Here is a 49113-nt window from a genome sequence, read left to right on the forward strand (position 1 = left end):
TGATAAAAAAATCAATCTGTGCTTTTGTATCGGCATTAACCATTGTAATTAGCAAAATGATTTATCAATCATTTTGGAATACAATTGGTATAATATAAAGGGAATCACGTCTTTTTTATTTCTAATAATAAATACAATGAAGATTATATCGTGGAATGTAAATGGTATTAGAGCCGTTGCCAAAAAGAATTTTTTTGATGATTTTGCTCAGATGGGAGCGGATATAGTATGTCTTCAGGAAACAAAGGCTCAGGATGATCAGGTGAGCGAAACCTTGGAGCCAATAGAAGGATACCATATTTATAGTAATTCGGCAGAAAAGAAAGGTTACTCTGGTACGGCAATCATCTCAAAGGAAAAGCCAATTAGTGTTAGAAAAGATATTGGTATAGAAAAACATGATACCGAAGGCCGCGTATTATGCCTTGAGTATAAAGACTTCTTTTTGGTAGATGTATATGTGCCAAATTCAGGTAGCGCATTGAAACGTTTGGATTATCGACAAGAGTGGGATCAGGATTTCTTTAATTACTTAAAAAATCTAGAGAAAGAGAAACCAGTGTTGGTATGTGGCGACTTTAATGTGGCGCACCGTGCCATTGATCTGGCTCGTCCTAAGCCGAATTACAACAAATCGGCTGGTTTTATGCAGGAAGAGATAGATGGTATGGATCGCTTCACTCAAGGCGGTTTAATCGATACTTTTCGCCATTTTTATCCTGAAACAACGGATAAGTATTCGTGGTGGAGTTACAGAGCTGGAGCCAGGGGTAAGAATGTAGGCTGGAGAATTGATTATTTTTTGGCAAGTGAATCGTTTCTACCATCAATAAAGGATAGTTTTATTTTGAATAAGGTAATGGGTTCTGATCATTGCCCGGTGGGGATTGAATTGAAATAGAATATATGCAAGGCCTTGCGTTCGTGTTTTATGAGCGCAATGCTTCCAATACGGATTCGCGTCGCATACGCGAAAGACTAATTTGCGTACCATCTTTCATTACCAAGTAACCACCTTCGGTTTTTTCGTAGGATTGAATTTCGCTAATATTCACAAGGTGTGATTGATGCACTCTAATAAAACCTTCGTCTGCCAGTAAGTCTTCAAATTCTTTGAGGGTGCGCGACACCAATTGTTTTTGCCCCGAACGAAGATAAACCTGTGTGTAATTACTCTCACTTTTACATCGAATAATATCAGAGGTATCTACAAATAATAGGCGTTCGGCAGAGGGGAGGGCAATGCGTTTGTGTTGGTTTTGCTTATTGATTTTAAATGTTTCAATTTGTTCTTCGGTATCTAGTCTGTTTTTACGGATTTTGTCAATTACTCTGTTGCAGGCATGTTGAAGTTCTAGCGTATTGATTGGTTTTAGAAGATAGTCGAACGCACAAAAGCGAATGGCTTTAATGGCAAACTGATCGTAGGCTGTTACAAATATGACTTCGAAGTTACGCTCTTTAATGGAGCTGAGTAAATCAAATCCACTTCCTGCTGGCATTTGAATGTCAAGAAAAACAAGTTGGGGCTTAGTTTGATCTATCAGATTAAGTCCATCCGTTGCATTACATGCCATGCCAAGCACATTAATGTTGCCACAGTACTTGCTTAGTAAATTATTCAGATGATCACGATTGTTTTTTTCATCATCAATTACAATTGCACTTATTTGCTCACTTTTACTCATGTTCAAGTTCGTATAATAGTTCAACTAATGTACCATTTTCTGCTGGCTCTAAAGTTTGTTTATTGCTAATGTTTAAGTCAATTTCCATTTTGTAAGTATCCCGTAGTACTTCCAAGCGTTTCTTCGATAAAGAAATGCCTTTGCCCAATTTTAAACTGTTCTCATCCAGAGAAAATCCTTTACCATTATCCTCAATGCTACACTTTAAGCAATGCTTATCTTTTTTAAATTTCACCGTGATGTTGCCTTGTTTTCCTAGTGCAGGAATGCCATGAATAACGGCGTTCTCCACAAATGGTTGTATTAATAACCCTGGTATTTCAATGTTATTGATATCAAGTAGAGGGTCGCATTCAATGGTATACTGAAAATTGAAACGCAAGGCTTCTAATCGCAAATAGGTATCAATACTTTTAATTTCATCGTTGAGAGGAATAAGTAGGTGCTCCGAGTTGTTTAGTACTTGTCGCATCAATCCTGAAAATTCGGCAATGTATTGACTGGCTTCTTCGTTACGCTCATCGCTCACTAAATGCTGTATCGAGTTAAGTGTATTAAACATGAAATGGGGATTGAGTTGAGAGCGTATTGCTCTCAACTCCAATTGTACTTTTTCACGCTTTTGCGCTTCTTCTTTTTTTAGTTTTTTATTGCGATAGTTGAAATACAACCAAAGAATGAATCCTGCCAAAGCAAAGCCACCAAGCCACCAGAAAAAATTAGATAAATCACTTTTAGCTTCAAATGATTTGGCTTTGTTTTTAATGTAGATATCCAATTTTGTGGCGTATTGCCCCATTGATTCCAAGGAGTATTTAGTATTTCCTCTCATTGTTTTACCATCCCATATAACATCAAAGTTGCCATTTGGATTGATTAGAAACGCCGATTTAGCAATGGTGGCTTTGTAATTTTGCGTTGCAGTGTTTTGCCAATTTTCATTAATGAGTAAGGGGCCTGAGTAAATTTCTCTAATAGACCGAAGTTTTGTTTTGTCCCACTCTTTGTTGGTTGCAACCACAACAGTTTCAAAATTTTCTGCTTGAACAGAGTCGCGCATTGCTTGCATTAATTTCAACTGGTGTAAATCATACTCATCTTCGGTTTCAGCAAATAATAGATATACCCACTTACCTTTGAAATCACTCAATGACACAAGGCGACTATTATCGTTCCTTAAACTAAAGTCTGGGGCTTCCTTACCTTGTTGAATACTGGCATTATTGCCTAATTTATTAGCAAATATTTTGGACATCTCTGAGTAAGGAAATTCTTTGGATAAGTCGCTAAGCATGTCCTTTGCATCTTCAATTTGACCTTTTTGAATAGCTGTGTGCAGGTTTTGTGACATGCTATAATAACGCATTTCATCCTTGAGTGATAGTTTAGATAAATCAAAGAAGACTTTTTCATCTGAATGGTTCGATCTGTGTATCCCTAATACTTCTTTTTGGTGGAGTAAGTATGAGCGGATCTCTCCACGCATTTGATTACTTACATAATTGCAGTGTTGCAACAATTTGTTATCTGTAAAACGTTCTTTGTAAATTTTCTTATTAGCATTAGTCGTTCCGGTACGGACTCTTACTCTTTCGGTTGTCCAACTAATTGGCGCTGTCATAGCTGTTCCGAAAAAGATTTCTGCCTTAAAATAATTCTTGGCAGATATAGAAAATGTTTGGTTTTTAAGTTTACCTAGTAAATGATCCGTTGTGATATTTATGTTACTTATATAATCTTCATCGCTAGTGATATTTAGTTTTCCAATTTTTCGAGACTCACCCTTTAGCATTTCGGCGAATGCGAATTTGGCTGCTGAAGAACCCTTAAAAGTCCATTTTTTGTCAGCTGAATTAATTGATACATTAATAGAATCACCTGGTTCAATGAATAAATTTTCGGCAAATGAGTTTTCGTTTCCAATTTCACCTAGACGAATTGTCAGCTCCATTGGCCGGTGAAGTGCAAATGCTAGGTCAAAGCTGCCATCTTCTTTTATTTGTGCACTTACTTTTTTAAAGCACTCGCTATCGGCATATCGTTTTTGAACATAAACACTGATTTGTCGCAAATTATTAGGTGCAATTTTACCCTTTATTGAAACTTTGGGAACCTTTTTAATACTATTAAGATCTACAAAATGTGTTTCGCTTACTCCTGCTTTTAATACTGAAAGACTTAATCCTTTTGTTTTCGAAATAGTATAAATAGGTTTTGTTTCCCCAAGTAAGTACTTGTCCTCGTTAAAAAGCGCACCTTGTATGAAACGACCTTTATCTTTTGAGAAAAATATAGTGTCAATCACATTACTATCTCTTCGAAATAATTGACCATCTCGATACACACGTAATGTTTCATTTGTTCTAAATGGTATTATCTTAGGTTGATAGCTTAGCTTGATTTTTTTATTATCAATTTTTTTTATGTCTATATGATCCTTTAGAGGAGGGAAGGCTTGCTGAATAATTACCTTGAATGGCTGAGATGCAAAAGCAATTGGATTGTAGTTGACGTAGAATTCATTAAAATTTTTGGAGTGTAATTCATTGATAATGCCTTGGTATATTTCTTCTATGCCTTCAAGGTTTGATACAGTTCCATCCTTATCTACCCATATTTTAAAAGGTTTATCCAGCATTTGTGTCAGGGTGTATTCACTTTTAAAAAGTGGTGAGTTGTTATACTTACTATCGTAACAGCGGTTGAAACGCCACCTTGTAAACCGTTTGATTTCAACATTCAGTTCAAATAAATCACCTCTTTTTCCGTGTGGTTTAAAAAGAAAGTAAAAATCCAGTGAGAATGGATTAAGGTCGTTCCAGTAATAGTGATTATAACCTTCTTCTTGAAAATGTCGGCCGTAGTTACGAACCATTACAACAAACTCGTCGCCTTGTTTAAAATCATACTTTAAATTGTCGGGAGGAGCTGCGTAGGAGCTACTTGAAATAATAAGAATGCTTAGTGCAAAAAATAATTTTCTCATGCTTCGGTAATTGAATGGTAAATATTAAATTTTATTTCAAATTAAATATCACACATTCTCTTATAATTATGCGTGAGGAATGAGTAATTGGTAGATATGAATGATTAATGGTAAATTGTTAATTATAAATTTGACTCATCTTAAATTTATCGACTTGGAATTTGGACTCTAAGTTTTATTAATCATCGTTGTCAAGCGTGAAGATATCGTTTACTGTTTTACTAAAAACTTCAGATATTTTCAGCGATAAGACTGTAGAAGGTATGTATTTGCCATTCTCGATGGAGTTGATTGTTTGCCTGGATACATTAACTTTTTTTGCTAACTCTGATTGTGTTAGGTTAAGTATGGCTCGTTCTACTTTTAATGTGTTTTTCATTTTAAAAGTCTTCGCTTAGCAATTTGAAAGTTTAGGATATACAAAAAGAGAATATAGCCCGTGCTATAGAGTGAATTATTCTCATCTATATTTCCTCCTGATAATAGATTCAGCAGAACAAAGAAAATGTGAGCAATAATACCTGCAAAAAAAGCTATAAATACCGAATTTAATCGCAGTGACATGGTCATCTCATCTTCGTGTTTTTCTTTTGATAGGCTAATTACTAAACCTCCAATGATGAAACCAAACTGCCAAAAATAGCCTAGGCTTGATGAATCAGTTGTTGAATCGTTCCAGCGAAGAATAAGTGATGAAATAGCTAAAAGTACACCTATATATTTCGACCAATAGGGTAATAGTTTGACTTTTCGTTTAATATCAAAACGTTTGTCAGATTTGAAAGTTGAAATTAATAGGATAATGGTCGTAAGTATTGCTAATAGGCTTAGGGTGATGATAGTTGATTTTTCCATAGTTAATGTGTCGGCTTTAGTTTACAATATGACAAACATACTTGACATTCGATTCAAAAGCAAATAAATTTAATTATTTCTGAATTAATGTAAGTTTATGATAAAGTAATAATAGGTTTGAAGACACTCAATCTTACTTTGCCAACTCCTGTCTAAGAAATTCTGCCGTATAACTGGTTTTGTGCTTCGCTACTTTCTCAGGCGTTCCTACACATAGAATCTCACCGCCATGGCGCCCACCACCTTGGCCAATATCGATAATGTGGTCAGCCACTTTTATTACATCCAGGTTGTGTTCGATAACCAAAACAGTATTGCCATGATCGACCAAACGGTGCAGCACATCTAATAATACACGGATGTCTTCAAAGTGTAAACCTGTGGTTGGTTCGTCCAATATGTAAATGGTTTTTCCGGTATCGCGTTTTGCCAGTTCAGTTGCCAGTTTTACACGTTGGCTTTCACCACCCGAGAGTGTTGTTGAAGGTTGGCCAAGGGTTATGTAACCCAAACCTACCTCTTGCAGTGTTTTGAGTGTTTTTATCAGTTTTGGTATGTGTTCGAAAAATTCAACCGCTTGATTAATGGTCATGTTAAGCACGTCGCTTATTGACTTGCCTTTGTAACGTACCTCAAGTGTTTCACGATTATAGCGTTTGCCTGCACAATCAGGGCACTCGACCATAACATCGGGTAAGAAATTCATTTCGATAACTTGCACACCACCACCCTTGCAGGTTTCACAGCGACCACCTTTTACATTGAAGGAAAAACGACCAGGCTTATAGGCTCTTATTTTGGATTCGGGCAACTCGGCAAATAGTTTGCGAATTTCATCGAAAAGCTTTGTATAGGTTGCCGGATTGGATCGTGGCGTTCGGCCAAGCGGAGCTTGATCAACATCCACAACCTTATCAAGATGCTCAAGACCTTCAATCGATTTGAATGGTAGCGGATCTTTGACAGCATTATAAATGTGCTGATTTAATATTGGGTACAGGGTTGAATTGATTAACGATGATTTTCCACTACCTGAAACCCCCGTTACACAGATGAATTGTCCCAGTGGAATATCAACACTGACGTTTTGTAAGTTATGACCACTAGCGCCTTTTAGGCGAAGTTTAAGGCCATTGCCTTCACGCCTTGTTTCAGGGATAGCTATTTTCTTTCGCCCGGTTAAGTAATCAGCCGTTAAGGTATCTTTCTGCATAATCTCCATCGGCGTTCCGTGAGCTACTACTTCACCGCCATGGCGACCAGCTTCGGGCCCCATATCCAATACGTAGTCGGCAGCCATCATCATATCCTGATCGTGTTCAACTACCAAAACAGAGTTGCCAGTATCTCTCAACTGACTTAAGGATTTTATTAAACGATGGTTATCACGTTGATGTAAGCCAATGCTAGGTTCATCAAGAATGTATAAGACATTAACCAATTGAGAGCCAATTTGAGTAGCTAAACGAATGCGTTGACTTTCACCTCCTGACAGGGTCATGGCACCACGATTAAGCGATAAATAATCCAAACCAACATCAATAAGAAAGCCTAAGCGACTTCGTATTTCTTTTAGTACTTCATGACCAATGGTACGTTGTTTCTTGGTCATTCGATCTTCCAAGCCATCGAACCAGCCATTAAGTAAACCAAGATCCATATCGGCTAACTCAGCTATGTTCTTTTCATCGATCTTAAAATGAAGAGCCTCTCTATTTAAACGAAGGCCATCGCATTTGTCGCAATGCGAATTTTTAATAAATTGTCTGGCCCACTTTCGGGCTTTCATTGATGTGTCGTTCTCCTGCTGAATGAGAATGTATTTTATCACACCCTCGAAACTTAGATAGTAGTTTGAAGTTGTGCCAAGCGGAGTGTTCTTTAATGTAATTGGCTCGCTAGAACCATGTAATATAATATCAATAGCTTCTTCCGGAATGTTTTTAATTGGCGTATCAATGGTAAAACCATGTTTCTCACCAATGGCTTCAATCTGCCAGAAGATTAAACTGTTTTTGTATTTGCCTAAAGGTACTATGCCACCTTTTTTGATGGTAGAGTTAGCATCGGGTACAATCTTTTCAAAATCAACTTCATCGATGGTGCCTAGTCCTTTACATTTAGGGCATGCACCTTGCGGCGAGTTAAATGAAAAGGAGTGGGGTGCAGGTTCGTTATAGGATATGCCGGAAGTCGGACACATCAACTGGCGACTGTAATACTTTTGTTCGTCGCTATCGGCATCAACTAACATCATTACCCCTTTGCCATGATGCATGGCGAGCTGTATGCTTTCCTTTAAACGCTTAATGTCATCGCTACTTACTTTTACGCGATCAATCACCAACTCGATAAAGTGATTTTTGTAACGATCAACACGCATGCCATGAACCAGCTCCTTTATCTCTCCATCAATGCGAACATTTAAGAAACCTTTTTTTCGTATTTGATCAAACAACTCTTTGTAATGCCCTTTACGACCTTTTACTAATGGAGCTGTGATATAAGCTTTTTTACCTTCAAACTGTTCTAAAATCAGATTCAGAATCTGTTCGTCGGTATATTTAACCATTAGCTCACCTGTTTTGTAAGAATAGGCTTGACCAGCACGTGCATATAAGAGACGAAGGAAATCGTATATCTCAGTAGTTGTTCCAACTGTGGAACGAGGGTTTTTTCCAGTGGTTTTTTGCTCGATGGAAATAACAGGGCTCAATCCGGTGATTTTATCCACATCGGGACGTTCCATGTTACCTAAAAATTGGCGGGCATAGGCTGAAAAAGTTTCGATATAGCGACGCTGGCCTTCGGCATAAATAGTATCAAATGCTAACGATGATTTGCCACTGCCACTTAAGCCAGTTACCACTACCAGCTTATCACGCGGAATAGTGACATCGATGTTTTGAAGATTATGAACACGTGCCCCGTACACTTCAATCTGTCCCGAGTTCTCGTTGATTGAAGCCTTTTTTTCTACTGTATCCTTCACCAATTTTAATTTTTTAGAACCGCAAAGATAACAAATCTTTTCAGGCGAAAAGCTAAACGGTTTGAATACAAAACTTGTTTTATGGAGCAAAAATAAGGAGCGGCTCTTTGTTTTTGATTTGAAATACAGAGCCGCTCCTTAATATTATTTTATGTATTTATCAGGATCAACATATTCCCCATCTTTCTTTAACTCAAAATGCAAATGTGGTCCCGTTGATTGCCCTGTTGAACCAACAAAGGCCACATGGTCGCCTTGCTTTACCTTTTGCCCTTCTTTCACATTGTACGCGTTAAGCTGGGCATACAAGGATGAAAAACCGTTTTCATGATCGATAATGATGTATTTACCATAACCTTTACCTGGTTTGTGATCCAGTTGAATCTTGCGCACAGTACCATCAGCAATGGCAACTACTTTTGTATTTAGTTCGGCTTTGTAATCAATGCCTCGATGCATCATCTTTTCTTTCTTGATAGGATGCATGCGCATACCATAGCCAGAACTAATTTCATACTTTTCATTTTTGTTAATTGGCTTGATAAATGAGCCAACTGATTTTTTATGAAAGTTAATATCCTTTGGTTCGTTGAAACTTATTCTACGAGGATGTAATTGCACGATAGCTTCTTTTTGAGCTCCATTGCAGGCCGAAAAATCCTTGCCAAAGTACCTTTTGGCCGAGTTGTCTCTAACATCGCTGTATGCACCCACAACTTCTTTAAGTAGATCATTGGCCGCTTCATTTGGCGTTGCGACATCGCGCTGTAAGCTAATAACTCCAACGTTGACTTTTATATCACCTAGTAAATCAATGTTCTTTTTGATTTTTTCTGGATAAGTGTTGTTATTACTTAAGAAATCAATAACGGCAGGTTTTACCATATCTATTGTTGCAATTTCACCTTCCATGAGCATAATGCCAGTGGAATTTATTAGAACGGTAAAGACATTGCCGGCTTCTATTGCTCCATTGTTTAATAAAGCCTCATTTGATCCTTCAAATAACTGGCTTGCCTCTGCCTTATTAATTGGCCAATCCGTTGTTATTGATAAATTGTTTGAAATTGATTGCTTTATATAGTCCGTACTTGAAAGTCCAATAATTAAAATACCAAGAGCTATTGGGATAATTAATAATGCTCTCTTTAATGGATTTGATTTATGTGTTGACATTTGTATTCGTTTTTTAATGAGTTTGTATGAGAAAGGACTCATTAGAGGCGAATAGTTTTGTTGACCCGCTTGCTGTAGAACAATATCAAAGTAATCGTGCTTCGAAGTATTGGCGTCTACGGCATCGCTATCGGCCTGAAATTCATGAACCTCTTCAATGGCCTTTCGGTATAAATATAAAAATGGATTCATCCAGAAGACGATAAGCATTAATTCAATAAAAACTCTGTCAAAAGAGTGTCGGTGTTTGATGTGACTTAATTCATGATTAATGATTTTTTCGTTTTGCGACGAATGCCAAACATCTTGGGAAATGAAGATATAACGAAAGAAAGAAAAGGTGTTTTGGTGATTAAATAACACCAGGATGTAATTACTAAAATTTAGTTTTTCATGTGCTCGTATGGTTTTATTAAGTTGTATGAGGTGTTTTAAAAATCTGAAAAATAAGATTGATGAAATCAATGCAAGAGCCCACCATCTATAGTTGTTTGAAATAGGAGAGGTAGTGCTTGTAGTTTGCTCAACTGTTGGTAACTCCTCGAAGAAAGTAAATTGATTAACACTCTCTTGAATATTTGGAATAATAGTCCATGCTACCGGATCATCTACTATAAATGATACATTAATGAATGGGAATGTATAGGCAAAAATTAAGGTACCTAATAGGTAAAATCGATTAAGTGAAAAGAACGAAAGCTTCCGCAATGCCACGTAGTAGATCAGGAAAAATAAGCCTGATACCAAGGTGGTTTTAATCAAGTATGGTAGAATGCTCATCATGATTGTTTCTTTTCTATTTCTTGATTAATCAACTTCTTGAGTTCTTCTAATTCAGATAATGAGAGATCACTTTCTTTTGTGAAAAAAGAAGCAAATTGCTTTTGTGAATTATTGAAAAGGTTCTTAACCATGGTGCTCATATACTTTTTCGAATAATCCTCTTTTTTAATTAATGAGTAGTATTCGTTCACTTTTCCATAAGTATTAAAGGCAATGGCTCCTTTTTTAACCAATACACGAACCACCGTTGAAACCGTGGTGTATGCTGGTTTAGGTTCTGGATATTGTTCGACAATGTCCTTTAAGAATCCTTTTTTAATTTTCCACAAGTACTGCATTACTTGCTCTTCTGCTTTCGTTAATTCAATCATTTCCCAAATGTTTGAGACAAATATATAACTATAAAAATAGTCGTGCAATTATTTTAATAGTTTTATTACTATTTTTATAGTTATAGAAAAAATTGACAGATCGCATCTTTAAGAGGAAAGTAGTTGTTAAAGATGCGATTCGCATTATAAAAAAAGGGTAAGTGCATATTTGCAACTTACCCTCCCATATACTTTTATGATTGAAATGACTAACTAGCCACTTTTGTCGAATCTTCTTTAATACTTGACTTTGGCTTAAGTACCGCGTTGTGTGGTAATTTTACCGTATAAGTCTTTTTTGAGGCATTTGTTAAGTTGGCCTCTCTTAACCATGGATTTAGATCCTTTAGCTCCTTATAGGTGATGTTATGCTCTATTGCAAAATCAGGGAAACTACTCACGGCTCCTTTTATTTCGTGATTCTTTGTTTTGAGCTCATCATACAAATCAGCTTCTTTAACATGAAATCCGTATGCATCCGGATTGGAAAGGATTTCTTTGATAGCTATAATGCGATAAACATAGCGACCTGTTTCCTCATTGAGTAGAAGGTCGAAGTAGTTATCTGCTTTCTGACGACTTAGCTGGCGGTTAACACCAGTACGACCGGCATTATAGGCAGCAGCGGCTAATGTCCAACTGCCATAGTGAGCATGCATTTTCTTTAAATATTTACAGGCTGCTTCTGTTGATTTTTCGATATGGTAGCGTTCATCAATTTCCTTTGAAACCTCTAAGCCATATTCTTTGCCAGTAGCTTTCATGAATTGCCATAATCCAACAGCACCCGCTGGCGATTTGGCTCTTGGCATCAAGTTACTTTCAATTAACGATAAGTATTTGAAGTCGTCAGGTACACCGTTGGCTTTTAATATTGGTTCTATTATCGGAAAATAACGATTAGCTCGTTTTATAAATAATACAGTTTGCGATTGCCAATAAGTATTAACCAATAACTCACGGTCGAAACTTTCCTTCACATCATAACGGTCGATGGGTACTTGTTCGTTGGCGAAAGTTAAGTCTGAAGGTATATCTAATGAGAAAATGGCATACTTACCAACTTCTTTGTTTGTGCTTGCCGTTCTATCCGGAGTAGCCGAAAATGTAAATAATTGAAATGCCAATATAACTGCTATAAAGAGGCTTGAAATCGATAGTAGTTTAGTATAAAAATTCACCTTCATAATCTTCCCGTTTTCTTGTTTGTTTGAGCGCACCAAAAATACTTTTTCGACCAAAGAATCCAAAAAATGTGCCAATAAATAATGTATGAAAATAGTACGGCTAAAATGTAAAAATGTTCATGAATTGATGACTTCTTTTTCGACTATCTTGAGAATTGATGATTTTGAATTCACGATTAATATTAGTAAGTTACAGGTATAAAGGAGTTCGCACATGCTCAGTCCGATATTGCCATTGAATAAAAAAATATTTAAAATTGTCCTATTTGTTATTCTTCTGGGGTGTTATGGCTGTACTCAGTCTAAGCAACATCAAATTAAGTTTTCTCCTGAAGAGAAGCAGTGGCTGTTAAATCATGATAAAATTGTTTTGGCTGTTGATAATTCGTATCCACCTTTGAATTACATTGGTGATGATGGACAGCTTACGGGTTTAAACATAGACCTGGTTAAGTTAGTAGGTCAACAATTGAACATTAGTATTGAATTAGAAGGATCTGATTGGGATGAAGCGCTTGAAAAAGCACTAAATCATGAAGTAGATGGAGTTATTAACGCAACACCACTTGAAGAAAGAAAAAGTAAGTTAAATTTTAGTGAGGAGTTTTTTCGTGATCCACTGGCTTTAGTAACCTATAAGGATACGGAAATAGATGATTTTGATAATATTAAATTTCAACGTATTGCTGCTAAAAGAGGAAGTCGTCATCTATTGGTTTTGCAAGAGAAAATTCCACCTTATTTAATAGTGCCTATCGCTAATTTGGAAGAAGGTATTGGTTTATTATCACAACGAAAAGTTGATGGTATATACGATGATTTAGCGCCTCTTTACCACATTATTTCTTCGTCGGGTTATAGCCACCTTAAGGTTGCTTTTGTCGAAACCAATAGTCTGGGTGCTAGTATTGGCTTGCGCAACAACGATCCACTTTTGTTAAGCGTACTTAATAAGGCGATTAGTTCAATTACGAATGAGGATCGATTATCTATTCAGGATAAGTGGTTAGGGTTTTCGCCAGCGCGTGATTATACCGTTTATTACATTACGATTGGCATTTTAATGGCTGTGGTAATGTTAATTAGTTTGTGGACCTGGTCGTTAAAAACAATGGTTAAGAGCAAGACGCGTGAACTAAATTCAGAATTACAGCGGAGAAAACAGACCGAAGCGGAACTGATCAGGTCGAAAGAAAGGGCCGAAGAAAGTGATCGTTTGAAATCGGCATTTTTGGCAAATATAAGTCACGAGATAAGAACACCAATGAATGGCATCTTCGGCTTTTCAGAGTTGCTGCAACTGAATACCTTCTCAGAAGATGAGCAAAATAAATACCTTGGCTTGATTTTTAGTAGTGCCCAGCAATTATTATCCATCATCAACGATTTAGTTAATATATCGAAGTTAGAAGCCAACCTGGTTGAAGTAAATAAGGAAGAGGTCAACCTACATGAAATGGTAAGTGACTTGTTTGCTCTGCACAAATTAAAGGCTGAAAAGCTAGCATTAGATTTTAGTTATTCCTACGAGTTAGAAGAGTCGGAAAGGTTTAATGTCGACAAAGTGAAGGTGCGTCAGGTTTTGACCAATTTGATATCAAATGCCATTAAAAACACCAAGGATGGCAGTGTTCATTTTGGAGTTGAACCTTATGGAGATGGGGAGTTTTTACGTTTTTTTGTTTGCGATACTGGTATTGGTATTGATGTTGAAAATCATGAGCATATATTTAATCGCTTTTGGAAATTAAAAAGTGGATCGGATCAAGGTGGAACTGGATTAGGTTTGGCCATATCAAAAGCACATGTTGAATTGATGGGTGGTAAAATATGGGTTGAGTCTGAACTTAAGAAAGGAGCACATTTTAGTTTTACTGTGCCATTGTAAATTAAGATAAACAATAGGTGTCTTTTTTTCTAAAGCTTATTTAGATATCTTTCAATACATCGTGTTGATGAAACCAAGTATTTTTTCTAATTTACACAAATAATTTTTTGATTTGCAACATATCAATACATCGTTAAGATTTTATATCAGTCAGATAATCAAGGATTTGAATGTTTGTGGAAGCTTTAATCTTGCGACTGAATATCAACATGTTATAAATAAAACTACTGACTTTGGGCTAATAACTAACGAACTATTAAAATATGAATGATAGAATAAATATGGAGCACCTAATTAAGCACAACTTTGAGCCCTTGGTTATATTTAAGCGATCGGGGTATGCTGTTGAATTAATTAATGACAGTGCAACAAGTTTATTCAATTTGCAATCCCTGGATAAGAATGAAATTCGTTTACGTCATTTTTGTAACCGAGCCGACTTATTTAATGAGAAAGCTGCAATTAGATTGTTAAGTACGTTAGAATTAGGTGAAAAAAAGGACTTTGATTGGCCTGTTCGCTTAGGTAATACGCATTGGTTGTTGGCTTACCTTAATGTATACGAAGATAAGGGTGAGGAATATATACTTGTAACTTTTCGAGACAATACTATAGGAAAAGAAAGCTTATTACGGCTTAACAATATGGTTGCCTTTCGTGAGGTGCTGGATAATTTATTATCAGCTAATACCATTGTAGCACCTGATGAAATCCCAACTTTGATCGATAAATCATTATTGGTTGTTGGGCAATTTTTTAATTGTGATCGAAGTTATGTATTTCAGTTTTCAGAGGATTTACAACTTCATTCCAATATTAATGAATGGTGTGCCAATGGAATAACACCATATATTGATGAACTTCAGGATATCCCTATTCGCAAATTTCCATATTTAGCTGATCATTTCCTTAGGAATGAAACGGTTTGTTTAAACGATGTTTCAGAACTGCCATTGGAAGCTAAAAACGAACGAGAGGAGTTTGCAAAGGAAGGTATTCAATCAATACTATTAATTCCTTTTAGTGAAGGAGAGAAGAGGATTGGTTTTGTTGGGATTGATCATGTTAGATCAAGTAAGGCGTGGACAGCTAGTGAGGTTTCAAACCTTAAACTGTTAGCAAGAGCTTTTGCAAATATGTTACTTCGACTAAAGAAGGAGAAGGAGCTAAAGGAGCAGCATAACATGTACCAAACCTTATTTATGGCAGCAAACGATTCAATTGCCATATTTAGAAATGGTATCTGTTTGGATGCTAATCCAAAAACATTGAATGATTTTAAATGCTCGCGTGACTTTTTCGTTGGGAAAAGCCTTGTCGAATTATCATCGCATAATCAAGTCGAAGGAAAATCACCTTCCTATATCAATGTTTTTCAACAAGAAGCTCTAAATGGACATCCTCAAATGTTTGAGTGGGTACTTAAACGAGGTGATGGCTCTGAAATAGAGGCGGAAATAAGTTTAAATAAGTTTTCAAATAAAGGGGAGTCCCATACCATTGCTATTTTTAGAGATATAACCGAACAGAACCAAGCGGTTAAGCTTTTGTTTGAAACGAAAGATTATAAAAAGACAGAATCTCAGTTGTTAAATTTAAATGTCGATCTTGAGTTAACCATCCTTGATCTGTTTGATATTAAACAATTACAAAACCTTCAGGATGCTTTTGCTTATGCTACTGGCGTATCCTCATTAATTACTGACTTGGAAGGTTATCCAATTACTGATGTTTCATTCACAAATGAGATATGCAAACTCGTTAGGGCTACTGATGATGGTAAGCACATGTGTATTGAGAGCGGTAAGATGTTGGGTAAACTAGCAAAAGAGCAACGAAAGCCTATTTCTCGTCCGTGCTTGTCATGTGGTTTTATCGATGCAGCTGCTCCAATTATTGTTGATGGTAATCACATTGGGAATTGGATAATTGGGCAGGTTAGACCAAGCGATTTAAATGTTGATAAGCTGCTGGAATATACAAGAAGGTTAAATATAAATGATGATGGCGTTATCGCTGGCTTTGAAAAATTGGTTGATTTAGCTCCAGAACGCTTTACTAAAATATTAAACCTGCTTAATGTTCTTACCAACGAACTTTCGATACTTGGTTACAACAACTTAAAATTAGCCAAATCAGTACAGAATCATTTATCTCTGGAGCGTAAATTATTATTATCGAAACAACGTGCCGAGGAAAGTGACCGACTTAAGTCGGCATTCTTGGCAAACCTATCACATGAGATTCGTACCCCAATGAATGGGATAGTAGGATTTTCGGAGTTACTTCAGTTCGAAGGGTTAACGCCTGCTGATAGGAGAGAGTATGTTCGATTGATACACCAAAGTTCAAGTCAGTTATTAAATATTATCAATGATATTATTGATATATCTAAAATAGAATCGGGTCAGATAGATATTCATTCAAGTTATTTTGATGTGATTGAATTGATGGAGAATCAAGAGGCATTTTTCATTGACTCAGCTAAAGCCAAGGAGATTGATTTAATTTTTAATTCTGATGACCTTACTGAATTAGAAATGTTCTCCGATGAGGGTAAATTGCGTCAGGTATTAACAAACTTAATTTCAAATGCCATCAAATTTACTGCACAAGGAAGTGTTGAGTTTGGTTATGAGTTGATGGATGGTAATTTAATTGAGTTATTTGTGCAAGATTCAGGAACCGGAATAGATGCAGATAATGTTCATTTCATATTTGACCGTTTCTGGCAAGCCAAAGATTCGGATGTGAAGAAGGGAGGCACAGGTTTAGGATTAGCAATTACTAAAGCCTATGTTGAGTTATTGGGTGGTCATATCAATGTAAAATCAAAGCTTAACGAGGGTACACGATTTAGCTTTGTAATACCGCGAACATTGAATTAAAAAAAAAGGGAACCCAATGGATTCCCTTTATATATTTCTGTTTAGATGAGTTCTTAAACAATACCTGCAAAGCCCATAAACGCAAGCGCTAATAAACCAGCAACTACTAGAGCAATAGGCGTACCTTTCATTCCTTTTGGGATGTCCATCAAATCAAGTTGTTCGCGAATACCTGAAAAGGTAATCAAGGCCAAGCCAAAGCCAACCGCGTGAGAAATGGCGAATACAACAGATTTAACAATGTTTGTATCTTCTAATCCAAGAGCAAGAATGGCTACACCTAAAATAGCACAGTTAGTGGTAATTAAAGGTAAAAATACACCTAAGGCTTGATAGAGTGGAGGACTTACTTTTTTAAGCATAATCTCCACTAATTGCACAAGTGATGCAATTACCAGAATAAAGGTGATGGTTTGTAAATATTCTACACCAAAAGGTTCAAGAACTGCCTTTTGAATAAAGAAAGTCACAATAGTAGCTATTACCATTACAAAGGTTACAGCGCCTGTCATTCCAATTCCAGTTGAAATCTTTTTAGAAACACCTAGAAAAGGGCATATTCCTAAAAACTGGCTAAGAACAATATTGTTTACAAAGATGGCCGAGATAACAATTAATACATATTCCATATCTTAAGCTTCTTTTTTTACCTGATTAATAAATGCGATTAAATAACCTAAGGCAATAAATGCACCCGGCGCTAGTACAAATACTAACATTCCATAATCCTCAGGGAACACAACCGTACCAAAGATTTTTCCGCTACCTAAAATTTCGCGAATAGCACCTAGTATGGTTAATGCCATGGCAAAACCAAGTCCCATTCCTAGTCCATCAATGATTGAAGATCCAATGTTGTTTTTTGAAGCAAATGCTTCAGCACGTCCCAATACAAGGCAGTTCACAACAATTAGGGGGATAAATAAACCTAATGATTCGAATAGATCGGGTAGGTAGGCCTGCATTGTCATTTCAACAATGGTTACGAAGGTTGCAATTACCACAATGAATGCAGGAATCCTTACTTTATCCGGAATTAGATTTTTGATAATAGCAATTACCAGGTTGGCCATCACCAACACAAATGTTGTAGCCAGTCCCATACCTAATCCATCAAATGCCGATGAGGTTACACCCAGGGTTGGACACATACCCAACAAGAGGGTAAAAACAGCGTTTTCCTTGAAAAAGCCTTTTGAAAAATTATTCCACTGATTCATTCTGTACCTCCTTCCTCTGCCGAGGTATTAGCCGCAACTGGTTCGTTGCTTTTATTATCATTGTAGGTTTCGTAAGCGATGCGTACTGCATCTAAAAATGCACGCGAGCTGATTGTAGCTGCCGTTATGGCATCTACCTCACCACCATCTTTACTAACCGTTAGTTTATTTGTCTCAGGATGTTTACCAAGAATACTCTGCTTACCTTTATCTGTTTTAAACCAATCAGCCATTTTAGTACCAAGTCCTGGTGTTTCTTTATGTTCCAATACCTGGTAATTAATGATGGTGCCATCTGGTTTAAACCCAACCATAATTTTAATGTTTCCACTAAAACCTTTAGGAGAAACTGCTTCAATGGCAATTCCTACAAGTTCACCATTTGAACTGGCTCTAAAGAAATTAGTGTTTGCAATAGTTGTGTCTTTCTCAAGACTATCAAATTCAGGCATCACCATTTTAATGGCAGCCTCTTGTTTTGCTTTCTTAGCCGCTTCAATTGGCCCTTTCGTGAGTTCAAACATAAAACCCAACGAAGTGCCTGCTACGCCTGTAATAACGAGCAGGGTTAAAACCATATTTTTAAGCGTTGATTCTGTTTTTGCCATGATTTATTATTTTACCTGCTACTTATGCTTTAGTTGTTTTAGCTACTTCACCGAAACGTTTAGGTTTGATATACTTGTCGATTAAAGGAACAAACCCGTTCATGATGATAATGGCAAACGAAACGCCTTCGGGATATGCTCCAAATACGCGTATAACCACAGTGATAATACCGATTCCTATTCCAAAAATAACCATGCCTTTATTCGACATAGGCGAAGTAACATAATCCGTTGCCATAAATATGGCTCCTAACATGACACCTCCTGTTAATAGGTGGAATAAAGGACCAGCATATAATTCAGGATTCACTAAATGAAGAATACCAGTAAATACCGCAATTGTACCAATTACTGTTACTGGAATATGCCAGGTTATTATTTTTCGGATTAACATGTAGATTAAACCAATTATCAAGGCAACAGCAGCAACTTCACCAGCTGAACCTCCCATGTTTCCATAAAATAACTCTGTTATTGATGGTATTTTATCCATTAATGCACTCACGGTTTCGCCATTTGCTAAACCTTCTTTCATCACAGATAGTGGTGTTGCACCTGTTGTTGCATCAAGATACGCTGTCATGTTTTTTCCTGGTTCAGGCCACAAAGTCATTTGAACAGGAAATGAGATTAATAAGAATACACGACCAACTAATGCTGGGTTGAAAATGTTATTTCCTAAACCTCCAAAGGACATCTTGCCGATACCAATGGCAACCAAACTTCCTATAATTATAATCCAGATAGGTAAATTGGTAGGCATGTTAAAAGCCAATAAAAGCCCAGTTAAAGCAGCAGACCCATCTAAAATAGATGCTTCTGTTTTTAAGAGAAACTTTTGAATAGCCCATTCAAAAAATACACATGATAGCACAGCTGCCAGCGTTACGATTAATGCTCCAAGCCCAAAATAATAGAGCGATGCCGCTAAAGCCGGAAGCAAAGCAATAACCACCCCATACATGTTCTTTTTCACAGAGTCGCCACTGTGCACATGCGGTGAAGGTGATATGGTTAACGTGTTCATATTTCTAAAATTAATATTCTTAGTTTTTTATTTATCATCTTCTCTGTCAACATATAATAATTGACCTCCTAAAAGCTGATAGCTAATAGCTGCCAGCCATTAGCTATTTAGTTCTGCTACGCATGATTTGCCCAACCTTACCTTTGCCTAATCGGATATAATCCAATAGAGGTCGGCTCGATGGACATGTGTAACTACATGATCCACACTCGATGCAATCCATTATTTTTTCTTCCTCTGCTCTATCCCATACTGCTTTGTCAGAAACAGTCATTAGCAAATATGGTGATAAGCCCATTGGACAAACAGATACACACTTCGAACAGCGAATACAGTTTTGTACTGGTTTGCGTGTTGCAATTTTCTCAGGCATGATTAATATACCCGAGCTTCCTTTGGTGATAGGCACATCAATTGATGATAGTGCTTTTCCCATCATAGGACCGCCGCCTATCACTTTTCCAGTATCTTCAGGAAGGCCACCAGCTGCTTCAATCAAGTTTGATACAGGTGTACCAACTCTTGCCATGAAGTTAGAAGGTTTTTCAATAGATTTACCAGTCACTGTAACGACACGTTCAAAAAGAGGTTTGTTCTTTTGAATGGCTTCGTAAACCGCAAAAGTAGTTCCTACATTCTGCACTACTGCACCTACTTCAATCGGCAATTTCCCCGAAGGAATCTGACGTTTAATACACGCGTCAATTAATTGTTTCTCTCCACCCTGAGGGTATTGAACTTTTAAAGATTCAACAGTAATACCTTCGTGCTTCTGAGCTAACTCACTCATGTGAGCGATGGCATCTGGTTTATTGTTTTCAATTCCAATGATGGCTTTAGTTACTTTTAAAGCTTTCATCAGAATTTCAGTGCCAATCATTATCTCTTCCCCTTTTTCCATCATTAATTGATGATCGGCAGTTAAATATGGCTCGCACTCAACAGCATTAAGAATAAGTACGTCACAAGTTTTTCCGGGAGGAACTGATAATTTAACTTGCGCAGGGAATGTTGCACCACCTAGTCCAACAATACCAGATTCACCTACTTTCTTAACGATTTCTTCGCCCGAAAGTGTGATGTCGGTTTTTAAGTCATCAGAGCGATCAATGTCCTCGTTCCACTCATCACCTTCTACTTTAATGATGATTGCTTTTCGCTTGTATCCACTAGCATCCAGTACATCATCAATTTTAAAAACTTTACCTGAAACAGGCGAATGAATGTTGGCTGAAACAAAGCCAGTTGATTTGGCAATTAGTTGACCCACCTTTACTTCGTCGCCTTTTTTCACGACAGGTTCTGATGGCGCTCCAATATGTTGAGCAATAGGAACCGAAACTTGTTCGGGGATGGGCAAGACTTCAATCTTTTTACCAGCTGAAAATTTATTTTCTGCTGGATGAACCCCTCCAAGTGAGAATGTTTTTAACATTGATCCTCCTATTTTATTTTGTTTGAATAACTTTTAAATTAACTCTATTCCGCTGCTTCAGGTGCTGGCTTTTCTACCTTTGGTTTCTTAGGTGGAAAATTCAACTCGTGAATGGCGTTGGTTGGGCACTCCGTAACACATTTACGACATAACTTGCATTTTTCGTAATCAATGTATGCTAGATTATTATCGATGGTGATGGCCTCAAACGGACACGCCTTCTGACATTTCTTACACGATATGCAAGCTACTGAACATGCTTTTTTAGCTGGTGCTCCTTTGTCCTTGTTAACACACGATACGTAAATGCGACGGCTCTTAGGGCCTTTCTTACGTAATTCAATAATGTTTTTCGGACAAGCGTCAACACATGCTCCACATGATACGCAGTTGTCTTCGATGATAACTGGCAGGCCAGTTTTTTCATCCATGTACATGGCATCGAAAGCACAAGCATCAACACATTCGCCCAAGCCATAACAGCCATATGAGCATCCCGTATCACCTCCATACAGCGAAGACGCTATCGTACAAGACGTAGCACCATCGTAGTTGGTAATGCGTGGTCGGTTTTCGCAAGTGCCGTTACAACGCACTACTGCTACCATCGGAGCCGCTGCTTCAACTTCTTTTCCTAAAATAGCTGCTGCAGCACTCATGGTGTCGGCTCCACCAACCGGACAGTTAAGATCAGAAATGTCATCGGCCTTAACCATGGCCTCAGCAAATGCTCTACACCCTGGGAAACCACAGCCTCCACAATTAGCAGCAGGCAAAGCCTCTTCTACCTGATCGATGCGTGGATCTTCAAAAACCTTGAATTTTTGAGCCACAAAATAGAGTATAATGGCAGCTAATGTGCCTAATGCTCCTAATGAAATTATGGTTATCAGAACAACGTTCATATTTAGTTGATTTGATGTTTTATTGTAAAAGTAAAAGTTCGTTTCAGTTTATCCTTATTCAAATAGATAATTGTAAAATACGGAACCAAAATAAGAAGTGAAAGTCCGGCGGCTAACAATTCGTTACCAGTTGTGTAAAATACGCTTATCAATGTGCCAAGAATCAAGAGTATTGGATAAATATAAGCCAGTAATACAGCTTTAGGGGCCAATGATTTTTTGCCTAGTAGCATAACTTTCTGACCCACATTAATGTCACTTATAGATTGATAGACATCAATGAGCTTATCTTGTAAGTCGGCTGTAGTACACGAACCTTTAGCATGACAAGATGCGCACGCCGATTCATTGGAGATACGTACCTTTATTTGTTGCGGATTCACCTCTGCAACAATGCCTTCGTGTTCTATGTAATCTATTTCAGCCATTCCAATCCTTGGTTCATAGGGTCACAAATGTAATAATGTAAAGGTTTTCTCAGTAAAAGGTAGAGGTATTTGTATTTAGAATGAATAAAAATAAGGCGCTCAACTTACAGTTAATTACCTATCGTATAGTTTACTAATGCATTTTTAAGCTTAATGCCTTGGTCTTCTTTCTTTTATAAAGAAAAAAATCCCTAATTAATTATCAGAGAATCTGAGCCAATTTTTCGAAAGTCTAATTGGAAGTTGATGGAATTAGGATCGAAATCGTTGTTGTGTAACCTGAAATGTTTTCAATACTTATTTTTCCGTTAAGTAAGTGAATAATTCCCTGAGAGATAGCTAGACCGATTCCAGTTCCTGTTGATGGTTTCCCGGTTGAGTGTCCTTTTTTAAACATTTCAAAAATTTCATTTTTATCTTTCGCAGGAATACCTATACCTGTATCTGATACAGCAATTTTTAACATGCTTTGATTATTAATGCTAAAATGCAATTGAATTTTGCCATCACTCGTAAACTTAAAAGCATTATCGATTAACTGGTGAATAACTTGTTTTAGTCGTTCATAATCTGAAATTATTTCATGATTAATGGGACAATCGTTAAGCATTACAAACTCAATTTCTTTTCGAGATCTAGTATGAGTGAAGTTGATTTCACTTTCAATATCTGTAAAAAGGGTTTTGATTGAAAATTCATTTTTTTTAATGTCAAATTGGTTTGTAGCTAGTTTTGACATGTCGAAAATGCCATTTAAGAACCGTAATAAGTAATTTGAATTCGTTCTTATGATGGTTGAAAATTGCTTAATTGTTTCAATGTCGTTTTCACTTTCCAATAATTCACTAAAGCCATTTATTGCGTTCATTGGTGTTCTTATTTCATGACTCATATTTGCCAGGAAAACAGTTTTTAATTGGTCACTTTCTTCAGCGAATAGTTTTGCTCTTAATAGTTCCTTATTATTTTGCTCAAGCGATTTGTTTACTTCGTACAAGCGTTCTTTGTAGTCGAGGTGCTCTAATTCAGCACTGCACCTTGAGGCTACATGCAATAATAAGGATTCAACAAAGTTTGGATTCTTAATTGGTTTCTCAAATAAGGCAACAAGAATACCTATGGCATTTCCGTTTGAGTTGAATAATGGTACTCCTGTGTATCCTTCGATATTCATATCGATCAATAATTGATCTTCAGGAAAGTAAGATTGGATATCTTTAGAATAGGTGCAAGGCGTTTGTCCAACTACCTGTTCGCAAGGTGTATGCTTTAATTTATATGAGAAATTATCAATGTATTTATTGTTAGAATATAAACAAATAGCATCAATGGATGATTGCTTAATAAGTTTACCTACAAAAACATGATTGGCGTTAAGCGTTGTAGCAAGGCGCTTAACCATTACTTTAAAAAAATCTTTGCCCAGATTATATGTGGATCGATTAGATGTATTAACAAAGGCATTGATGAGTTCTTCATACTCCTTTATTTTTCGGATATACGAGGCATCTGCTTTTGTCATAGGATCAATGATTAATTAAATTAATCCTTTAATTTAAAAAAATCTCAAATCAAATTCAAGCCGTTTAACTAATTAAACTCCAATTCATTTTTTCCCTTGAAAGCTTGGTAAGTTGTTTTATAAAGAGGTGGTTTTCGTCCTTTTCGAGATGTGGATCTTCCGCGAGTATTGCTTCCACAACCTGACGAGCGAATTGTAAAATTTGACCATCCTTGCCTAAATTGGCAATTTTTAAATTAAAAGGTAAGCCCGATTGTTGGGTGCCCTCTAAATCACCTGGTCCACGAAGCTTTAAATCCGCTTCGGCAATTTCAAAGCCATCCGTTGAACTGGTCATTATATTCATTCGTTTACGCGTGTCTTCTGATAGTTTGTAGCTGGTCATTAATATACAAAAGCTTTGGTCTGCTCCTCGACCAACGCGCCCTCTTAGCTGATGCAGTTGAGAGAGTCCAAAGCGTTCGGCACTTTCTATAACCATTACGGATGCATTGGGCACATTAACGCCTACTTCGATAACTGTTGTTGAAACCAAGATGTGCGAACGTCCTGATGAGAACTCTTGCATGGCTTCATCTTTCTCTTTTGGCTTCATCTTGCCATGCACCATTCCTACTTTATGATCAGAAAAGATGCGTTGCATGTACTCAAAACCTTCCCCAAGGTTTTTAAAATCCAATTTTTCCGATTCTTCGATGAGTGGGTAGACCACATATACCTGTCGTCCTTTGTCCAATTCACCTTTTATGAATTTATTGAGGTTATTTCGACGGTTATGAAAGTAATGGGCTGTTTCTATTGGTTTACGTCCCGGAGGTAGTTCATCAATAACAGAAACATCCAAATCGCCATAGATGGTCATTGCCAATGTTCGAGGGATTGGCGTTGCTGTCATTACTAATATATGCGGTGGGTTTGTGTTTTTACGCCATAATTTCGCTCGTTGAGCCACTCCAAAACGATGCTGCTCATCAACCACCACTAATCCCAGGTTCTTAAATTTTACGCGATCCTCTATTAGGGCATGTGTGCCTATCAGTATCTGTAGTTTCCCGGATTGCAGGTCTTCATCTATTCGCTGACGCTCCTTTTTCTTTGTCGATCCGGTTAATAAAGCACATTCTACATTTAATCCTTCCAGCATTTCGCTTATGGTTTCAAAATGCTGCGAGGCTAATATTTCGGTGGGCGCCATTAAACATGCCTGAAAATCATTATCCAAAGCGATAAGCATAACCATTAAGGCCACAAGTGTTTTTCCCGAGCCTACATCGCCTTGAAGCAAGCGGTTCATTTGTTTGCCCGAACCCATATCGCGGCGTATTTCTTTGATCACGCGTTTTTGAGCGCCTGTTAGTTCAAAGGGCAACTTTTGCTCATAAAATGAAAGTAGATAATTGCCAACCGTTTTGAAGTTGTGCCCAACAATTGATTTGTTACGTTGGTTACGTTGCTTCAATATATTCATTTGTATATAAAACAGCTCTTCAAATTTTAGTCTGAATTGCGCTTTCTCTAAAATTTCTGCATTTAGCGGAAAGTGGATTGTTTTGAGTGCTTCGTGCAGTTGAAGCAGCTTGTATCTCTGAATGATAAATGCCGGAAGGGTTTCTGGTATCTTTCCTTGAAATGAGAGAAAGATATTTTGCTGCATTTTATGAATGGTTTTTGAATTCAAAAAACCACGTTTCATCTTTTCAGTTGTATTGTAAAAGGCTTGCAGAGCAGCTGCGATCTTCACTTTACCATCATGCACCTTATCCATCTCAGGGTGTACAATGTTGAATTGTCCATTGAAGGAAGTCGGTTTGCCAAATACGATGTATTCAAAATCAGAGTTGAGATTATCTTTGACGTATTTGTGTCCTTTGAACCATACCAACTCAATAACACCGGTACCATCGGAGAACATCGCGCTTAGTCTACTTTGCCTGCCTTCTCCAATTGTTTTTAATGAGGTTAAACGACCTCTTACTTGTATGTAGGGGAGTTTAGCATTGATGTCTCGGATAGCATAGAATTTACTTCTGTCCACATATTTATATGGGAAGTAATACAGTAAATCTTCATACGAAGCTATCTGTAATTCTTGCCTAAGCAGTTCAGCCCTTTTGGGACCAACGCCTGGTAAATAGGTTATATTTTGAGCCGCTAACTCTGACATGAGGCAAAAATATAAAAAAAGTGGGTGTCGTAAACACCCACTTACAATATTAGAAGAATTTGTTTTCTAAGTTAGTTTGGAAAGATTTTATTAAAGTCATTTTTCATACTGGCTACATGCCAACCTTTCTCCGGAGCATCATTTACTGCTTTCTCAGTTCCGTGCATGTAGTTGTATTCACGTTCATCATCATCATGATTCACCAATATAGCCATTGATGGCCCATCCCCAGATAAGGTGTATTCCATCATTTCATAATCACCATCACTATTGCCTGCTGCAAAAATTGGCTTTTTACCAATGTGTAATTCAATGTTTGTTGGTTTGATGTGTTTATCATTGGCCGATTGTACCATTTCAGTTCTAACCAACTTGGACTCATTGTTATATTTTAATACAACACTACTTCCAATTACATTTTCCACAGGAATGTTGTAGATTTCCTCTGATACAGTTCTTACGAAAGTGATTTCTCCACCTGTTACAATATATACTTTAAAGTCATTATCCTGAAGATAATGTACCAGCTCAATCATGGGTTGGTATACCATCTCTTTAAAAGGACGATTGAATTTAGGATGATTGGAATGGGTAAGGAATTTATATACTGACTTTTTATATTCATCCTCCAATTGATTCTCATGAGCGGCAAACAATTGATGTATTAATTCAAAGGTGCTGTACTCTTTCATGATTGCCAGGTCTCCTTCGGCTAATCCCTTGTATAGCTTATTTTCTAACATGGAAGGATTGTTTTTAACAGCTTCCTTTATGTACGAAATTTCGTATTCTACAGGTATATACAAAGGCTTTTCGTTCCAAAGTGTACCATCGTTATCAAATACGGCAATTCTATCTTTGATAGGCACGAAGTCTGGTGAATTACTATCACTTACTTTAGACACAAAGTTCAGAATATCTGATTTAACGCTCGAGTCATTGGTCCATGAAGGTAGAGCCTCATTTGCTTTGACAATACCTTGTTTTGATTCGACTTGACAAGCAAGTGTTAAAAAAGTAAGAAGAACAAGACCTGTTATGAGCTGAAAATATTTGAATTTCATTTTCAAAAAGTGTTTTAAAAAAAAGAGGGTTCCCAAAAACATTAAAAGTACGCGTTCACTGAGCGGAGTCGAAGTGATTATTTAATGATAATCAATGTTTTTAAATTTTCATCTCGACTTCGCTCGATGACCGCGTTTAGTTTTTTGGCACCCTCTTAAATTATGTTTCTAATTAAACTATTGGCCAGGAGATGGTGCTGTTTGTAATTTCTGTAAGACTTTATCAATCCCTAGCGATGAACCTTGAACCGGTGGAAATTCAACAAATGTTTGTAAGAATTCGCCTGTTATTTGTTGAGCAGGAACAAAAGTCCACATGTTATCAGCAAACCAACGGATATACATGGCTGATTCTTTCCAAGCTGTTTCGTATGGATCGGCTCTTAGGTTAATTAAAATTGGCCACGCTGGTTGCTTTCTGTAAGCAGTATTAATAGCTCCTTCAAGTATGGTGAAATGTAATTTCCAATCGTCGTAGCGAATAGCATTTAAGTTTCCTCCTTGATCGAAATAGAAAATCTCATGGCGAGGTGATTTCTCAACTTCTCCTTTAAAATGAGGCATCAGATTATAACCATCGAGATGCACTTTGAAGTTTTTGTCACCCGCTTTATAACCCTTTAGTAGTTTTTCTTTAACGTCAGGTACACCTGCTGCAGCCATAATGGTAGGCATCATGTCTTCATGAGAGAAAATCCCATTCGAAACGGTTCCAGGTTCAATAACACCAGGCCATTTGATAATAGCTGGCACTCTGAACCCACCTTCCCAGGTTGTTCCTTTTTCACCGTAGAAAGGCGTTGTTCCGCCATCAGGCCAGGTAAATTTCTCGGCGCCATTATCCGTAGAATACATGATCATGGTGTTATCTACAATGCCTAGCTCCTCCAGTTTGTCGAGTACGCGTCCAATTTGGCCATCGTGCTCAACCATTCCATCAGGGTATAGACCAATGCCCGTTACACCTTCTGATTCAGGCTTAAGTCGAGTCCATACATGCATACGTGTGGCACTTAGCCAGACAAAGAATGGCTTACCTTCGGCGTGCGCTTTTTCAATAAACTCAATGGCTGCATCAGTAAACTCGTCATCTGCCGTTTCCATTCGCTTACGTGTCATTGGACCCGTATCTTTTATTGGTCCATCAGATGTTGAGCGAATAACGCCTCGAGGCCCATATTTTTCATGAAAAGCCGGATCTTTAGGATAATAATAAGTTTCAGGCTCTTCTTCTGCGTTCAAATGGTAAAGATTACCATAAAACTCATCAAATCCGTGATTGGTTGGTAAATGTTCATCCCGATCGCCTAAATGGTTTTTTCCGAATTGACCTGAGGTATAACCTAAGGGTCTTAGTAGCTCAGCTATTGTTGGTTGGTTTTCTTTTATACCTTGAGCTGAACCAGGCATTCCTATGGTTAAAAGTCCTGTGCGGAAAGGATGTTGACCTAGTATGAATGCAGCTCTACCTGCAGTACAAGACTGTTGTGCATACCAATCGGTAAACATGGCACCTTCTTCTGCTAGTTTATCGAGGTTAGGCGTTTTATAGCCCATTATTCCATGGTTGTAGCAACTAATGTTGGCCCATCCAATATCATCACCCCAGATAACTAGGATATTAGGTTTTTTGTCTTTTTGAGCGCTTAGTGCCACGCACATTGCCAGTACAAGGCTTAACGAAAATAGCTTTTTCATGTTAAAAGTTTTAATAAAGTAATTATTAGGCGTTTTGTGTTTATCTGTTTGATAATGTAACCATGAATTGAATTTCCATATTAATTACAAGAAAGTCAAATATGTAATAACGCTAATATAACTTTTAAAAGCCATTTTTGTTTAGCTTTTAGTGTAAATAATTTTACAATGTTTGATTAGTCCTCATCAAAGAAATCGATGATTTCGATGATTGAAATGTCATTTGGAGGACTGAAGGAATAAACGGTCTCATCCACATCGTTAAGCGGACTGATAATGAGTAATAAAAAAAGAAGATGTACCATAATTCATGATTTATAAGTTATACCTCAAAAGTATATGCTTAGCATCATGATTAATATCCATTTTAGCTCATTCGATGCTCTGATTCGCTCAGAGTTTAATTCAGCTTGTTCACATCCCGGGGTGAAATGCCTTTAATTTTTTTAAACATTTCGGAGAATTTAGATAGATTGCTATAGCCCATATCATATCCTACTTCAGATACAGAAAAGTTGCCGGATCTCAAGCGTCGAAAGGCTTCATCCATTTTTGCATTAGTATAAAATTGAGAAATGGAGCAATTAAACAAGGTTTTAAAGTCTCGCTTTAGTTTTGAAACACTTACACCATGTTTGTCTGCGAGCTGTTCAATGGTAATTCTTTCCTCAAAATTGGTGGATAATTCAAGCTTTATGCTTTGTAAGCGCTGGTAATCTTCAGCATGTAAGCCATTTAAATCATCCGTGTTATTCAGATTTTCAAGATTACTTGCCAGTATCGTGAATGACTCAATTGCTCTTGATACGATTAAAGCCTTTCGGTGTTTGGTTTTTGTGTTATAGTGGATAATGTCCTTGAATAAGCGTTCACTCTCTTGCGAAAGCGTAGTGTGATAGGCAACGCCATTCTCTTCTTTAAATAGTGGATGGATACAGCTAAAAGCATCATGAAGAGTGGCAGCTTTGTGACTAATGTCAAATTTATATCCGATTATTTTAAGACTTGTGTTAGCTGGAATTTCAATTGTTATAGGAAAGAGGGCATCATAAAGGAAAACACCATTTTGGGTGCCGGATTGCATTTGTGCTGATTCCTGTTCAAAAGTTTGAAGGTATTCACCTTCTTTAATAACATTTAAATGAATCAGGTCAGGATTATTATCAGGTGTGCGATGTAAAACGATATTTTCGGGCGCATTTACACTTATCAACATTATTTCAAAAGTATCAAATACAGATATTATTTCCGCGTAAATACGTAGGCGACCTCTTTCAACAAGTAACCTATTGTCCTCAATGTTACCACCATATATTTTCTGTAGCTCAGTAACATAATTAATGGCTTTTCCTTCTTGAAAATGAATATGCTTGGTTTTCATTTAGTTTATCCTTCGTAGAGTTTTATCTTAGACCATCTATAATTGAATTAAAATTCAGCGAGGTAGGATATAAGGTTGGTATCTGTTCCGGTAAGATTTAGTTTCTTACGAAGACGAGCCCTGGCCACTTCAATACTTTTTGCATTTTGATGATTGATGGCTGCTATTTCCTTACTACTCATGTTCAAACGAAGGAAGGCACATAAGCGCTCTTCCGCAGGCGTTAAATCGGGGTGGGAGTCGCGCAAGTTGCCGTAGAAGTTTTTATGAACTTGTTGAAAACGCATCTCAAATTCGCCCCATACCTCTTTGTCTATTTCTGTTTGCAACTCATAGATTATTGAGTTTATAGGGGTTTTGTTCTCTTCTTTAAGGTTTTCCTTAAGGTTTAATAATCTTTTCGCAACGTTATTGATTAATTCATTTTTTCGAACTAGATACATTACATTGGTTGCCATTTCTTTGTTTCTGTAGTCAAGGTCAGCCTCTAGCGCATCTTTTTTTATGTTAATTCTTTTTTTCTGAAGTGTAATTATCGAGATAATAAAAATGGCTATTAATACTATACTAAGTAAACCAATGAATAAAAGTGTGTTTCTAAATTTTGTTTTCTCTTGTTCGAGTTCATAGCCCTTTTCAATATTTTCAATTTTTTGTTGTGCTTCAAGGTTAGATATTTGCATTAAGCTTTGTTTGTTGAGCAAACTATCCGCAAATTGTTTGTGCAATGTAAACTCCATAAGTGCTTTTTGATAGTCCTTTTTAGTGAGGTGTATTTGATGCAATGCCGCATGGTAAGTACTAGTTAATTCAAGCGATTGAAGTAGAGTTAAAAGAGGAGTTACAGTTTCAATCATTAACAATGCGCTATCTGGCTTATTAATTGCAAGATAGTATTCGGCCAGATTGTAATAGGATTTAACGACTCCTGTATTATCATTAATACTAAGTCTTATATTAAGGCTTCTTTCTAAAAATTGCTTTGCAAGAGGATAATCATTAGTTTTTCTATAAATTTTACCAAGATTATTTAATAGTTGACTCATGGTAATTGGATTATCATCCTCACTTGAAATTTCTAAAGCCTTTTTATAATATTGAATTGCCTTGCCATTGTCATTTTTAACTTCGTAAACATTTCCAATGTTGTTATATATCTGCGTATGCAATTCATTGGTGTTAATTTTTTTGTCAAATGACTGATGGTACGAGTTGAATATTTCAAGTGCTTTAAAGTAATATTCGAGGGCTAGATTATACCTTTGGATTCGATCGTAATTGATGCCAATGTTATTATAAAAAGCAAATTCTTTATACCTATTGGGCGATTTATCTAAAAGTTTTAAGGCTTGGAAATAATACTCAATAGATTGTTCATAGCGTCCCATGAAAAGTTTAATATTACCCAATCTGTGCATGGATGATATTTGCATTTCGATATTTTTTTCTGCGAGGGATAACTCATATGAACGATGGGCAACTTCTAAAGCCTTTCCATAATCATTTAGGTAATAATTTTTAAAAAGCTCTTCATAAGCCTTGTATTTTGCCGTGGAGCTTGTTGAATTTTCGATGACAATTTCCAAGCTGTCCACCAATACTTGATTCTGAGCAAAAGAAAAGAGCGAAATGCTTAGTAATATGTGTGTTGTGATTTTTCTCAAAGTTGCAGATTTTCAATTTATACCAAATATACGTTAAACATCTTGTTCTGTTAATAAAAGTTAACTAAAACTTCAAATATTGAATTAATCAGCCTGTTTTTTTGGCTTCAATATTTTCACAAATAGCAATGTTGTGTTAAAAATTGCACGATATAGCAAATGCAATATGTTCTTAAGTCCTGATTTTATATAGTATTACTTTAATAGGTGTTGTTTTGTAAATGTCCTAATGTTAAGGTGTAAAGTGACAGTAAAACAGATTTATAGCATTGGCTTGTAAAGGTGGTGTTATGGAATGTTTACTGTGATATTTATAATAGCTATGGTATTGTTTTGAACTCCTATGCTCATGTTATTGCACTTTTTATGACTTTCTCTTTTTCTTCCCGTTAATTAGCAAATGATTTCAGATACAGAAACATTAACCTATTCACAAAACCACGTGAAAATATCTTTTGGTATGACTAAGGAAAACGAAATCACGGATGAAGAATTAAAGGAGCTGATAAGAAAGAAAGAAGAAGAGAACCTTGCTTTTAAAAAGCTTTTAGAAAAAGTGAATCGTCTGTGGCAGGAAGAGAAAATGAAAAATATAAAGAAATAAATCAGTTTATAAAATCAACAAAATGAACTACTTTACAAAGTATAAATTGAGTGTCGCAATTGTTTTCCTACTAGGTTTATTAGGAATGCAAAGTAATGCTCAAACTCTCCAGCAATATGAAAACGGTGTCCTAAAAGGTGCCATAAAGGTTAAGCTTAGACCTGAGGTGGTGGTTAGTCCGCAAGGTTTAAAATCTTTTTCTGTGGATGGTATTGCCAAAGTGGGAGTAACTGCCATTGATAAGTTAAATGTTGAGCATAAGGTTAATAAGATGGAGCGGGTATTCCCCTATTCGCCCAAATTTGAGACGCGCCATCAAAAACATGGTTTGCATTTATGGTACCGAATAGAGATAGAAGATGATCAGGATATAAAAGAATTGGTGAAGTCTTATAGTCATGTCAGTGATATTGACGTGGCAGAACCATACTATGAAAAGCAATTGGTCCCATATTCTATTACGCATATGGATGAAGCTACTGCTGCAGCAATGAAATCAACGCAAACTTTGCCTTTTAATGATCCCATTTTAATTGACCAATGGCATTACAATAATACAGGTGACGGCGATGTTACTGAAGGTGCCGATATTAATCTCTATAAGGCTTGGGAAACGCAGGCGGGACAATCCAATGTGATTGTTTCTGTACACGATGAAGGTATTCAATACGATCACGAGGATTTGCTCGCCAATATGTGGGTTAATGAAGCTGAGCTTTATGGTACAGAAGGTGTTGACGATGATGGGAATGGTTATGTCGATGATGTTTATGGTTTTAATTTTACATCAGGGACAGGAGATTTTGTGGCTGCGGACCACGGAACCCATGTTGCAGGGACGGTTGCTGCTGTTAATAATAATGGTATTGGTGTAGCTGGCGTAGCTGGCGGCACTGGAGCTGGCGATGGCGTTCGAATTATGGGCTGCCAAATTATTGGGGGAGACCAGTATCCTGATATAGCTGGTTCATTTGTGTATGCTGCCGATATGGGAGCTGTTATCTCACAAAATTCTTGGGGATGGCAAACCGATGGTGATTATGAACAATCCGTTTTGGACGCCATTGATTATTTTATTGAAGAGGCTGGAAATTATCCTGGTAGCCCAATGAAGGGTGGTGTCGCCATTTTTGCTGCCGGAAATAATGGCAGTAGTGGATTACATTATCCGGCTGCTTATGAACCTACTGTGGCTGTTGGCGCAACAGGTCCAACAAATTTAATGACCGATTACTCCAATTATGGAACCTATATTGATATCACAGCCCCAGGTGGAGAAAATGCATTTGGGACTGAATTCGGTGTTCTGAGTACAATAAATTACGATGGATACGCCTACCTGGATGGCACATCAATGGCATGTCCGCACGTTTCAGGTGTGGCTGCTCTTATTGTTTCGGAACATGGAGGTGATGACTTTACGGTTGATGACTTAAAGGTTCATTTGCTAGGTGGAACGAATGTTTTGGATACATTACCTGGGAATGCTGAACGATTTGGTATGATGGGATTAGGTGGTACAGATGCCGAACTAGCTTTACGCTTAAACAATGGTATTCCTCCTAATGTTATTGATGATTTAGAATTGAAGGGTATTTCTCAGGATTTTGCCAGTTTAAAATGGACGGTACCTGTTGATGAAGATGACGATAAAGCTTCATTTTTTGAAATATATTATTCCACAGTTGATTTTGATGAATCAAATATTGATTTGGCCGCAAAAGTGCTAGTTAAAAATAATAACCAAGCTGGTCATGAGTTTTCTTATGAACTAGGTGGTTTAGAGGCTACAAGCGAATATTATTTTTCGGTAAAAGGCTTAGATCGATGGGGAAACGCCAGTGCGTTATCAAATAAAGTAGTTGGTACTACTAATGAGGGACCTGAAGTTGCCTATTCAGTGCCGGAAATAACTTTTAATATCGATGTTACTCAAGGAGCAGATGCAACGACCAATTTTGACTTACTTAACGTTGGTGAAGGTGTACTAAAATGGGAAGTTTCTGAACGTCACATAAAAAATACGGATACGTATTCTGTTGAGGCCTTTAATTACCCGCTTGTAAACTCTGCCTCAAAACTTCCAGAATTGCGATCAGCACCTATCGATACCTATGCTAGTTCGATAGTGCCGTATGCACAAAAACCAGTTGAAAATGATGATTTATATTATTTTCACCCTGATTATTTATCCGCTTCGATGGTGACTGTTGGAGATGTTGATCTTCAGTATACCAATTCAATGGCAACACGTTTTGAGTTAACTCGTGAACAAGGTTTTAATATGACTCACTTTGAATTTGCCTTGAATCTTCCCAATTATCCAGATACGCCATTGGATGGACCCGTTATTTTGGAATTGTATGAAGGCATTGAAATGGAAAGTGCTAAACGAATATATGCTCAGGAGTATGTTCCTGAAGCAGAGACCATATGGCATTTTGTAGAAATGACCGAACAAGTGTTTTTCGAGAGTGGTGATGTATTTTTTATGGTTATACATGTTCCTGCTAATAATCGTTATCCCTTAATGGCTTCGTGGGGTTACTATTCAGACTTTACAGATTTTCAGTTTTACAGTAATAATATGGGACAAACGTGGGATAATCTCGGTGAGGTGTTTAGTCCTGATTATGTCTGGGATGTAGCGGCTTGGAGTCGTTACGAACCACTTGAAACGTACCTTAAGTTATCTCCAAGAGAAGGTGTCGTTCAGGCCAATTCTGGTCAGGATATTCAGGTCGATCTTGATGCATCCAAATTAATTAATGGTGATTACCAGGCAACGCTTTCTTTCCTTACCAATGAAACAGGTAAAGAAATTAATCATTTACCGGTTAATTTTACCGTAACTGGTAATAAGCCAATACTCGAAAGTGAAAATGTACTTGAATTTGGAAATGTTTTTGTTGGCGAATCAACAGCAACAAGCATTGAAATTTCAAACAGTGGATTAGGTGCGTTTGCAGGTAACTCAACAATAGATGTGCAGATATCAAATCCTGATTTCCAGTTAACTCATAATGAACCTAGTATTATATATGCCCAGCGTAGCCAGACTTTATCATTCCGTTATTGGCCAAAAGTTGCAGGCGCAAGTAATTCCTTGGTAACCTTAACCGATAAGGATGGGAACCAATATAAATTTAATTTATTTGGAGTAGGTACTAATCCGCCGGTTGCAACAGTGGAACCAGCAGAGAATACCTTCTCTGATTTAAATTTAGGCGATGTGGTGAATGGATCGTTTACATTAAGAAATGATGGAGAATATCCATTAAAATACTATGTGCCGAAATTTGCTGATGGATCTAATTTGAATGGAAATAATACAGGACTGGTTCACCTTTTTGGTTATGCGGCAGGACAAGTTGAAGGTGATGAAACTACTAATGCATTTGACTGGGTTGATATTTCTTCAACTGGTATTGAGGTAGGGCAACAGTTTGCTAGCAATGCTAAAACAACATATATAGATGTACCTATTGGTTTTGACTTTCCATTTTTTGAGGAAAAGGAAGATACGGTATATATAACAAAACAAGGAGCATTAAGCTTTACTACCGATGGTTGGTTTAATTCTCAACCAGTTATGTATGGTAATTCAACACAAGCCAGTAAACTAATATGTGCCTACGGATTGGAAATGGATCTATCCAAGGGTGGTGCTATTTATTATCAGAAGTATCCGGATAGGATTGTGGTACAATACGATAAGATTCCAGCGGAATATTTGAATGAAGAATATGCCCTGCAATACACCAATGTCACTTTCCAAATCATCCTATTAATTAGTGGTGATATTGAAATTAATTATAAAGATTTAGGAACAATACCTTATGGCAAAAGTGCTTTGGGTTATCGTACTTCTATGCAAGTATCCATTTTTGATGAAGGATTGAATGATGGCATATTGCTGAATGGGTTTATTTCTCCTGATATTGATAATGGTGGAGCTTTTGAAAGTCGATTAATATCTGACATGCCACCAACAACCGGGTATATGATGTATTTCCGTTATCCAGGTCTTGGTTCGGTGCAAAGTGTGACCAATCCATTTGGAACATTACAAGTGGGAGAAAGTGTGCAGTTGGATTATGTGGTTGACACAAAAGATCTGTTTGTAGATGATTTTGTAGAGCGTATCAATGTGATTAGTAATGATCCGGTGACCAATCCTGCTGTGCATAGTATTAATTTGAATATTGTTTCTGGTGGTGATGTTGATTATCAGTATAATGTTGAAACGATAGAATTTGGGAATGTTTTTCAACGTGATGTTGTAATAAAAACCTTCGCCATTAGTAATGTTGGTAAAGCCATTGGAACAATTGAAAGCATCAGCTTCCAGAATGGAAACTACACAGCTGAAGGCTATTTACCTGTTGAGTTAAAACCAAACTCAAGGGTAGAGTACATCATCACCATCAATAGTGATGAGATAGGTAATAAAGACGATGTATTGATATTTACAGATAAACTTGGAAATACCTATCAAATTCCTGTCCATGGCAATGTAGTTGAAGCTCCAATAATATCCACTTCGATAAATGAATTGAGCGAAACATTGAATTTTGGGTCTAGTAAATCTTCTGTGTTATCTATTGATAATACAGGTAAAAACCCAATGAAAATCTCACCTGTTGGAAATGAGTGGCTATCAATTGTTGAGCAAGGCTACGCGGGTCAGACAGAAAATGTGGATTATCATGTCACCTTTGAAGAAATAGCTGGTTCAAGTTATGATAATTGGATAGATATTAGAGAAACCGGAAAGCGACTTGATCCGGGAGATATGTACGAAACAGATAAATTTTGGAGAGTAGAGAAATTACCATTTGAGTTCCCATTCTATGGCAACTTGCAAGATTCTGTTTATATTGGGTTTAATGGAATTATCATGTTTGAAAAAACAGATGAAGCCTTAACTTTTGGACCTCAAGATTTAATTCCAAGTGAAGACGCTCCCGATAATTTTATCGCACCCCTTTGGGGGCCTATAGGCCCGGCATGGTTAGAGATATATCCAACCACAGGGACTTACTATCAGGAATTTGATGACAAGGTAGTGATTCAATTTCAGGAATATGAGAATTTATTTGGCATGGGACATCCTGTCTCTTTTGAGCTAGTACTGTATGCCAATGGAAACATCAAATTTATGTACTACTTCCCATGGGAGGAAGCAACAACACAATGGTGTGTTGCGGGTATTGAAAATCCTGATGGCACTATCGGTCATGCGCCCTCACAATTTGTAGCTAATCTTATTAAGGATGGTTCGGTGATCACATTTGTTCCTGTTGAAGAATACGAGATAGACGCTAATTCAAGTAAGAGTTTTGAATTGACCTACGATGCAAGAAGCGTCTATGGTGGTGCTTATCAGGAAGATTTACTTTTAACAAATAACACACCTGATGCCCCTGATTATGCTCTGCCGGTAACAATGACAGTTATTGGAAATAAAAAGATAGAACTACGAGATAGTTTGAAACTAGGCGAGGTTTTTATTTATGATGAGGTGAATGAAGAAGATAATTCGACATCAGCCAGAGTTTATGATATGAACTTCACACTTGCCAATATAGGTACTGAGAAGATCTTTATCACACGAATGCGCTTACAGGAACGAGCAAGCGGTTTAACTGTTATGGGCGATCAGGATAAATATGGAACGTCTGGCGCTGAAGATCCATGGGTTGATCTTTCTCGTAAGAACTTAAATACCTATTTAAAACCTGAGAATAGCGAGACTTTTAATCTGAGAGTTAAGGCGACAATGCCAGAGAGCATAGTAGACACCGTTGTGGTATACTGCGACCTTGAGGGGGGCTTGTATAAGATTCCTGTTTCAGCATCTTACACCAATCCACCAGTGGTGAATATTCAGTCCGAAGGTCTTGAGATATTTACGAATAGCGAGGATGAAATTATTAACGAGTCTGTTGTATTGGATAATATAAAAGGTGAAGCCGATTTAACTTATGAGATTGACTTTGACTTTGTGCGAGCAACTGAGCCAAAGCCCAACTCGACAACATCAGCAGTAATTAACAATGCAAGTGATAATATCGTACCAGAAATAGCATCAATAACTATTGAAAGCAATCACCTGAAAAGCACCGAGGTTGAAGGTCTGGATACTGATGAATACAACAGAATACTCGAATATGAAACGGTAGACGAACCAACTGGAATGATTGGTTTTGGTGGAGGTGCTAGATTTTATGCTGCTACGGCCTATGATGCACCAGCTAGTGGTTTTAATTTAACACATGCCATGGCATGGATTGGCTGGGGTGAAACTTTGCAAGCCGATATCGAGGTTCTAATTTATGGTGGGGCCGAAAAATTATTAGATGCCACTTTATTGTATTCGCAAACTTATGAAATAAACGAGTCGGAAGCTAATACAGAAGGCGAATTCAGAATCTTCGAACTAGATCAGAACCTACTTTTCTATCCGAATGAAAAGTTCTTTGTGATGTTTAAATTTGATAAAGATTTAGCTTATCCACTGGGACATTTTGATGTTGAAGAACCAATAGTTGATCGCTATTATTTTGGAAATGATGAAACCATATTTGAACTAGTAGACGCTGGTTACGAAGATATGGGATGGATAATGAAAGCTGCCGAGAAGGATTATAAATCAAATATTTGGGCCATATTGGATTCTGAGAAAACAGGAACTATTGTTCCAGGTGAATCAAATCAACTTGATATGACCTTTATAGCAGAGTATGCTGAGCAAGGTATTAACATTGCTAATATGTTGGTGAAGAGTAACGATCCAGTTACACCAATTGATACATTAATTATTACTCTTAACCGTAACAAAGGGCCTCAGTTTACCGATGGTGACAATATTTATTATGCCATTAATGAAGCAGATGTTTTAGTGCATAATGTTGTTGCTATTGATGAAGAAGGTGATTCGTTCACTTTAGAATTAAAGGAAGAGTATGAGTATGTGACTGCTTCTTCAAATGATAATGCTTTGGAAGTCACTTTTGCGCCTGATTACGATGGAGCAGGTGTACATCAAATAGTAGTTGTTGGAACTGATTCATATGGTAATGAAAATAGTTTTATAATTGATGTAGCAGTATCAGATGTGAACAGAGCGCCAATCGAAAGTCCAGAGATTGGGAATCAATATTATATTCTTGAGACAGAAGAAAGCTACAATATAGATCTGTCAGAATACATTATTGATCCGGATGGTGATATGGTTTTATTCCAAATGGAACGGCAAGGGTCTGATATTGTTGATATCTACACTGGAGGAACTTCTACTATTAGTATGCAGACCAAGGCCTTGGGATCGGGAAGTATGAAAATTACTGCCTTTGATGAGTATGGTGAGAAATTAGAGACCAGCTTTAATGTTTTTGTTGATCACCGTACAGCTGTGGATAGTGAAGATTATAAATCATTCCTGGTTTATCCAAACCCAACCAATGGCCTTTTAAATATTGAGATGGAAGATGTTGACAATGCTAATGTGAAAGTTAGAATTAGTAATGCTTCTGGAATATTAGTGAAAGCATTTGAGCAGGAATTGCTGGGTGAACAAATGACAGTCAATTTGGAGTCGCTAGCGCAAGGTATTTATTTCTTAGAAGTGCAGAATGGAGAAGAGCTTAAAGTTCAAAAAATAACAAAAAAATAAGTGTCGGAAACTTATGCAAGCAAGAGCAATGTTAGTTCATTGCCTTGCTCCTAAAAAACTGATTTAAACAGAATACTATGAACAATTCAAAAAACAAATTCAACATGACAAATATCTCAAAGTGTTTGGGTTTGATAACTATGCTTCTTTTTTTGAGCTTGACAGCATCTTGCGAAAAAGAAGGTGATAAGGAAAGTCCGATTGCAAGTATTGAGACTCCTACAATTGGCCAGAAGTATTATCGAGGAGAAGTGATTTATTTAAATGCCCTATTTACCGACAATGAAGGTTTAGCGCGTTGTGAAATCTCCATGGCATCAACAAAATCGACTTATGGCTGGGATGATCCATGGATGCCTGAAACAGATGTGATTCAATTAAGTGGGCAGAAACAACAAATTGAGCAATACTTAGTGTTTAACGGACCTATCCCATTGGACATCATGTCATCGGCATATGTCATTAATATAAGAGTATTTGATGGAGCCGGCAATATGACTCATTACTCTAGAAATATAGAAATTGAATAATTTAAAATAGTTTTCCTATCGTCTGAAAAACTAAATAATTGTGGTGCTCTTCGTTTCTTAACAGAGAGCCCACTCCCTAAAATCACAGACGGGACGTTTTATGTTAAGTAACACTTTTATTAACCAAAATAGATTACACATGAAAAGATTTACCTTTTTATTAACTGCACTTTTAACCATTAGCTCTGCGATTAACGCGCAGCGTGTTCCGGAGCAGAATGCTTTTTTAGTTCATACATTTAGCGGCACTGTTTCTTCGGCACAGGCTTATGAAGATGGTGTTATGTGGATTGGGAATGATGGAACAAACGATGTTATTGGATACTCTTCTGATGGTATCTCTTTTTCAACGCTTGAAAACTTAGAGGATGGCAGCGCCTCAAGATTAAGCACCTGGTCAGGATCAGGCCTTGGCTTCTTTTATGGAAACAAGACTAGCGATGGAGCTGGTATTGATCTTAGAGTCAATGATAATGGTACGGGACGTTTATTGTGGGATCAGAGTGATGGTCACGACCCTTCCTTTCCAGCATTGACAAATGTACTTAGGGTAGATCAAGGTTCGGATGGCTATCGATACTATTATATCGCCCAAGGTATTTTAGATAATATTACAGGTTATGAAGCTACTATCTATGAAACCGACGGTACTGATTTCGGCACGATTGAGGTGGAGAAAGAATTAACTAATGCCAATCCTTTTGATCCTAATCAGCGAATTTCTGTGAAACTAAGTCAACGTAATGCAGCGGGTATTCTTGATGGGGTAATGTTTAATGATAAATTGCATTTTATAACAGGGACGGAAGCTACAAATGGCATGTATTCTTCATTGTGTTATATCGACTATGATTCCAATGGATCCACGGTGAGATTCTTAGCTAAAGGAGATAATGAGGTATTGGAATGGTCAAATTTAGTTGCTACAGATACTTACCTGTACACATCCTTTTGGTATGATAATAACGGAATTGGTGAGCGTGGTGGAATGCAAGCAATAGATGCTGCAGGACAAGTGAGTATTGTAAACAATGGATCAGTGTTAACCTTTACCAACGACAAACCAATTGTAGCTAACAATAAGGTATATGCCATTACAGAGGCAAGTTTTAGTGGAGTAAAGAAATTAGCGGTGATTAATTCCCCGACGGATGTAGATATATATCATATCAATGCCGAAGCAGAAACAGATAATGTCTCTAATCTGGTTGTTAGTGGTAATAAGTTGTATTTCTGGGCAAGTCAGACAGGAAGTGATAAATATTATTTATACGTACTTCGTTTAGATCAAGATGGAGCACAGCCAGTAGAAGCAAGCTCTGTGTATGAGGGGCAGGATATTACAGCCATGGTTGCATTGGAGGATGGTAGCGTAGCTTATTCTCACTTGAATTCGCTTGGATCTGCTGCAAGTGTTACGGAAGGTTTTAATGGAACTGCTTATGCTGCTGTGGATGAAGATAAAATAGACTATACATTTACCTACTCTTGGAATGGTGAAATTGTTGAAATTATTGCTCAGGGAAATGAGTTGTTTTATTTTGTTGAAACTACGGATGAGGTAACAAGTGATCCGAAAGTAAAAATATATCAATTAAGCCATGTGCCTGCTGAAGCGACTAAACCGAGCCCACTTCCTACAACAACTTTTTATCGAGGTAACTATATCTTTAATGTCACGGATTCAGAAACAAGTAATCCTATTGAAGGTGCAAGTGTTACGATTCGTCAGAAAGCGTTGTTACTAGATGAAATGAGTGCATCAACCAATACCAGTGGTCAAGCATTCTATGCATGGAAACCAATAACGTATTATCATTTCACGGTAAGTGCTGTTGGATATGAAACAGTTGAGTATGATGAATGGGCTACCATATGGATGCCAGATGAGCTATATAATGCATTTGGAACAAGAGATGTGCAGCTAACACCAGATGGATCGACTGCTATCGGTGATATTGCAGAAGGGGCTATTCAACTTTATCCGAATCCTGTAAGTGATATTATTAATCTGAAATCTGATATCTCTATTACTTCTGTTGAATTATACAGCTTAGCAGGAAATAAAGTGATGGAAGTTCGTAATCAAAATATTTCCTCAATAGATGTTGCAAATATTCCTGCAGGTATTTATGTCGTAATCGTTACCGATACGAATGGAAGAAGAGAAACAATAAAGGTAACAAAGCACTAGGACTAGCCTATTCTAGTAGTCGCAAAATACATTAGGCTAAAGGTTTAGATTTTAATTGCTAGGATCAACCGTGTTCAACGGAGCACGGTTGTTTTAAAAGTTCGCTTCATTCACTGCAAGGTATTAATACATGCGGCTTAGATATTAACATGTCTAATTTAAAGTAGTAAATCTTAATTAAAAGGGGTTAATAAAAGTTAGGATAACACTTTAATTGTATAGAAGTCATAAAATTAAGATCAATTAGAAATCAAGATAATAGTCAACAAATTAAATTATTTTCTATGAAGACATTTTTCATGGCACTGTTATTACTGTGTGTTAGTGTTGGTAGCCTTTTGGCTCAATCACGGAACATATCAGGAACAGTTACCGGTAAAACAGACGGTATTCCAATACCCGGGGTTTCTGTGTTTGTGAAAGGAACGACAGTCGGGACTATTACAATGCCTGATGGTACATACAGTCTTAGTGTACCAGAGGAATCAGAAATTATAGTGTTCTCATTTGTCGGAATGATTGCACAAGAAGTATCCATTGGTGACCAGCAAGTGATCAATGTAGCACTCGAAGATGAATCAATTGGAGTAGAGGAGGTTGTTGTAACGGCTTATGGTAGCAAGGGGAAGGTAGGTCTTAAAGGTGCTATTTCAAATGTTTCAGCTAAGGAGTTAGATCAGGTGCCAGTAGCCACTTTTGATCAAATGTTGCAAGGTAAAACTACCGGACTAAGTATTGCGTCTGGTTCGGGGCAGCCAGGGTCCAGTAGTACCAAAGTTCGAATTAGAGGTAACTCTTCCATCATGGGTAATAATGAACCCTTGTATATCATGGATGGTGTACCCATCGAAGCTGGTGTTTTTGCTACCTTAAATGCGAATGATTTTGCCAGCATTAGTGTACTAAAAGATGCATCGGCTACTTCTATTTATGGTTCGCGTGCTTCAAACGGTGTTATTCTAATTACTTCAAAGCGCGGTAGCGAAGGTAAAACAACAGTTAATTACCGTTACCAAAGTGGGTGGTCGTACAAAACTCAGGATAAATTCGATATGATGAATTCTTCTGAGAAATTGTGGTTTGAAGAACTAGCTAAGAAAGGGCCAGGTTGGGATTTGAGTCCTTTAAATCCAAATAATCAAGGTTTAAGTTCCAGTCTATTAGCTGCACACGAACAAGAATTAAATCGCCTTCGTGGTATTGATACAAATTGGAGTGATGAGTTTTTTCGTACAGGTAAAACGCAAAGCCACGAAGTGAATCTTTCAGGTGGTACTGCCAAGACGAAATTTTATATGTCCTTCCAGAATTTTGATCAGGAAGGTATTGCCAATCGTTCGGATTTAAAACGTAAAGTGGGACGTTTAAATTTGGATCACGCCATTACTGACAAAATAAGAGTAGGTGTTTCTACCAACGGTGGATATTCAAAATCGAACCGAATAAATAGTGAAAACAATACTTCACTCGCCAATCCTTTCGCAGCTGTTTATTTGGCCAATCCATGGGAAGAGCCTTATGATGCTAATGGTAATCCAATGCCAGGAGGAGAGTATAAATACCCTTCGAACGACGAACGTAATAATGCTAATGGCAATGATTATCAGAATTTTGATATGCCTGGTGTAAATGCTTTGGATCTTCAAAGGTATTCGACCAATGTATCGGAAGAAACAAAGGCCAATGTAGCAGCTTATGCCGAAATTGATATTATTGATGGTTTAACTTTTAAAACACAATATGGATTCGATTATCGTGTCTCTACCTACGAATCGTGGGTGAGTCCAGAGGCTTGGTCATCAATTAAAATAAAACGAGACAATCCAGATGATCCGTCACGTGATGGATGGATTTCAGAGGCTTACAGAAGGAATTTTGAGGCGACTTTTACCAATACTTTAGACTATAAAAAGCAAATAGGTGAAAAGCATATCGTGGGAGCCTTATTAGGTAGCGAATATGTCAATAATAAATACAATGGTTTTGGCTTTACAGCTTATGGCTTAGATCCAAAGTTGCCGCAAACGCCAGCTGCAAGTTCGCCAGGTAATATTGAAAATAATTTTATCCCATTAACCAATGGGTTTAAAACCGAACGGGCACTCTACTCCTTATTTTCTATTTTCAACTATACCTACAACGAACGTTATACCTTAACGGGTAGTTTGCGTCGCGATGGATCCTCTGCTTTTGGAGCCAATAATAAATTTGCCATACTATACTCCATTGGAGGTATCTGGGACATTAAACGTGAATCGTTTATGGATGGCGCTACATGGGTAAATAACCTTAAGTTGCGTGCCTCCTATGGAACAACAGGTAACCAAGGCGGTATTGGTAATTTTGAAGCCATGACACTTTGGGGCAATACTTACTATAACGGCGAAACAGGTTATGGACTTGCTCAAGCGGGCGATCCTGATATCAAATGGGAAATTGGTCAAAAATTCAATGTAGGTATCGATTACAACCTATTCAGTAATCGCTTGAATGGTGCCTTTGAAGTGTATAATAACATTACCTCTGATTTGTTTATTTATCAGAACTTTTCGCACACCAGTGGAATTCAAGGTAAAAATGTGAATGCGGGTAAAATGCGCAACCGTGGTGTTGAAGCATTAATTAACTACGATATTATCCGCAATAATAAATGGCTGTGGAGTATTGGGGTAAACTTGTCGTACAACGAGAATGAAATATTAGATCTTGGTCAGGTGAATGAATTTGAGCAAGGTACATCAATTGTACGTGTTGGCTTACCGCTTAATTCACACTATTATGTGAAATGGGCAGGTGTGAATCCTGTAAATGGTGAACCTTTGTATTATACCAAAGATGGAGACGTTACCAATAATTTTAATGCCAACGATGCTGTGGCTGAATTTGGAACTTCAGAAGCGCCATTCACTGGTGGATTTAATACTTCTGTAAGTTATAAAGGAATTGAATTGAGAGCTGAATTTGCTTTCGCACATGGTTATTCACGTTCCAATAATCAGATCTTCTTTCAAGAGAATCCCAATTTCGCTCAATACAACATGTCGCGCAAAATGCTAGACATCTGGCAGCAGCCTGGTGATATTACCGACATTCAAGCTATAGGAACCGAACGACAATTCTCTTCTAAGGACGTGCATGATGCCTCCTTTCTGCGTTTCCGAAATATGACAGTGGCCTACAACTTACCTACGCATATTCTTAAAAAAACGGGTTTTATTCAGGCATTACGCGTGTATGGGCAAGGTCAAAACTTATTTGTTTGGACTGATTGGACCGGTTTTGATCCGGAGGATAATAATAACATCGCACAATACGAATATCCTTCTTCAAGAACATTTACAGTTGGACTGGATATAACCTTTTAATTCAAGTAGAAATGAAGAATATAACTAGTAATATAATAATGATTGGGTTAGTTCTGGTTTTGTCGGGATGCGACAATTACCTTGATATAACTCCAACCGATTCCATCGATGACTCAAAGGCTTTTGAAACCATTGAGGATCTTGAAAAAGGAATGATAGGTGTTTATGCCATGCTGGGCAATAGCTCTGCTGTTGCATTAAGCTCACGTGGTGGAGATGATGTACGCTTGTCGTCACAAAACAGAGGGCAAGGTATACAAGTACATAACTGGACTTACAATGCAGGTACTAGTGATGTTGGTGCTTATTGGACGCAGATGTATTTTGCTATCGACCGGGCAAACCGTATGCTTGCTGTAGCTAAACAGTTTGATGCTGAAGATGACATTGTCATTCGTGTTAGAGGTGAAGCTTTATTTGTAAGGGCTTGGGCACATTTTGAATTAGCATATGTGTATTGTAAAAATTACGATGCTGCTGATCCTAAGGGTTTGCCTTATATGAAAGAGTCAGTAATTTCTTTACCTGCCCGTTTGTCACAAGGTGTCGTTTTTCAGAATATACTAGATGACTTGTCTGCTTCTCTTCCTTTGTTGTCAGGAATTGATAGGGGAAGTAAATACATTTCGGAAAATGCAATTTACGCACTCAGAGCTCGTATCGCTTTACATATGCGCAATTGGGATGATGCCATTCTATATTCAAGTAAAGTAATTGATGAGTCGGGTATTCGTATTGCCACAATTGAAGAAATAGGAAGTGTATGGGATGATGAGAACGCTGATGGTGTTGAAGTCATATTTAAAATGGCAAGAAGCATTGGTGAAGGTAATTTGGGGGATATATTCACCGATAGTAGCAATGGGGATATTTATTTCTCTCCAGGTACAGATTTGATGGCACAATACGACACAGATGATGTGCGACACAGTGTTTATTTTGGAGTAGATGCTAGTGGAAACGATGTTGTTGCCAAGCACAACGGTCGTCCAGATCAGCCTGCTAACCTTGTGGATGTGAAAGTTTTTAGAGTTTCTGAAATGTATCTGTTGCGTTGCGAAGCATATGCTGAAAAGAGCATGTGGGATGAGTCGATGGCTGATATTAATCTACTTCGTGAAAACAGAATAACATCACCTGAAGAGGTATTGTATGGAACACGTGATAACGCCTTAAAAGCCATTCGTGAAGAACGCCGCCGTGAATTAGCTTACGAGGGCTTCCGGTTTTTTGACTTGAAACGATGGGGCCTTCCCATTGAACGCACGCCTGAGGACTCTGAATTAGCATCAAATGACAAGTTGCCAGCTGGTAATTATCGTTTTGTTATGCCAATTCCACAAGCAGAAATATTTGCCAACACCAACATGAAGCAGAACGATGGTTATGAAAACAATTAATGTCTTAGCTATGAAAGTATTTAAAATAAAGATAGGCTTGTTCCTAGGTTTTGTTGCACTTATGCTTCAGGGCTGTGAAACGGAATCAGCCTTATACGATGGTCCGGATCTAGTTCATTTTTCAGAAGTGAGCAGCCAAATGGTGATTAAGGAGCGCGAAGAGAACAAGGCGACCATAACGGTTGGTTCAACAACTGTTAGTTCGGTTGATCGTACTTATACAATTAAGATTTTGACCGACGAATCAACGGCTACCGAAGGGGGCGATTTTCAGCTGTCGAGCAACACAGTAACTATACCAGCGGGTAAAGTCATTTCTACCTTTGATGTGATTGGTTTATACGACGGAGCATCTTCTGATGGAACCACATTAAAATTAACAATTGCAGATGCTTCTGCCGGACAACTGGCGAATTTTAATAACCAATATACCATTGATCTATTTAAGTTCTGCTCCTTTGAGCGAGATGCTTTTATTGGTACTTATCATGCTTATGAGCATTCGTACTGGGGCGAATTCGAGTATGATATTCATACCCAAGCAGGATCTGCAGCATCAGTTCGCGCCGATGGTTTTTGGGGGGTATATGGCAGTAGTATAGAGATCGTTTTTGATGCCTATGGGGCAACATGTAGTATTCCAGAGCAATTTCTGTTTACTAGTTCTGAATATGGTGTCGTTCACATTCGCAGTTTTGAGGATGGAACAATCAATTCATGCAATGGAACCATCGAAGGTCTGTCATATTACATATTTGATTCAGAAACCATGACACTTTGGGATATCTGTACCATCGATATGTACCTGAAAGACGATGCTAATGTTTCATCAACGATGACAAATTCAGAAAGCAATAATCGGCCATGGAAAGCTATTGATGTAGAAATGAAAAAATAAAAAATTTGGTTTGGTAAGAGGTCAGAGTTTAGAGGGACTCTTCAAACGAGAAGAGCCCTTCTAACTATCTCAACTACCAAGCTTATAATATCACCTTTTATTAACTAAAAATTATACACATGAAAAGATTTACAATGTTTTTAATGGCCACACTACTTGCTATTGGCAGCATGGTGGGGCAAAATACTGTAGGTTTTACAGTTACTGATGGAACAGATCCAATTGAAGGTGCCTCAATTACGTTCAACAGCGAAACTTTGGCAACAGATGTTAATGGTTTGGTAGAATTTTTAAACGTGAGCGATGGCGTTGATTTACCATATACAGTTACTGCAACAGGATTTACATCAGCTAATGGATTGGTTACCGTTGCCGGAGCCAGACTAGATGTACCTACTATAGTTATGAACCCGGTAAAGGCCTTTGCGTTTGTTGTATACGATTCATCTATCCCAGCTGGCCCAATGGGCGGCAACGAGTTAGATGGCGCAACAGTTGAATTAACTGACGGTGT

General features: G+C 37.4%; 33 protein-coding genes. 11 read left to right on the forward strand and 22 right to left on the reverse strand.

The features are described from left to right. The first annotated feature begins 136 nt into the window (after positions 1 to 136). Entirely contained in the window at positions 137 to 901 is a 765-nt protein-coding gene (locus ACRD7B_RS17505) for an exodeoxyribonuclease III (RefSeq protein WP_430825910.1), read from the forward strand. 28 nt (positions 902 to 929) lie between these two features. On the opposite strand, the gene ACRD7B_RS17510 is transcribed toward ACRD7B_RS17505, so the two are convergent. The 8 genes from ACRD7B_RS17510 to ACRD7B_RS17545 form a co-directional block, all read right to left on the reverse strand. Continuing rightward, the gene (locus ACRD7B_RS17510) at positions 930 to 1688 is read right to left on the reverse strand and encodes a LytR/AlgR family response regulator transcription factor (protein ID WP_430825911.1); all 759 of its coding nucleotides are present in this window, start codon (positions 1686 to 1688) and stop codon (positions 930 to 932) included. Continuing rightward, the gene (locus ACRD7B_RS17515) at positions 1681 to 4674 is read right to left on the reverse strand and encodes a histidine kinase (protein ID WP_430825912.1); all 2994 of its coding nucleotides are present in this window, start codon (positions 4672 to 4674) and stop codon (positions 1681 to 1683) included. The genes ACRD7B_RS17510 and ACRD7B_RS17515 overlap by 8 nt, the downstream gene beginning before the upstream one ends. Before the next feature lie 178 nt (positions 4675 to 4852). Continuing rightward, positions 4853 to 5053, reverse strand: coding sequence for a helix-turn-helix transcriptional regulator (locus ACRD7B_RS17520; protein ID WP_430825913.1), 201 nt, complete (start codon positions 5051 to 5053; stop codon positions 4853 to 4855). Continuing rightward, positions 5050 to 5529, reverse strand: coding sequence for a hypothetical protein (locus ACRD7B_RS17525; protein ID WP_430825914.1), 480 nt, complete (start codon positions 5527 to 5529; stop codon positions 5050 to 5052). Before ACRD7B_RS17525 ends, ACRD7B_RS17520 begins: the two co-directional genes overlap by 4 nt. Positions 5530 to 5662: 133 nt before the next feature. Then, positions 5663 to 8521, reverse strand: a complete 2859-nt coding sequence (gene uvrA, locus ACRD7B_RS17530; protein WP_430825915.1) for an excinuclease ABC subunit UvrA — start codon at positions 8519 to 8521, stop codon at positions 5663 to 5665. Between the two features lie 144 nt (positions 8522 to 8665). Continuing rightward, entirely contained in the window at positions 8666 to 10480 is a 1815-nt protein-coding gene (locus tag ACRD7B_RS17535) for a peptidoglycan DD-metalloendopeptidase family protein (protein WP_430825916.1), read from the reverse strand. Beyond that, positions 10477 to 10851: a BlaI/MecI/CopY family transcriptional regulator gene (locus tag ACRD7B_RS17540; RefSeq protein ID WP_430825917.1), complete on the reverse strand. Its 375-nt coding sequence runs from the start codon at positions 10849 to 10851 to the stop codon at positions 10477 to 10479. Before ACRD7B_RS17540 ends, ACRD7B_RS17535 begins: the two co-directional genes overlap by 4 nt. A gap of 209 nt (positions 10852 to 11060) precedes the next feature. Next, entirely contained in the window at positions 11061 to 12038 is a 978-nt protein-coding gene (locus ACRD7B_RS17545; RefSeq protein ID WP_430825918.1) for a lytic transglycosylase domain-containing protein, read from the reverse strand. A 214-nt stretch (positions 12039 to 12252) separates the two neighbouring features. Here ACRD7B_RS17545 and ACRD7B_RS17550 point away from each other — a divergent pair, with 214 nt between their 5' ends. Further along, the gene (locus ACRD7B_RS17550; RefSeq protein ID WP_430825919.1) at positions 12253 to 13926 is read left to right on the forward strand and encodes an ATP-binding protein; all 1674 of its coding nucleotides are present in this window, start codon (positions 12253 to 12255) and stop codon (positions 13924 to 13926) included. Positions 13927 to 14189: 263 nt separating this feature from the next. Continuing rightward, the gene (locus ACRD7B_RS17555; protein ID WP_430825920.1) at positions 14190 to 16814 is read left to right on the forward strand and encodes a PocR ligand-binding domain-containing protein; all 2625 of its coding nucleotides are present in this window, start codon (positions 14190 to 14192) and stop codon (positions 16812 to 16814) included. A gap of 53 nt (positions 16815 to 16867) precedes the next feature. Here ACRD7B_RS17555 and ACRD7B_RS17560 read toward each other — a convergent pair whose 3' ends face one another. From ACRD7B_RS17560 to ACRD7B_RS17625, 14 genes are all read right to left on the reverse strand, one after another. Beyond that, the gene (locus ACRD7B_RS17560) at positions 16868 to 17443 is read right to left on the reverse strand and encodes an electron transport complex protein RnfA (RefSeq protein WP_430825921.1); all 576 of its coding nucleotides are present in this window, start codon (positions 17441 to 17443) and stop codon (positions 16868 to 16870) included. 3 nt (positions 17444 to 17446) lie between these two features. Then, positions 17447 to 18034 (reverse strand): RnfABCDGE type electron transport complex subunit E, encoded by a 588-nt coding sequence (locus ACRD7B_RS17565; protein WP_430825922.1) that lies wholly within the window; start codon positions 18032 to 18034, stop codon positions 17447 to 17449. After that, positions 18031 to 18642 carry an RnfABCDGE type electron transport complex subunit G gene (locus ACRD7B_RS17570; protein WP_430825923.1) on the reverse strand — a complete coding sequence of 204 codons (612 nt, stop codon included), beginning with the start codon at positions 18640 to 18642 and terminating at the stop codon, positions 18031 to 18033. The genes ACRD7B_RS17565 and ACRD7B_RS17570 overlap by 4 nt, the downstream gene beginning before the upstream one ends. Positions 18643 to 18664: 22 nt before the next feature. Beyond that, positions 18665 to 19669 carry an RnfABCDGE type electron transport complex subunit D gene (locus ACRD7B_RS17575; RefSeq protein WP_430825924.1) on the reverse strand — a complete coding sequence of 335 codons (1005 nt, stop codon included), beginning with the start codon at positions 19667 to 19669 and terminating at the stop codon, positions 18665 to 18667. Between the two features lie 103 nt (positions 19670 to 19772). Beyond that, positions 19773 to 21104 carry an electron transport complex subunit RsxC gene (rsxC, locus tag ACRD7B_RS17580; RefSeq protein WP_430825925.1) on the reverse strand — a complete coding sequence of 444 codons (1332 nt, stop codon included), beginning with the start codon at positions 21102 to 21104 and terminating at the stop codon, positions 19773 to 19775. A 44-nt stretch (positions 21105 to 21148) separates the two neighbouring features. Beyond that, on the reverse strand, positions 21149 to 22009 hold the full coding sequence (locus ACRD7B_RS17585) for a Fe-S cluster domain-containing protein (RefSeq protein WP_430825926.1): 861 nt from the start codon (positions 22007 to 22009) through the stop codon (positions 21149 to 21151). A gap of 2 nt (positions 22010 to 22011) precedes the next feature. Then, positions 22012 to 22437, reverse strand: coding sequence for a SoxR reducing system RseC family protein (locus ACRD7B_RS17590; protein WP_430825928.1), 426 nt, complete (start codon positions 22435 to 22437; stop codon positions 22012 to 22014). A gap of 232 nt (positions 22438 to 22669) precedes the next feature. After that, entirely contained in the window at positions 22670 to 23959 is a 1290-nt protein-coding gene (locus ACRD7B_RS17595; protein WP_430825929.1) for a sensor histidine kinase, read from the reverse strand. 64 nt (positions 23960 to 24023) lie between these two features. Continuing rightward, entirely contained in the window at positions 24024 to 26123 is a 2100-nt protein-coding gene (recG, locus tag ACRD7B_RS17600; protein WP_430825930.1) for an ATP-dependent DNA helicase RecG, read from the reverse strand. Positions 26124 to 26194: 71 nt separating this feature from the next. Next, positions 26195 to 27187, reverse strand: a complete 993-nt coding sequence (locus ACRD7B_RS17605) for an HAD family hydrolase (protein ID WP_430825931.1) — start codon at positions 27185 to 27187, stop codon at positions 26195 to 26197. Positions 27188 to 27364: 177 nt separating this feature from the next. Next, positions 27365 to 28885 (reverse strand): arylsulfatase, encoded by a 1521-nt coding sequence (locus ACRD7B_RS17610; protein WP_430825932.1) that lies wholly within the window; start codon positions 28883 to 28885, stop codon positions 27365 to 27367. A gap of 176 nt (positions 28886 to 29061) precedes the next feature. Further along, complete coding sequence (locus ACRD7B_RS17615) at positions 29062 to 29190, reverse strand: hypothetical protein (RefSeq protein ID WP_430825933.1); 129 nt, start codon at positions 29188 to 29190, stop codon at positions 29062 to 29064. A gap of 95 nt (positions 29191 to 29285) precedes the next feature. Beyond that, positions 29286 to 30266 carry a helix-turn-helix domain-containing protein gene (locus ACRD7B_RS17620; protein ID WP_430825934.1) on the reverse strand — a complete coding sequence of 327 codons (981 nt, stop codon included), beginning with the start codon at positions 30264 to 30266 and terminating at the stop codon, positions 29286 to 29288. 47 nt (positions 30267 to 30313) lie between these two features. Further along, on the reverse strand, positions 30314 to 31930 hold the full coding sequence (locus tag ACRD7B_RS17625; protein WP_430825935.1) for a tetratricopeptide repeat protein: 1617 nt from the start codon (positions 31928 to 31930) through the stop codon (positions 30314 to 30316). A gap of 460 nt (positions 31931 to 32390) precedes the next feature. On the opposite strand from ACRD7B_RS17625, the gene ACRD7B_RS17630 reads away from it, so the two are divergent. The 8 genes from ACRD7B_RS17630 to ACRD7B_RS17665 form a co-directional block, all read left to right on the forward strand. After that, positions 32391 to 32534: a hypothetical protein gene (locus tag ACRD7B_RS17630; protein WP_430825936.1), complete on the forward strand. Its 144-nt coding sequence runs from the start codon at positions 32391 to 32393 to the stop codon at positions 32532 to 32534. 22 nt (positions 32535 to 32556) lie between these two features. Then, positions 32557 to 40212, forward strand: a complete 7656-nt coding sequence (locus tag ACRD7B_RS17635; RefSeq protein WP_430825937.1) for a S8 family serine peptidase — start codon at positions 32557 to 32559, stop codon at positions 40210 to 40212. 77 nt (positions 40213 to 40289) lie between these two features. Then, positions 40290 to 40742 carry a DUF4625 domain-containing protein gene (locus ACRD7B_RS17640; protein WP_430825938.1) on the forward strand — a complete coding sequence of 151 codons (453 nt, stop codon included), beginning with the start codon at positions 40290 to 40292 and terminating at the stop codon, positions 40740 to 40742. 139 nt (positions 40743 to 40881) lie between these two features. Continuing rightward, positions 40882 to 42936, forward strand: coding sequence for a T9SS type A sorting domain-containing protein (locus ACRD7B_RS17645; protein ID WP_430825939.1), 2055 nt, complete (start codon positions 40882 to 40884; stop codon positions 42934 to 42936). Positions 42937 to 43220: 284 nt separating this feature from the next. After that, positions 43221 to 46301 (forward strand): SusC/RagA family TonB-linked outer membrane protein, encoded by a 3081-nt coding sequence (locus tag ACRD7B_RS17650; RefSeq protein ID WP_430825940.1) that lies wholly within the window; start codon positions 43221 to 43223, stop codon positions 46299 to 46301. Positions 46302 to 46312: 11 nt separating this feature from the next. Then, positions 46313 to 47701: a RagB/SusD family nutrient uptake outer membrane protein gene (locus ACRD7B_RS17655; RefSeq protein ID WP_430825941.1), complete on the forward strand. Its 1389-nt coding sequence runs from the start codon at positions 46313 to 46315 to the stop codon at positions 47699 to 47701. 10 nt (positions 47702 to 47711) lie between these two features. Next, positions 47712 to 48599, forward strand: coding sequence for a hypothetical protein (locus ACRD7B_RS17660; RefSeq protein ID WP_430825942.1), 888 nt, complete (start codon positions 47712 to 47714; stop codon positions 48597 to 48599). Between the two features lie 119 nt (positions 48600 to 48718). Next, the coding region (locus tag ACRD7B_RS17665) for a hypothetical protein (protein WP_430825943.1) at positions 48719 to 49113 on the forward strand (395 nt) is incomplete at its 3' end.

Origin of the sequence: Carboxylicivirga fragile (genome assembly GCF_050589805.1) — a bacterium.
In the GTDB taxonomy this organism is placed as follows: domain Bacteria; phylum Bacteroidota; class Bacteroidia; order Bacteroidales; family Marinilabiliaceae; genus Carboxylicivirga; species Carboxylicivirga fragile.

Coding starts and splice junctions, on each gene's coding strand:
- ACRD7B_RS17585 (WP_430825926.1), bottom strand. CDS start 22,009: ATGAACGTTGTTCTGATAACCATAATTTCATTAGGAGCATTAGGCACA.
- ACRD7B_RS17595 (WP_430825929.1), bottom strand. CDS start 23,959: ATGACAAAAGCAGATGCCTCGTATATCCGAAAAATAAAGGAGTATGAA.
- ACRD7B_RS17645 (WP_430825939.1), top strand. CDS start 40,882: ATGAAAAGATTTACCTTTTTATTAACTGCACTTTTAACCATTAGCTCT.
- ACRD7B_RS17510 (WP_430825911.1), bottom strand. CDS start 1,688: ATGAGTAAAAGTGAGCAAATAAGTGCAATTGTAATTGATGATGAAAAA.
- ACRD7B_RS17535 (WP_430825916.1), bottom strand. CDS start 10,480: ATGATGAGCATTCTACCATACTTGATTAAAACCACCTTGGTATCAGGC.
- ACRD7B_RS17515 (WP_430825912.1), bottom strand. CDS start 4,674: ATGAGAAAATTATTTTTTGCACTAAGCATTCTTATTATTTCAAGTAGC.
- ACRD7B_RS17540 (WP_430825917.1), bottom strand. CDS start 10,851: ATGATTGAATTAACGAAAGCAGAAGAGCAAGTAATGCAGTACTTGTGG.
- ACRD7B_RS17570 (WP_430825923.1), bottom strand. CDS start 18,642: ATGGCAAAAACAGAATCAACGCTTAAAAATATGGTTTTAACCCTGCTC.
- rsxC (WP_430825925.1), bottom strand. CDS start 21,104: ATGTTAAAAACATTCTCACTTGGAGGGGTTCATCCAGCAGAAAATAAA.
- ACRD7B_RS17615 (WP_430825933.1), bottom strand. CDS start 29,190: ATGGTACATCTTCTTTTTTTATTACTCATTATCAGTCCGCTTAACGAT.
- ACRD7B_RS17635 (WP_430825937.1), top strand. CDS start 32,557: ATGAACTACTTTACAAAGTATAAATTGAGTGTCGCAATTGTTTTCCTA.
- ACRD7B_RS17565 (WP_430825922.1), bottom strand. CDS start 18,034: ATGAATCAGTGGAATAATTTTTCAAAAGGCTTTTTCAAGGAAAACGCT.
- ACRD7B_RS17620 (WP_430825934.1), bottom strand. CDS start 30,266: ATGAAAACCAAGCATATTCATTTTCAAGAAGGAAAAGCCATTAATTAT.
- ACRD7B_RS17650 (WP_430825940.1), top strand. CDS start 43,221: ATGAAGACATTTTTCATGGCACTGTTATTACTGTGTGTTAGTGTTGGT.
- ACRD7B_RS17505 (WP_430825910.1), top strand. CDS start 137: ATGAAGATTATATCGTGGAATGTAAATGGTATTAGAGCCGTTGCCAAA.
- ACRD7B_RS17520 (WP_430825913.1), bottom strand. CDS start 5,053: ATGAAAAACACATTAAAAGTAGAACGAGCCATACTTAACCTAACACAA.
- ACRD7B_RS17560 (WP_430825921.1), bottom strand. CDS start 17,443: ATGGAATATGTATTAATTGTTATCTCGGCCATCTTTGTAAACAATATT.
- ACRD7B_RS17640 (WP_430825938.1), top strand. CDS start 40,290: ATGAACAATTCAAAAAACAAATTCAACATGACAAATATCTCAAAGTGT.
- ACRD7B_RS17660 (WP_430825942.1), top strand. CDS start 47,712: ATGAAAGTATTTAAAATAAAGATAGGCTTGTTCCTAGGTTTTGTTGCA.
- ACRD7B_RS17575 (WP_430825924.1), bottom strand. CDS start 19,669: ATGAACACGTTAACCATATCACCTTCACCGCATGTGCACAGTGGCGAC.
- ACRD7B_RS17550 (WP_430825919.1), top strand. CDS start 12,253: ATGCTCAGTCCGATATTGCCATTGAATAAAAAAATATTTAAAATTGTC.
- ACRD7B_RS17590 (WP_430825928.1), bottom strand. CDS start 22,437: ATGGCTGAAATAGATTACATAGAACACGAAGGCATTGTTGCAGAGGTG.
- ACRD7B_RS17630 (WP_430825936.1), top strand. CDS start 32,391: ATGACTAAGGAAAACGAAATCACGGATGAAGAATTAAAGGAGCTGATA.
- ACRD7B_RS17555 (WP_430825920.1), top strand. CDS start 14,190: ATGAATGATAGAATAAATATGGAGCACCTAATTAAGCACAACTTTGAG.
- ACRD7B_RS17545 (WP_430825918.1), bottom strand. CDS start 12,038: ATGAAGGTGAATTTTTATACTAAACTACTATCGATTTCAAGCCTCTTT.
- ACRD7B_RS17610 (WP_430825932.1), bottom strand. CDS start 28,885: ATGAAAAAGCTATTTTCGTTAAGCCTTGTACTGGCAATGTGCGTGGCA.
- ACRD7B_RS17525 (WP_430825914.1), bottom strand. CDS start 5,529: ATGGAAAAATCAACTATCATCACCCTAAGCCTATTAGCAATACTTACG.
- ACRD7B_RS17605 (WP_430825931.1), bottom strand. CDS start 27,187: ATGAAATTCAAATATTTTCAGCTCATAACAGGTCTTGTTCTTCTTACT.
- recG (WP_430825930.1), bottom strand. CDS start 26,123: ATGTCAGAGTTAGCGGCTCAAAATATAACCTATTTACCAGGCGTTGGT.
- ACRD7B_RS17655 (WP_430825941.1), top strand. CDS start 46,313: ATGAAGAATATAACTAGTAATATAATAATGATTGGGTTAGTTCTGGTT.